This is a genomic window from Leucobacter sp. Ag1 (genome assembly GCF_000980875.1).
Classification (GTDB): Bacteria; Actinomycetota; Actinomycetes; order Actinomycetales; family Microbacteriaceae; genus Leucobacter; species Leucobacter iarius.
Genome location: NZ_LAYO01000101.1, coordinates 1 through 52,476, shown reverse-complemented (window position 1 = coordinate 52,476; position 52,476 = coordinate 1). Strand labels below are relative to the sequence as shown.

At 69.7% G+C, this 52,476-nt stretch carries 72 protein-coding genes and 1 tRNA gene (1 of these 73 only partly in view); 58 read left to right on the top strand and 15 right to left on the bottom strand.

The window, feature by feature from the left end; genetic code table 11:
• Positions 1–331, bottom strand: the 5' portion of a protein-coding gene (locus XM48_RS10755; RefSeq protein WP_046455811.1) for an adenine phosphoribosyltransferase. The gene continues 203 nt to the left of window position 1, outside the view; 331 of the gene's 534 nt are visible here — the first part of the coding sequence; its start codon is at positions 329–331; its stop codon lies beyond the left edge, outside the window.
• A gap of 180 nt (positions 332–511) precedes the next feature.
• On the opposite strand from XM48_RS10755, the gene XM48_RS10750 reads away from it, so the two are divergent.
• Positions 512–585: transfer RNA gene (locus XM48_RS10750), tRNA-Arg, on the top strand.
• A gap of 110 nt (positions 586–695) precedes the next feature.
• On the opposite strand, the gene XM48_RS10745 is transcribed toward XM48_RS10750, so the two are convergent.
• The 3 genes from XM48_RS10745 to XM48_RS10735 form a co-directional block, all read right to left on the bottom strand.
• A complete protein-coding gene (locus tag XM48_RS10745) occupies positions 696–1,988 on the bottom strand; it encodes a tyrosine-type recombinase/integrase (protein WP_046455810.1) in 1,293 nt (430 codons plus the stop codon).
• Positions 1,989–2,058: 70 nt separating this feature from the next.
• Positions 2,059–2,544, bottom strand: coding sequence for a hypothetical protein (locus XM48_RS10740; RefSeq protein ID WP_156175033.1), 486 nt, complete (start codon positions 2,542–2,544; stop codon positions 2,059–2,061).
• 8 nt (positions 2,545–2,552) lie between these two features.
• A complete protein-coding gene (locus XM48_RS10735) occupies positions 2,553–2,954 on the bottom strand; it encodes a hypothetical protein (protein ID WP_046455808.1) in 402 nt (133 codons plus the stop codon).
• 104 nt (positions 2,955–3,058) lie between these two features.
• Here XM48_RS10735 and XM48_RS10730 point away from each other — a divergent pair, with 104 nt between their 5' ends.
• From XM48_RS10730 to XM48_RS10625, 22 genes are all read left to right on the top strand, one after another.
• A complete protein-coding gene (locus tag XM48_RS10730; protein WP_046455807.1) occupies positions 3,059–3,316 on the top strand; it encodes a helix-turn-helix domain-containing protein in 258 nt (85 codons plus the stop codon).
• Positions 3,313–3,642 (top strand): AlpA family transcriptional regulator, encoded by a 330-nt coding sequence (locus tag XM48_RS18320; protein WP_197074195.1) that lies wholly within the window; start codon positions 3,313–3,315, stop codon positions 3,640–3,642. Before XM48_RS10730 ends, XM48_RS18320 begins: the two co-directional genes overlap by 4 nt.
• 400 nt (positions 3,643–4,042) lie before the next feature.
• On the top strand, positions 4,043–4,279 hold the full coding sequence (locus tag XM48_RS10720; protein ID WP_046455805.1) for a hypothetical protein: 237 nt from the start codon (positions 4,043–4,045) through the stop codon (positions 4,277–4,279).
• Between the two features lie 4 nt (positions 4,280–4,283).
• Positions 4,284–4,889, top strand: a complete 606-nt coding sequence (locus XM48_RS10715) for a hypothetical protein (protein WP_046455804.1) — start codon at positions 4,284–4,286, stop codon at positions 4,887–4,889.
• The gene (locus XM48_RS10710) at positions 4,886–5,200 is read left to right on the top strand and encodes a hypothetical protein (RefSeq protein ID WP_046455803.1); all 315 of its coding nucleotides are present in this window, start codon (positions 4,886–4,888) and stop codon (positions 5,198–5,200) included. Before XM48_RS10715 ends, XM48_RS10710 begins: the two co-directional genes overlap by 4 nt.
• Complete coding sequence (locus XM48_RS17025; protein ID WP_052961450.1) at positions 5,197–6,219, top strand: YqaJ viral recombinase family protein; 1,023 nt, start codon at positions 5,197–5,199, stop codon at positions 6,217–6,219. Before XM48_RS10710 ends, XM48_RS17025 begins: the two co-directional genes overlap by 4 nt.
• Positions 6,216–7,136, top strand: coding sequence for a phage recombination protein Bet (gene bet / locus XM48_RS17020; protein ID WP_052961449.1), 921 nt, complete (start codon positions 6,216–6,218; stop codon positions 7,134–7,136). The genes XM48_RS17025 and bet overlap by 4 nt, the downstream gene beginning before the upstream one ends.
• The gene (locus XM48_RS10695) at positions 7,129–7,581 is read left to right on the top strand and encodes a hypothetical protein (protein ID WP_046455802.1); all 453 of its coding nucleotides are present in this window, start codon (positions 7,129–7,131) and stop codon (positions 7,579–7,581) included. Before bet ends, XM48_RS10695 begins: the two co-directional genes overlap by 8 nt.
• Positions 7,581–7,760, top strand: coding sequence for a hypothetical protein (locus XM48_RS10690; RefSeq protein WP_046455801.1), 180 nt, complete (start codon positions 7,581–7,583; stop codon positions 7,758–7,760). The genes XM48_RS10695 and XM48_RS10690 overlap by 1 nt, the downstream gene beginning before the upstream one ends.
• The gene (locus XM48_RS18315) at positions 7,757–8,110 is read left to right on the top strand and encodes an HNH endonuclease (protein ID WP_052961448.1); all 354 of its coding nucleotides are present in this window, start codon (positions 7,757–7,759) and stop codon (positions 8,108–8,110) included. The genes XM48_RS10690 and XM48_RS18315 overlap by 4 nt, the downstream gene beginning before the upstream one ends.
• The gene (locus tag XM48_RS17010; RefSeq protein ID WP_052961447.1) at positions 8,107–8,856 is read left to right on the top strand and encodes a helix-turn-helix domain-containing protein; all 750 of its coding nucleotides are present in this window, start codon (positions 8,107–8,109) and stop codon (positions 8,854–8,856) included. Before XM48_RS18315 ends, XM48_RS17010 begins: the two co-directional genes overlap by 4 nt.
• A 28-nt stretch (positions 8,857–8,884) precedes the next feature.
• Positions 8,885–9,184, top strand: a complete 300-nt coding sequence (locus tag XM48_RS10675; protein ID WP_046455800.1) for a hypothetical protein — start codon at positions 8,885–8,887, stop codon at positions 9,182–9,184.
• A complete protein-coding gene (locus XM48_RS10670; protein ID WP_046455799.1) occupies positions 9,181–10,497 on the top strand; it encodes a replicative DNA helicase in 1,317 nt (438 codons plus the stop codon). Before XM48_RS10675 ends, XM48_RS10670 begins: the two co-directional genes overlap by 4 nt.
• Before the next feature lie 3 nt (positions 10,498–10,500).
• Entirely contained in the window at positions 10,501–11,010 is a 510-nt protein-coding gene (gene ssb, locus XM48_RS10665; RefSeq protein WP_046455798.1) for a single-stranded DNA-binding protein, read from the top strand.
• A 12-nt stretch (positions 11,011–11,022) separates the two neighbouring features.
• Positions 11,023–11,268, top strand: coding sequence for a hypothetical protein (locus tag XM48_RS10660; protein ID WP_046455797.1), 246 nt, complete (start codon positions 11,023–11,025; stop codon positions 11,266–11,268).
• Positions 11,269–11,560: 292 nt separating this feature from the next.
• Positions 11,561–12,793, top strand: a complete 1,233-nt coding sequence (locus tag XM48_RS10655) for a DNA methyltransferase (RefSeq protein WP_052961453.1) — start codon at positions 11,561–11,563, stop codon at positions 12,791–12,793.
• Complete coding sequence (locus XM48_RS10650) at positions 12,790–13,026, top strand: hypothetical protein (protein ID WP_046455796.1); 237 nt, start codon at positions 12,790–12,792, stop codon at positions 13,024–13,026. The genes XM48_RS10655 and XM48_RS10650 overlap by 4 nt, the downstream gene beginning before the upstream one ends.
• A 15-nt stretch (positions 13,027–13,041) precedes the next feature.
• Positions 13,042–13,353: a hypothetical protein gene (locus XM48_RS10645; protein ID WP_046455795.1), complete on the top strand. Its 312-nt coding sequence runs from the start codon at positions 13,042–13,044 to the stop codon at positions 13,351–13,353.
• Complete coding sequence (locus XM48_RS10640; RefSeq protein WP_046455794.1) at positions 13,343–13,672, top strand: hypothetical protein; 330 nt, start codon at positions 13,343–13,345, stop codon at positions 13,670–13,672. Before XM48_RS10645 ends, XM48_RS10640 begins: the two co-directional genes overlap by 11 nt.
• Positions 13,665–13,895: a hypothetical protein gene (locus XM48_RS10635; RefSeq protein WP_046455793.1), complete on the top strand. Its 231-nt coding sequence runs from the start codon at positions 13,665–13,667 to the stop codon at positions 13,893–13,895. Before XM48_RS10640 ends, XM48_RS10635 begins: the two co-directional genes overlap by 8 nt.
• Complete coding sequence (locus XM48_RS10630; RefSeq protein WP_046455792.1) at positions 13,879–15,000, top strand: hypothetical protein; 1,122 nt, start codon at positions 13,879–13,881, stop codon at positions 14,998–15,000. Before XM48_RS10635 ends, XM48_RS10630 begins: the two co-directional genes overlap by 17 nt.
• Positions 14,997–15,248, top strand: a complete 252-nt coding sequence (locus XM48_RS10625; protein WP_046455791.1) for a hypothetical protein — start codon at positions 14,997–14,999, stop codon at positions 15,246–15,248. The genes XM48_RS10630 and XM48_RS10625 overlap by 4 nt, the downstream gene beginning before the upstream one ends.
• A gap of 7 nt (positions 15,249–15,255) precedes the next feature.
• On the opposite strand, the gene XM48_RS17945 is transcribed toward XM48_RS10625, so the two are convergent.
• On the bottom strand, positions 15,256–15,426 hold the full coding sequence (locus tag XM48_RS17945; RefSeq protein ID WP_156175031.1) for a hypothetical protein: 171 nt from the start codon (positions 15,424–15,426) through the stop codon (positions 15,256–15,258).
• Between the two features lie 44 nt (positions 15,427–15,470).
• Between XM48_RS17945 and XM48_RS10620 the strand changes: the two genes are divergently transcribed.
• From XM48_RS10620 to XM48_RS10600, 5 genes are all read left to right on the top strand, one after another.
• Positions 15,471–16,121 (top strand): hypothetical protein, encoded by a 651-nt coding sequence (locus XM48_RS10620; protein ID WP_156175030.1) that lies wholly within the window; start codon positions 15,471–15,473, stop codon positions 16,119–16,121.
• On the top strand, positions 16,118–16,384 hold the full coding sequence (locus tag XM48_RS10615; protein ID WP_046455789.1) for a hypothetical protein: 267 nt from the start codon (positions 16,118–16,120) through the stop codon (positions 16,382–16,384). Before XM48_RS10620 ends, XM48_RS10615 begins: the two co-directional genes overlap by 4 nt.
• 106 nt (positions 16,385–16,490) lie before the next feature.
• Complete coding sequence (locus tag XM48_RS10610; protein ID WP_046455788.1) at positions 16,491–17,018, top strand: hypothetical protein; 528 nt, start codon at positions 16,491–16,493, stop codon at positions 17,016–17,018.
• Between the two features lie 78 nt (positions 17,019–17,096).
• Entirely contained in the window at positions 17,097–17,618 is a 522-nt protein-coding gene (locus XM48_RS10605) for a winged helix-turn-helix domain-containing protein (RefSeq protein WP_052961446.1), read from the top strand.
• 3 nt (positions 17,619–17,621) lie between these two features.
• A complete protein-coding gene (locus XM48_RS10600) occupies positions 17,622–18,911 on the top strand; it encodes a PBSX family phage terminase large subunit (protein ID WP_052961445.1) in 1,290 nt (429 codons plus the stop codon).
• Here XM48_RS10600 and XM48_RS10595 read toward each other — a convergent pair.
• A complete protein-coding gene (locus tag XM48_RS10595; RefSeq protein ID WP_046455787.1) occupies positions 18,908–19,387 on the bottom strand; it encodes a hypothetical protein in 480 nt (159 codons plus the stop codon). The two genes, XM48_RS10600 and XM48_RS10595, sit on opposite strands and share 4 nt — an antisense overlap.
• A gap of 31 nt (positions 19,388–19,418) precedes the next feature.
• Between XM48_RS10595 and XM48_RS10590 the strand changes: the two genes are divergently transcribed.
• From XM48_RS10590 to XM48_RS10475, 25 genes are all read left to right on the top strand, one after another.
• The gene (locus XM48_RS10590; RefSeq protein WP_046455786.1) at positions 19,419–21,005 is read left to right on the top strand and encodes a phage portal protein; all 1,587 of its coding nucleotides are present in this window, start codon (positions 19,419–19,421) and stop codon (positions 21,003–21,005) included.
• 2 nt (positions 21,006–21,007) lie between these two features.
• On the top strand, positions 21,008–21,325 hold the full coding sequence (locus XM48_RS10585) for a hypothetical protein (RefSeq protein ID WP_046455785.1): 318 nt from the start codon (positions 21,008–21,010) through the stop codon (positions 21,323–21,325).
• 15 nt (positions 21,326–21,340) lie between these two features.
• Complete coding sequence (locus tag XM48_RS10580) at positions 21,341–23,119, top strand: phage minor capsid protein (protein WP_046455784.1); 1,779 nt, start codon at positions 21,341–21,343, stop codon at positions 23,117–23,119.
• 4 nt (positions 23,120–23,123) lie between these two features.
• Positions 23,124–23,336: a hypothetical protein gene (locus tag XM48_RS10575; RefSeq protein WP_046455783.1), complete on the top strand. Its 213-nt coding sequence runs from the start codon at positions 23,124–23,126 to the stop codon at positions 23,334–23,336.
• 93 nt (positions 23,337–23,429) lie between these two features.
• Entirely contained in the window at positions 23,430–24,125 is a 696-nt protein-coding gene (locus tag XM48_RS10570) for a hypothetical protein (protein WP_046455782.1), read from the top strand.
• A gap of 21 nt (positions 24,126–24,146) precedes the next feature.
• Entirely contained in the window at positions 24,147–25,154 is a 1,008-nt protein-coding gene (locus tag XM48_RS10565; RefSeq protein WP_046455781.1) for a major capsid protein, read from the top strand.
• 76 nt (positions 25,155–25,230) lie between these two features.
• Positions 25,231–25,545, top strand: a complete 315-nt coding sequence (locus XM48_RS10560; protein WP_046455780.1) for a hypothetical protein — start codon at positions 25,231–25,233, stop codon at positions 25,543–25,545.
• On the top strand, positions 25,542–25,832 hold the full coding sequence (locus tag XM48_RS10555; RefSeq protein ID WP_046455779.1) for an SAP domain-containing protein: 291 nt from the start codon (positions 25,542–25,544) through the stop codon (positions 25,830–25,832). The genes XM48_RS10560 and XM48_RS10555 overlap by 4 nt, the downstream gene beginning before the upstream one ends.
• 2 nt (positions 25,833–25,834) lie before the next feature.
• On the top strand, positions 25,835–26,230 hold the full coding sequence (locus tag XM48_RS10550; protein WP_046455778.1) for a hypothetical protein: 396 nt from the start codon (positions 25,835–25,837) through the stop codon (positions 26,228–26,230).
• On the top strand, positions 26,223–26,567 hold the full coding sequence (locus XM48_RS10545; protein WP_046455777.1) for a hypothetical protein: 345 nt from the start codon (positions 26,223–26,225) through the stop codon (positions 26,565–26,567). The genes XM48_RS10550 and XM48_RS10545 overlap by 8 nt, the downstream gene beginning before the upstream one ends.
• Positions 26,564–26,914: a hypothetical protein gene (locus XM48_RS10540; protein WP_046455776.1), complete on the top strand. Its 351-nt coding sequence runs from the start codon at positions 26,564–26,566 to the stop codon at positions 26,912–26,914. Before XM48_RS10545 ends, XM48_RS10540 begins: the two co-directional genes overlap by 4 nt.
• Positions 26,911–27,366, top strand: coding sequence for a hypothetical protein (locus XM48_RS10535; protein ID WP_046455775.1), 456 nt, complete (start codon positions 26,911–26,913; stop codon positions 27,364–27,366). Before XM48_RS10540 ends, XM48_RS10535 begins: the two co-directional genes overlap by 4 nt.
• A 72-nt stretch (positions 27,367–27,438) precedes the next feature.
• Positions 27,439–27,954, top strand: a complete 516-nt coding sequence (locus tag XM48_RS10530; protein ID WP_046455774.1) for a phage tail tube protein — start codon at positions 27,439–27,441, stop codon at positions 27,952–27,954.
• 94 nt (positions 27,955–28,048) lie between these two features.
• On the top strand, positions 28,049–28,552 hold the full coding sequence (locus XM48_RS10525; RefSeq protein ID WP_046455773.1) for a hypothetical protein: 504 nt from the start codon (positions 28,049–28,051) through the stop codon (positions 28,550–28,552).
• Positions 28,474–28,800, top strand: a complete 327-nt coding sequence (locus XM48_RS10520) for a hypothetical protein (protein ID WP_046455772.1) — start codon at positions 28,474–28,476, stop codon at positions 28,798–28,800. Before XM48_RS10525 ends, XM48_RS10520 begins: the two co-directional genes overlap by 79 nt.
• Positions 28,801–28,803: 3 nt before the next feature.
• Positions 28,804–32,121: a phage tail tape measure protein gene (locus XM48_RS17005; protein ID WP_052961443.1), complete on the top strand. Its 3,318-nt coding sequence runs from the start codon at positions 28,804–28,806 to the stop codon at positions 32,119–32,121.
• A 2-nt stretch (positions 32,122–32,123) separates the two neighbouring features.
• On the top strand, positions 32,124–33,029 hold the full coding sequence (locus XM48_RS10510; protein ID WP_046455771.1) for a hypothetical protein: 906 nt from the start codon (positions 32,124–32,126) through the stop codon (positions 33,027–33,029).
• Between the two features lies 1 nt (position 33,030).
• Positions 33,031–34,122: a hypothetical protein gene (locus tag XM48_RS17000; RefSeq protein WP_052961442.1), complete on the top strand. Its 1,092-nt coding sequence runs from the start codon at positions 33,031–33,033 to the stop codon at positions 34,120–34,122.
• 8 nt (positions 34,123–34,130) lie between these two features.
• Positions 34,131–35,570 carry a hypothetical protein gene (locus tag XM48_RS10500; protein WP_046455770.1) on the top strand — a complete coding sequence of 480 codons (1,440 nt, stop codon included), beginning with the start codon at positions 34,131–34,133 and terminating at the stop codon, positions 35,568–35,570.
• On the top strand, positions 35,570–37,660 hold the full coding sequence (locus tag XM48_RS10495; protein ID WP_046455769.1) for a hypothetical protein: 2,091 nt from the start codon (positions 35,570–35,572) through the stop codon (positions 37,658–37,660). The genes XM48_RS10500 and XM48_RS10495 overlap by 1 nt, the downstream gene beginning before the upstream one ends.
• Before the next feature lie 7 nt (positions 37,661–37,667).
• Positions 37,668–37,850 carry a hypothetical protein gene (locus XM48_RS18310; protein ID WP_197074194.1) on the top strand — a complete coding sequence of 61 codons (183 nt, stop codon included), beginning with the start codon at positions 37,668–37,670 and terminating at the stop codon, positions 37,848–37,850.
• Between the two features lie 11 nt (positions 37,851–37,861).
• Complete coding sequence (locus XM48_RS10490) at positions 37,862–38,494, top strand: CHAP domain-containing protein (protein WP_046455768.1); 633 nt, start codon at positions 37,862–37,864, stop codon at positions 38,492–38,494.
• Positions 38,491–38,865 carry a hypothetical protein gene (locus XM48_RS10485; RefSeq protein ID WP_046455767.1) on the top strand — a complete coding sequence of 125 codons (375 nt, stop codon included), beginning with the start codon at positions 38,491–38,493 and terminating at the stop codon, positions 38,863–38,865. Before XM48_RS10490 ends, XM48_RS10485 begins: the two co-directional genes overlap by 4 nt.
• Positions 38,865–39,203 carry a hypothetical protein gene (locus XM48_RS10480; RefSeq protein ID WP_046455766.1) on the top strand — a complete coding sequence of 113 codons (339 nt, stop codon included), beginning with the start codon at positions 38,865–38,867 and terminating at the stop codon, positions 39,201–39,203. Before XM48_RS10485 ends, XM48_RS10480 begins: the two co-directional genes overlap by 1 nt.
• Before the next feature lie 78 nt (positions 39,204–39,281).
• Positions 39,282–39,557 (top strand): hypothetical protein, encoded by a 276-nt coding sequence (locus tag XM48_RS10475; protein WP_046455765.1) that lies wholly within the window; start codon positions 39,282–39,284, stop codon positions 39,555–39,557.
• A 10-nt stretch (positions 39,558–39,567) separates the two neighbouring features.
• On the opposite strand, the gene XM48_RS10470 is transcribed toward XM48_RS10475, so the two are convergent.
• From XM48_RS10470 to XM48_RS10460, 3 genes are read right to left on the bottom strand one after another with little or no spacing between them, the layout of a single operon-like run.
• On the bottom strand, positions 39,568–39,795 hold the full coding sequence (locus tag XM48_RS10470) for a hypothetical protein (protein ID WP_046455764.1): 228 nt from the start codon (positions 39,793–39,795) through the stop codon (positions 39,568–39,570).
• Complete coding sequence (locus XM48_RS10465) at positions 39,795–40,448, bottom strand: SOS response-associated peptidase family protein (RefSeq protein ID WP_046455763.1); 654 nt, start codon at positions 40,446–40,448, stop codon at positions 39,795–39,797. Before XM48_RS10465 ends, XM48_RS10470 begins: the two co-directional genes overlap by 1 nt.
• A gap of 32 nt (positions 40,449–40,480) precedes the next feature.
• On the bottom strand, positions 40,481–40,927 hold the full coding sequence (locus XM48_RS10460) for a hypothetical protein (protein ID WP_156175029.1): 447 nt from the start codon (positions 40,925–40,927) through the stop codon (positions 40,481–40,483).
• A gap of 427 nt (positions 40,928–41,354) precedes the next feature.
• On the opposite strand from XM48_RS10460, the gene XM48_RS16995 reads away from it, so the two are divergent.
• Complete coding sequence (locus XM48_RS16995) at positions 41,355–41,894, top strand: DUF4190 domain-containing protein (RefSeq protein WP_052961440.1); 540 nt, start codon at positions 41,355–41,357, stop codon at positions 41,892–41,894.
• A 99-nt stretch (positions 41,895–41,993) separates the two neighbouring features.
• Here XM48_RS16995 and XM48_RS10450 read toward each other — a convergent pair whose 3' ends face one another.
• Positions 41,994–42,488 (bottom strand): GNAT family N-acetyltransferase, encoded by a 495-nt coding sequence (locus XM48_RS10450; RefSeq protein WP_046455762.1) that lies wholly within the window; start codon positions 42,486–42,488, stop codon positions 41,994–41,996.
• Positions 42,489–42,653: 165 nt separating this feature from the next.
• Between XM48_RS10450 and XM48_RS10445 the strand changes: the two genes are divergently transcribed.
• Positions 42,654–42,974, top strand: a complete 321-nt coding sequence (locus XM48_RS10445) for a co-chaperone YbbN (protein WP_046455761.1) — start codon at positions 42,654–42,656, stop codon at positions 42,972–42,974.
• Positions 42,975–43,176: 202 nt separating this feature from the next.
• On the top strand, positions 43,177–43,821 hold the full coding sequence (locus XM48_RS10440; protein WP_046455760.1) for a DUF2076 domain-containing protein: 645 nt from the start codon (positions 43,177–43,179) through the stop codon (positions 43,819–43,821).
• Between the two features lie 63 nt (positions 43,822–43,884).
• Here the strand turns inward: XM48_RS10440 and XM48_RS10435 are convergent, their stop codons facing one another.
• The 5 genes from XM48_RS10435 to fepB are packed head-to-tail and all read right to left on the bottom strand — an operon-like array spanning position 43,885 to position 48,733.
• On the bottom strand, positions 43,885–44,715 hold the full coding sequence (locus tag XM48_RS10435) for a siderophore-interacting protein (RefSeq protein WP_052961439.1): 831 nt from the start codon (positions 44,713–44,715) through the stop codon (positions 43,885–43,887).
• The gene (locus XM48_RS10430; RefSeq protein WP_084821118.1) at positions 44,712–45,638 is read right to left on the bottom strand and encodes an ABC transporter ATP-binding protein; all 927 of its coding nucleotides are present in this window, start codon (positions 45,636–45,638) and stop codon (positions 44,712–44,714) included. The genes XM48_RS10435 and XM48_RS10430 overlap by 4 nt, the downstream gene beginning before the upstream one ends.
• A gap of 11 nt (positions 45,639–45,649) precedes the next feature.
• Positions 45,650–46,681, bottom strand: coding sequence for an iron chelate uptake ABC transporter family permease subunit (locus tag XM48_RS10425; RefSeq protein ID WP_046455759.1), 1,032 nt, complete (start codon positions 46,679–46,681; stop codon positions 45,650–45,652).
• A complete protein-coding gene (locus tag XM48_RS10420; RefSeq protein ID WP_046455758.1) occupies positions 46,678–47,727 on the bottom strand; it encodes an iron ABC transporter permease in 1,050 nt (349 codons plus the stop codon). The genes XM48_RS10425 and XM48_RS10420 overlap by 4 nt, the downstream gene beginning before the upstream one ends.
• Before the next feature lie 4 nt (positions 47,728–47,731).
• Entirely contained in the window at positions 47,732–48,733 is a 1,002-nt protein-coding gene (gene fepB, locus XM48_RS10415) for a Fe2+-enterobactin ABC transporter substrate-binding protein (RefSeq protein WP_046455757.1), read from the bottom strand.
• A gap of 104 nt (positions 48,734–48,837) precedes the next feature.
• On the opposite strand from fepB, the gene XM48_RS10410 reads away from it, so the two are divergent.
• Both XM48_RS10410 and XM48_RS10405 read left to right on the top strand, forming a co-directional pair.
• Complete coding sequence (locus tag XM48_RS10410) at positions 48,838–50,283, top strand: helix-turn-helix domain-containing protein (RefSeq protein ID WP_046455756.1); 1,446 nt, start codon at positions 48,838–48,840, stop codon at positions 50,281–50,283.
• 291 nt (positions 50,284–50,574) lie between these two features.
• On the top strand, positions 50,575–52,476 hold a 1,902-nt coding region (locus XM48_RS10405; RefSeq protein ID WP_052961438.1), incomplete at its 3' end, for a chitobiase/beta-hexosaminidase C-terminal domain-containing protein.

Below are 52,476 nucleotides of genomic sequence, written 5' to 3'. Positions count from 1 at the left end.
CCTCGATCGTGGCCGTGCCGTATTCGAGCGCGAAGTCCTCCGACGCCGCCGGCCGCGGCAGCTTGCCCGCCTTGCGCACCGGCACGAAGCCGACGCCCTCGACCGCGGCGGCGGCCGTACCGAGGATGAAGCCGCGAGCTTCGACCCCGGCGACCACATCGAACTGGCCGCGGAACGGCTCCACGAGCGCCGCGGCGGTCGCGTGCAGCGCCGGCCCGTCGGCCAGCAGGGGCGCGATATCGCGGAAGACGATGCCCGGCTTCGGGAAGTCGAGGACGTCGCGGATCAGGGACTCGGCACGCTGCAGATCGGCCGGAAGTTCGGTAGACACGGAGCAAGCGTAACCGCTGCCGGGGGGCGGGGCGCAGCGCGCGGGTTCGGGCGGCTCACCCCAGGCGCCTTCGCGGGGCCGTTCGCAGCGCCACCGCACCGAACACGCCCGGGATCCCCGGCCCGATTTCACATTCCCCCGGACTTCGGGTAATGTTTTCCGGGTTGAGAGATCAACAGTGCGCCCCTAGCTCAGCTGGATAGAGCATCTGACTACGGATCAGAAGGTCGGGGGTTCGAATCCCTCGGGGCGCGCAGGTTATCCCCTCGGGGTCCGCAAGATGATGCGGATCCCGGGGGGATTTTTTCGTTTCCGGGCGCGACGGCGAATCGTGCCGGACAGCACGCAGACAGCATGGCGCGGATCAGGCGGCGAGGCGGAGCCACTCCTCGCGGTGGAACGACACCTTCATGATCACCTCGTCGAGGCGGTCGGGCCAGAGGTGCGAGTAGGTGTCGAGCGTCTCCGAGGCGTTGCGGTGGCCGAGCATCGTCTGCACGACCTTCACGTCGGCGCCGGCCGCGATCGCGGTGCTCGCGGCGGTGTGGCGGAGCTGGTGGATCGTGAGGCCGAGTTCGGGGTCGTCGAGGCCGGTCGCGGCGAGCGCGGGCCGCCAGACGCGGTTGTACCAGTTCTTGTGGTCGAGGGCGCGGTCGCCGCGGTTCGATCGGAAGAGCCAGGACGTCGGGTGCTGGTGCGCCATGAGGGGTTCGAGTTCGGCGAGCACGAAGTCGTGCAGCGGGAGGGCGCGCCGCTCCCATGTCTTCGGCGGGCCGATGATGCGGCGGCCGTCGCGGTCCTTCGTCCAGGTGCGCAGAACGTCGGCGCGGTGGTCGTCGATGCGAATGTCGCGGACCTGGAACGCGAAGCCTTCGTTGACGCGGGGGCCGCCGTAGGCGAGGAGGTAGATCGCGGCGCGGTCGCGCTGGTGGCCGGTGATCTCCTTCGCGGCGTCGGCGAGCGCTTCGACTTCGCCGTGGGTGAGGATCGCGAGCCGCTCGGACGGGGTCGGGCGGGGCAGCTCGACACGGCGCAGCGGGTCGCGCGGGATCCATCCCTCGTCGTGGGCGTAGCGCAGCGCGCCGCCGAAGGTACGGGCGACGACGTGGCGCACGGTGCGCGGCGCGAGCGGACCCTTCACCCGGGCGCGACCGCGGCCGGTGTACTCGCGGGGCGCGGTGCCGGCGATGAGCGCGGTCACCCACTCGTCGACGCGCTGCCGAGTGATCGCGTTGATCGGCACGTCGGCCCACTGCGGCAGGATGTGCACGGCGAGCTCGTTCTCGTACCGGTTGAGGGTGCGGGGCTTCGGACGTCGCTTGGATCCGAGCCAGGTCTCGGCGAGCTGCCCGAAGCGCTGCTCGGCGAGCTCGGGCGGCGCGTAGCGGCCGGCGCGGAGGTTGTCCTCGAGTTCGGCGCGGTAGCGCTCGGCTTCGGGTTTCGTGGCGAAGAGGCGGCCTCGCTCGCGCCCGCCGTGTTCGTACCATCCGACGCGCCACCGCTGGCCCTGCATGAAGCGGGCGGTGCGGAAGTGGTCGGGGAGGCTGCGGAGGCTCTTGAGCTCGGCGGCGGTGGGCGCGATCCGCACCTTGCTGCCGTCGGGCATGAGCGCGTGGGCGTCTTTCACCCAGAGGTCGGTGATCCAGGCTCTCGCCATGATCGGGGTCCTTTCCGGTTTTCGGGTATGCGGCAGCCTGCCCTCGGTGTCGAGGGTGGTGCGGCGTGGTCTAGCTGGCGAGCCTGCAGAGCGACCGGCGTACCGGGATCGCGAGGCTGTGGCGCGTTTCGAGTGCGTCTTCGTCGCCGTCGTCGATGTACTCGCCGAAGATGTTCCGTGGCGCTGAGAGCATGAGACGCTCGAGGTGGTGCTTCTGGAAGAGCTCGACGATGTGGCGCGTGGTGCCGAGCTTCTGTGCGATCGCGAGCGGGTGGGGATCTTCGAGCTCGGCGTCGCGGTATTCGTGGAAGTCGACGCGGATCCGCGAGGCGTAGATCCATGCGCGCTCCTCGGCCTCGGGCGTGCTGCATCGGTCGCCGTTCACGAAGTGCCCGAGTTCGTGCGCGCCGGAGTCGGCGGCCTGGTCCTCGTCGAGCTTGTCGCTGATCGCGATCATCCATTCGTCGGCCATGAAGACGGCGCGGGTCGGGGGTTCGAGGTCCGCGAACCCGAGGGCGAGGCCGTGCCTGCGCGCCTCGTTGATCACTCTTTGCATGTTGCCTCCTAGGGCAGTTCCTGTTTCGCTTCCTGCTCTTCCTCGAACCCGCCGCGTTCGTCTGCCGCGAGGGCGACGCCGGATTGCCGGAGGGCTGCGACGTCGATCTTCCCGAAGTGGGGAAGCTGATCATGCACCGAGCCGCCGACATTCTCGGGCAGCTCCTCAAGCTCGTGGGCACGTGCGCGGCGCGCGAGCTCGATCATCAGGGTTCGCCCAGTCCATCCGCCGCCGACGAGCATCGCGAGCGCGTCGACGTCTTCGGTATCGAGCGCGCGCTTCCCGTTGACTCGCTCTGAGACGTATGCGGTCGATCGGCCGAGCTTCTTCGCGACGGTCTGCCCATCGAGGCCGGCGGCCACCATGAAGCCCTTGTACTCCTTCGCGAAGGCGGTCGTGAAGTCGCTCAACTCGGTGTATCTAGACATGTGCATCAGCTTTGCATATGCGCTACTTGCAAGTCAACTGCGAATTCAGCTTGACCGGTGCAATACGCATATGCAACGCTTCACTTATGCAAACCAACGACAGCTCCCAGGACGGCGTGATCCTCTCGATCGAACTCCTCCGAATCGCCCGCGGCATGACCCGGAAGGACCTCGCCGAGAAGCTCGGCAAGGACCAGTTTTGGATCGGCCACCGCATGAACAACCGCGTGATGTTCAAGTTCCACGAGATCGAAGCGATCGCCGCGGCCTTCGGCCTGACCATCGAGCAGTTCCTCGCAGTGCCCGACGCGATCCCGCAGCCGATGCAGGCGGTGGCGTCGTGACCGCCAGGTTGCTCGCGCTCGTCGAGGCCCCGGCCGCGCATCCGGCGCCCGCCGCCGAGGTCGAGACCATCGACACCCCGGATCCGGCCGTCGAGCCGCAGTGCCCGGCCGGATGGGAGGACGAGTGGGCGGCGCTGCCCGTGCTCGCCTCCCCCGAGGACCTCGCCGAGTTCTTCGGCGTCGAGATCAGCACCCTCACCGACTGGCGCTACCACGAGAAGGGCCCGAAGCCGATGAAGCTCGGCGGCCGCCTCGTCCGATACCGCCGGCACCGCGTCATCGAGTGGCTGGTAGCCGCCGACGCCACCGCGAGCGCGAAGGCGTAGCGCCACCGCTCCCCCACCTTCTCTCCCTGGTCGATCTGACCAGAGGTGCCTTTCGTGCACCCGAAATCGGGTCCGTTGCCGTCGAAAGCGGCGGATCCACTCACATAGCTCACCCCGGAATCCGATGCCACCAAGGCCCGGTCAGGAGGGGTTGAGCGCCGAATAGCAGGTCCCTGGCCGTATCGCCCCGTGGTGGGGGCGTCTGGTCTGCCGTGAAGCGGCGAAGGGACCGGACCTGTTGGCTCCGCGATTGCGGGGAACCGAAGGCGTCGGGGTGATGACGCGTGGCTGCTCGTGGTGGGGCGGAACCGGCACGGGGTGAAGTGCAGCCCGTGCGTGCGCTCACAGATCGGCGTGCGGGCACGAGACAGACCGCTCTCACGGAAGGACTCGAGGATGCATGTTCCCGATCAAGCTCACGCGGCGCCGGCTGGCGCTGCTCAATCTCATCTGGTGGCTGCTGTGCCTGGCCGCTTGGGTCTCAGCCGTCTTGGCGGTGGCGCTCATGCTGCGGGGTGTTTGGGAGTCGCTCCCGGGGTGGGTGCACGGCGTGCTCGCCGCTCCGCTGCTCGCCGCCGGTATCTGCGTCGCGGTGGCTGGCTACTCGACATGGTCCGAGCCGTCTGTGCCGCGGTGACGCGATGACGCACGAGCGCGCCGGGGCCCCGAGGCTGCCCTACGTGGTCGGGCTCGACCTCTCGCTCACCTCGACGGGCGTCGCGGTGGTCGGGCTCGAGACCGGCCACGTGCACCTCGAGCTCGTGAAGTCGGGCCCCACATCCCGCACGTTGCTCGCGGCGGTCGCCCGGTTGCAGGTCATGCGGGACCGGATCGTGCATCACCTCCCGCCGCGGCCGGCGCTCGTCGTGCTCGAAGCGCCCTCGCTCGGGTCTCAGCACGGCAAGGCGCACGAACGCGCCGGGCTCTGGTGGCTCGTCGCCGACCACCTCACGAAGGCGGGCTACACCGTGGCGCAGGCCTACCCCCGGACGCGTGCGAAGTACGCCGCCGGACATCGCCCGGTCGCTGACACCCGCAAGGGGCCTCAGAAGAAGGAGGTGCTCGCCGCGTCGCGCGCCGAGTTCCCCTACCTCGAGCTCCGAAGCCATGACCTCGCGGACGCGCTCTCTCTCGCCCGCATGGGCGCCCGGTTCCTGGGCGCCCCCATCGACCCCTCGACCCCACAGCGGGACGAGGCCGTGGCCGCCGTCCGGTGGCCCGCAATCCCGGAAGGAATGAACCAATGACCCTGAAGCTCACGAACAAGCGCCCCGACGAGGAACTCGACGGCCTCCAGGCCCTCGAGGATCGGTTCACGAAGGGCAACCCGGACGACGTGGTCGTTGTCGCTGTGGTCTCGCGGCACGCGATCACGAAGACGGATCCGTCGGATCAGTGGCAGGCGACGGCACGCTTCAAGCACATCGAGCCGGTGACCGGTGACGATGAGGTCGCGGTGCGCCGGATCCTGTCGGAGCGGTACGCAAAGCGCACCGGCAACCAGCCGCTCCCGATCCCCGAGCCCGAGCTCGACGTCGAGGGCGGTGACGACGAGTGACCCTCACCGACACCGAGCACCAGGTGCTCGTCGACCTCGAAGCACGCGCAGGCGCATCCGACCAGGACCGCGAGGCGTGGCTCGCCGAGCGCCGCCAGGGCGTGACCGCGACCGAGATCCGCGACGTGATGCTCGCCGGGTCCCGGGAGCAGGCGATCCGCGACCTCGTGAAGAAGAAGCAGGAGGGCGACCCGTTCACCGGGAACGCCTACACCGAATGGGGCCGGTTCCGGGAGCCGATCATCGCGGCGAAGCTCGCTGGGGTGGGCATGCGGCCCGAGTCGCGCGTCTTCCACGCCGCGCAGAACTCGCGGCACCTCGCCTCCCCTGACGGCCTCGCGATTGACTTCGACGGCGACCTCACGCTGCACGAGATCAAGACCACGGGGAAGCCGCTCACGAAGGGCTCCGAGACGCTCGCGCTGAAGGGCTACGAGTGGCAGATGGACTGGTGCTGCTACGTGCTCGGCGCCACCGGCTGCTGGCTCGACTGGGAGATGCGGTTCGGCCGGCCCAGCAGCTTCTCCGCAGGCCCGCTCGAACGCGAGTGGTTCCCCCGGAACGACGAGCGCATCGCCGAGATGATCGCCGTCGCCGACGAGATCCTCGCAGCGATGGACGACGAGCCCGCCCCGATCAACGAGGAAGTCGACACCCACGCGGTGAACTACCTCCGCGCAATCGAGGAGGAGAAGGCGTGGGCGGCCCTCAAGAAGGAGTCCTACGACGCGCTGCTCGACCTCGGTATCTCGCAGGAGTCGGCGCTCGCCCGCGTGACGATCACGCCCGGGAAGCCGGCCACCGAGTTCAAGGAGGAGGTCGTCGACCTTGACGCCGCGGCTGCCGCGCATCCGAAGGAGACCGCGCAGCTCGAGCGGGCGAAGGCCCGCGTCGTGAAGCTGCAAGCCGCCTGGGACGCGCTCGCCGACGACCACAAGAAGACCGTGCTGACGAAGAGCAGCGCGACGCGGGGCCGGGCAACGGTCACCGCGGTGAAGCCAAAGGAGAAGACCGAATGAGCACGGCCATGGTCGCACTGCCCCAGAGCAGCGACCCGAACACCTGGACTCCCGAGGAGAGCGCCCTCGTCGAGGCGTCCGGCCTCGTGCACGTCGACGCCCAGACCAACAACCGGACCCTCGCCGAGCGGCCCGTCGTCGCGGCGTTCTTGCAGCATTGCCGGCGCACCGGCCTGGATCCGATCGCCCGCCAGATTTACTCGATCGCGAGGAAGTCGAAGGGGCAGCTCCGTTGGCAGATCCAGATCAGCATCGACGGGGCCAGACTCGTCGCCGAGCGCTCGGGCGAGTACGAGGGCCAGACAACGCCCGAGTTCACCGCGGACGGCACGACCTGGACTCAGGTCTGGCTCTCCTCGGACCCGCCGAAGGCCGCCCGGGTCGGCGTGTACCGCCGCGGGTTCCGGGAGCCGCTCTACGCGGTGGCGCTCTGGGACGCCTACGTGCAGACCCGAGACGAGTGGGTGAACCGGCAGAAGACCGGCCGTGTCATCGTCTCCGAGATGTGGGTCAAGATGGGCCCGCTGATGCTCGCGAAGTGCGCGGAAATGCTCGCTCTGCGCAAGGCGTTCCCGCAGGATCTCTCGGGCCTCTACTCGAGCGAGGAAATGGCGCAGGCCGACAACGGGCGTGGCCCGGCGGCGAGCGCGTCGAGTCCGGCTCCGCGACCGGCCGCCGTCGAAGAGGCTGTCGAGGCGGAGGTCGTTGATGAGCCGTCGGTCGATGTGGAGGCGTGGGCGCTGAAGGTCGTCTCGGCAGACACGGTCGATGCGTTGCGCGAGGTGTGGAACATCGCCGAGCAGGAGGGCGTGCTCGGCGCTCCGATGGACGGCGTCGGAACCACGCTCGCCGACACGATCCGTCGCCGGAAGGCCCGCCTCACGCGCCCCGCGGCCGAGGAGACGGCCGGTGACTGAGACCGATCGGCCGCATACCGCGGCGGAGGTCGAGGGGTGGGTGGCTCAGATGCGGAAGGAGATCAGCATCCAGCCGCCCACCCCAGGCGAGATCCGCACGCCGGACCAGATCGTCGAGCAGCTCGAGCGCGTGGACTCGGTCGCGGCGAACGCGCTGTGGATCGTGAAGGAGGCCGACATGGTGCGCAGCGCCGCGTCGGCCTCCCTGCTCCGGGCCCGCGCCACCGCGCAGGCCACGGCAGAGGGGAAGAACGCGGAGGCCCGCGCCGCCGCGGTGGATCTCTCGACCGCAGACGAGCGCGCCGCTGAGGCCGACGCGCAGATCGCCTACCGGTACGCGAAGGGTCTCGCTGACCTGGTCGACAGCCGGAAGAGCAGCTTGCAGACGCAGGCGAAGTTGGTGCTCGCGACCTACCAGATCGCGACCACGTCGAGGAGGACCTGATGACGAAGATCGCTGTCGACGACATCGTGCGCGTCGATGACGAGCCCCGCGCATGGCGGGTGACCGCTCGGGATCGCGAGGCCGGGACGCTCGTGCTCGAGTCGCTCACGGCGTACCCACGGCAGACCTGGCGCGGCGTCGACGAGCGCCGCGTGACGCCGTCGTCGGTGTACGGGTGAGCAACCGGCGTACCGGCCGGATGCCGCCCGCCACGGTCGAGGCGCTCGAGGAGCGCTCGGGCGGGATGTGCGAGGCCGGATGCGGGCGGCGCGCGCAGGACATCCACCATCGTCGGTTCCTCTCGCGGGGCGGGCGACACAACCTCGCAAACCTGCTCGCCCTGTGCGGGTCAGGGAATCACACCGGCTGTCACGGAATCGCGCACCGCGGGCACGCGCCCGCGGGATGGGCGATCTCACGGCACGAGCGCCGCGGTGAGGCCGACGTCCCGTTCGTCGATCTCGCGGGCCGCTCGTGGTGGCTCGACGATGCCGGGCAGAAGACACAAGGCAGGAAGGAGAGCCCATGAGCATCAAGGCGATGAACTGGGCATGGTCAGTCGACCGACTCCGCCCGGTCGAGCGGCTGGTGCTGCTCGCCCTCGCGGACTACGCCGATGAGGAGGCCTCGTGCTTCCCCTCTCAGGATGCAATCGCCGAGCGGTCGTGCTGCTCGGATCGGACGGTTCGCCGCGTGCTCGAGACCTTCGAGGGCGCCGGAATCGTGAAGCGGTCCAGGCGGTACGTCGGCGGCGAGCGCACGTCCGATCGGTACGTGCTCGCGGTGGGTCACCGGACAGATTTTCCGGTAGAGGGTTACCGGACAAAATCGGCCACCTCACCGGACAAAAACGATGAGGTCACCGGACACCCGTGTCCAGGTAACCACCAGAACCACCAGAACCACCAAGTACCCCCTGTAGTCCCCCACGAGCAGAGCGGAGCCGAGGCAGAATCTCTCGGCTTCGATGACTGGTGGGCTGCCTACCCGCTGAAGAAGGACAAGGGCACCGCGCGACGGGCCTTCGCCCGTGCGACGAAGAAGGTCTCGGTTGAGGTGCTCGTCGCGGCGGCGAGGGCATACCGGGAGGACCCGAACCGCGAGCAGGCGTTCACGAAGTATCCCGCGTCGTGGCTCAACGCTGAGGCGTGGGAGAACGGTCCGCTCCCGGCGCGCTCCGGTGGACAGCAGGGCACGGCGGCCGAGCGCATGGCGCGCGAGCTCACCGCCGGAGCGCAGGCGACCGATTGGGGGCGTCGTGAGCTCTCCCAGTGATCCGCTGACGCATGCGCAGCGTGCCGCCATGGGGGCCACGGACGGCGATCAGGCCCGCGCCGGGCAGGCGATCACCCAGGCCGTTCCCAACGCGTCAGATCGCCGTCCCCGGATAACGGAGCCGAGCCATGCTCTCGCGCTCCTCACCTGGGCGGCGGGGTTCGACGGGCGGGAGCGTGGCCGGTTCGAGGCCGATGCATGGTTCGCGGCGCTCGAGGGCGTCGTGATCGAGGACGCGAGGGCCGCGATCACTGAGCACTACCGGCGCTCGCGCTACCCGGTCATGCCGGCCGACGTCGTCGATCACATCGAGGGAGGAGAGCAGTGAACGAGATCCAGTACGACTCCGCGACCGAGGGGTTCCTGATCGGTGCGATCTTCGCCGAGCCGTCCCGGATCTGGGAGGCGCGGCAGGTCGTGCGCGAGTCCGACTTCGCGGTCCCCCGCAACGCGTCCCTCTGGGCGACGATGTGCGAGGTCGCGGACCGAGGGCACGCGGTGACGCCGATCTCGGTGAACGACCGGCTCGTCGCCGCCGGCCGCACGCACGAGGTCGACGCGACGTACGCACACGAGCTCAACGGGCTCGGCGCGTACGGCTACCAGGTCCCGCAGTATGCGGAGATCGTGCGGCGCCACGGCGAACGGCGCCGGCTCGCGGAGGCCGCGATCGGGATCCAGGCGCTCGCCGCCGCGGGTGACAGCGAGGGCGACATCGTCGAGAAGGCCTCTGCGCTGCTCGACGAGCTGCGGGGCGGGACGCTTCGGCAGTCCCGCCCCATCGGGTCCGTGTTCGACGAGGTCCGCGAGGAGATGCGCTCGCAGACGCCGTTCACGCCGACGCCGTGGCCGTCGCTCAACGCGATGATCGGCGGCGTCCGGCCCGGCGCGCTCTACACGGTCGCCGCGCGGTCGGGCGGCGGCAAGTCGATCTTCGGCTTGCAGCTCGCCCTCCACCTCGCCGAGGTCGGAAAGCGCGTCGGGTACGTGTCGCTCGAGATGACCGAGAAGGATCTGCTGAAGCGGCTCGCGTCGATGATGAAGGGCATCCACCAGTCGGCGTTGCAGTACCACCAGCTCTCGGAGGACGGGTGGGCGTCGTTCGACGAGGCGGAGGCCGCGATCAAGAGCCTCCCGCTCGAGGTGTACGACCGGCCCGGCGCCCGCTGGGAGGACGCCGTCGGGTTCGCCCGCGCCCTGCACCGCAAGGGCGACCTCGGGCTGATCGTCATCGACTACCTCGGCCTGGTGAAGTCCCCGCCCGGGTCGCGGTCGCGGCAGCAGGACCTCGAGGACTGGGCGAACGCCGGGAAGCAGCTCGCGAAAGAGCTCGGCTGCTCGGTGCTCATCCTCGAGCAGCTCAACCGAGACAGCGTCGGCCGCCCGAACCCGCGCCCGCTCATCTCGGACCTGCGCGGCTCGGCGGGCCTCGAGCACGCCTCCGACGCGGTGGTGCTCATGCACCGCGTCAGCAAGAAGATCCAGGGCAAGACCGTCGAGACGAGCGACATCGAGTTCATCGTCGCGAAGAACCGGCAGGGCGACAAGGCCAGCCGGACCCTGCGATTCCAGGGCGAGTACGCCCGCATCGTTCAGAAAGACATCGAGTCCACGGCTCTCATCGAGCCGGGAGAGGTATAGATCATGGCCGGAGAGCCGCTCATCACCGTTGTTGGAAACCTCGTCGCGGATCCCGAAGCCCGGGTCTCGCAGGCGGGCAAGTCGTGGGTCTCGTTCCGCATCGCGTCGACACCCAGAGTTCGCGATCGCCAGTCGGGTGACTGGTCGGACGGCGAGCCGCTGTTCCTTGGCTGCCGAGCGTTCGGCGAGTACGCGGACAACATCGCCGCGTCCCTCACGAAGGGGACGCGCGTGATCGTGCAGGGCCGCCTCACGCAGCACACGTACGAGAAGGACGGGCAGCAGCGCACCTCCCTCGACCTCGAGGTGGAGGAGGTCGGGCCGACGCTGCGCTGGTCGACCGCGTCGATCACCCGCGCCGGAGCCGGGCCCGCCGGCGGCGGCTACGCCCGCACCGGCAACGGCACCCAGCCCGCTTATGGGCAGACCCAGGGCGGCGGCTTCGGCCAGCCCCAGGGGCAGAGCGACTGGACCCAGCCGACCGGCGGGTTCGACGACGAGCAGCCCTTCTAGGAGGCGAACACCATGGCAATCCAGGAACTCCTCACCGTCGAAGTCGCGGCCGTGACCATCGACGACGACTACCGCGTGGAGCTCGCCCAGACCCGCAAGGTCTGGTCATACTCCCCGCAGCAGGCCCGGGACCTCGCGAACGAACTCATCAACGCCGCCGCGACCGCCGAGGCCAGCCTCGAGCAGATGATCGACGACCGCCGCGACCGCATGGAGGCCGCGACCATCCGCACCGACCTCGGCGAGGTGGTCTTTTGAGCCGCCGCCAGGTGCGCTGCATCCAGGGCAGGTGCACCGAGATCGCGCGCGCCCGAGGCATGTGCTGGTCGCACTACTCGAAAGCACGCAGGGAGGGCACCCTCCCACCCATCACCCCGAAGGCGGCGCCAATCCAGGCGCCGCCTTCCCCGTCTCTCGGGGAGACCAAGCACCGGCCGAAGCAGCCGTGCGACCGCTGCGGCATCGACATGCCAGAAGGCGAACGCATCCTGCAGCTCTGCCGCGACTGCCTCTCCGTCGTCCCAAGATCGGAGCGACTCGCATGGGCATCATGACTCCCGCATTCGAGCACGGCCCCGTGACCCTGTACCGCGGCGACTGCCGCGAAGTCATGGCCGGCCTGCCCGACAACTCGGTCGACGCGATCGTCACGGACCCGCCCTACGAGCTCGGCTTCATGGGCAAGGGCTGGGACTCGTCCGGGATCGCGTACGACCCCGAGGTGTGGGCGCAGGCGTTCCGGGTGTTGAAACCGGGCGGGCACGCGCTCGTGTTCGGCGGCACCCGCACCTGGCATCGAGTCGCGGTCGCGATCGAGGACGCCGGGCTCGAGATCCGAGACAACATCGCGTGGCTGTACGGGCAGGGGTTCCCGAAGTCGATGAACGTCGCGAAGGCGATCGCTGGACTCGAAAGTGGGCACGGCTCCAACTCCGGTGCGATCCGCCGGGCGACGATGGGCGACGCCTACCGCCCCTCGGGCGTGCAGGGGAACCGCGACGGTGCTGGGCGACGCGACACGGGCCTGAACGAGCACGTACTCGAGCTCTCCGAGACCGCGCAGCAGTGGGAAGGCTGGGGCACAGCGCTCAAGCCTGCCTTCGAGCCGGTCGTGGTCGCCCGGAAGCCGCTCGAGGGGACGGTGGCGGCGAACGTGCTCGCCTATGGCACCGGCGCCCTGAACATCGACGCCGGCCGCATCGGTTCAGAAAGCACGATCCGCCTCCGTACTAGCCAGGACTTCGGGATCCTGAATGACGACGGCTGGACCCCGACGGCTGGACAGAATGGCAGCGAGGCGGGCCGCTTCCCGGCGAATGTGATCTTCGACGAGTCGCAGGCGGCCGAGCTCGACCGGCAGACGGGCACCCTGCATTCGGGCCAGATGAGGGCGGGTACGCGGCGGCAGTCGCCCGGCAGCCCTGTCTATGGACGTCAGCAGGATCTCGCGACCTCGGGCGACACCTACGGCGACTCGGGCGGTGGGTCGCGGTTCTTCTACGTCTCGAAGGCCGGACGGGACGAGCGCCCCGTGGTCGACGGCCACCAGCACGCGACCGTGAAGCCTCTGACCCTGATGCGGTACCTCGTGACGCTCGTGACCCCGCCCGGCGGGACCGTGCTCGAACCGTTCGCGGGATCCGGGACCACGCTCGAGGCCGCGGTCGTCGAGGGGTTCAACGCGATCGGGATCGAGCTCGACGAGGACGGCACCCACATTCCCTTGATCGAGAAGCGGCTCGGGAAGCCGCACCAGCAGACCTTGTTCGGAGCGCTGCTGTGACCGCTCGCCGCACGCTCGCTGTTCGGCTGCTGCTCGTCGTGCTCGTGCTCGCCTGCCTCGTGCTCGCGTACGTCGCGGGCGCGCTGCTGGCCTCGCGCACCGTCGACCGGGTCGAGATCGTCCCGGCGCCCGGCCGCGCGACCCCGGCCGTCACGACGGCCCCGTACCGCGGCGGCTGGGAGATCCAGACGCCGCCCCAACCCCTGTACGTCGGCGCGACCGTCGACGCCTGAACGAAGGAGAACACCATGCCCGAAGGACCAGGGCTCACCAGAGACGAAGTGGTTTCGCTCCTCGGTGAGCGGATCCAGAACGAAGCCGAGGTCGAGGAGTTCCTCGCTCAGGAGCGTCGCGCCGCCGCCGAGAAGGCGTGGGACGACGCGCGCGCCGCTATCCGCGGGATCCCGCACTGGGCAAACCCGGAGACCGGGCAGGGCGGATTCGATCTACAGCCGCTCGGCCCGAACGAGACCTCCGAGGAGGGCGCGTTCATGGAGGTCATGCGTGTGCTTGCAGAGAACCCGTACCGCGCAGAGGAGGTGGCCCCTGATGGCCGGTGACGAGAAGCACGTGCGCAAGCACATCGACAACTTGCGGCTGAGAGTCGCGAATTCGGGCATCCACGATGTCCGGGTCAACGTGGTGACCGAGGACCTCGAAGCTGTGCTCGCCGCTCTCGAGGCCGCGCTGCCGGGAGACGACGACTGGGAGTACGCGATGCGCGAGAGCGGTGAGGACGAGCCGTGGAGCTACACCCATCCGACCCGAGAGCTCCTGCTCAGTGCCGTCGGGTGGATGGCGAAGCGACAGGACATGGAGATCGTGCGCCGGCGTCCGGCTGGCCCGTGGGAGCCCGTCGAGGAGGTGCCCCGTGGCTGACGGATTCACGTTCGACCTCGGCAACGGTATCTCCCTGCAAGCCCGCCGCCTGCCCGGGCATACGAAGCCGTGGCTCGGACTCCTCGTGCCCGGTCCCCAATTCATCGCCCTCGCCGAGTTCATCAGCGATGCCGAGGCCGACTACCTGACCAACACGCTCAAGACGCGCGCGATCATCGTCGCGCCGGTCGAAAGGACCACTGACCATGACGACCACGCCTGAGACCCCGGCCCTACCGGGCGACCTCACCGACTACCAGCACGAGCTGGTGTTCAACGCCCTCGACCGCCTTGCGAACCAGGCCATCCTGTCGGCAGGTGCGACCGTGCTCGTCCCAAAGGGCTCGGACCACATCAAGGCTGTGCGGGATGCCGCCACGGGCGACGCTGAGCTCGTGCGCACTGCTCTCGCGGCTGCTCGTGTCGCCCCGGTCACTCCGAGCGAGGCTGTCGCAACCCGCGAGGAAGGGCAGTGGGCCGAGCTGCGGACCCTTCGCGCGGAACTCGAAGCGGCACAGTCCGCCGCCAACGAACCCGCCCGCGAACTCACGAACGCCGAGATCCTCGAGCGGACCGCGGAGCAGAAGCACGGGGCGGCGGGAGCGCCGGCGCAAGACAGCGGCCGGTGCGGCGGATGCCGAGACCTCGGCCCGCACCGCAACGTGCCGGGCTGCGACTACTACAAGCCCGCACCCGCCCCGGTCACGCCGAGCCCCGAGGAACGCATCGAAGCGGCGACCTGGGCTCTGATCGAGGGCGACACAGACACCAGCGATCGAGGGGTGAGCGATGAGCACTACCGCGAGCGTCGCGCCGAGGTCGAACGGATCGCACCAATTCTCGCCCCGGTCACGCCGAGCGAGCCGACCTACTCGCCCGAGACCCGGCAGTGGACCGGCACCTGCCCGTGCCTCCTCGCCGAGCAGGTCGACCCCGAGTGCGAGTGGCACGGCCGGCCGGAGTTCCGGCGCGGAGGTGCGCCGCACTCGGAAACGCCGAGCCCCGACCGCGAGAAGCCGACCAGGGAGCAGCGTGGGACTCTTGCCAAGGTGATCGAGGGTGCGCTCGCACAGTGCGGGATCAGCGTGACGTACGCGATCTCGGGCCCTGGGGAGCTGTTCGACGTCGCGGGACTCGTGTTCGAGCGGTATCCCGCTCTCGCCGTCCCGCCCGTGGTGAACGCGCCAGCGCTGGCCAGGGTGATCAGGTCGAGCGCTGCACGCTGGGTTCCTGAGTACGACGCCGAGTATTCCTACGAGCGCGAGGCCAGAGAGCTCACCAGCAACATTCTCGAGCGGCAGAACGAATGGTTCGGGACCGGGCGATGAGCGAGCGCAAGCTGATCACCTCGCCCGAACAGGAGGCTTCGCTCCCGTATGGCACGGTCGTGCTCCTCGCCGACGGCTACGCGGCGCAGCTCAACACATGGTCGCCAGGCCGGCGCTGGCATCGCGTGGACTCCACGTACATGACCGCCTTCAACGAGGCCATGCTGCCCGCCCTGGTGCTCTACGAGCCCGACGACTCCGCGAACGCAGCCGAGCGTCAGCGAGAGTGGCAGGGAGAAACTCGATGAGCTTCGGTCAGACGCGGGTGCGTTCCCGGATCTCGTCCGAGTGCTTCCGCAGCGCGGAAAGGACCGCGCCCCGGATGATGGCCCACAGGATCCAGAGCCAGATGATCGTGAAGAAAAGCCAGACGGCGATCGTGAGGACCCAGGCGAGGGTCGTGTCCGGCATGAGGGGATTGTTCATGGCGCCAGGATATCGGCCCGAAAGACCGCGATATGGAGGTTCCGATGCAGGCTGAGCAGTCCCGCACGGAGTGGCTCGAGTGGCACCTCGCGCAAGTCCCGTTCCAGGTCCTCCACATGCGTGAGCTCGCCGAGCACACCGTGCGCGCGCAGGACACGTCCGCGGTCGTCGTCGACGGATCCGGGGAGAAGGCCCGGCTCCCGTTCAACGCCTCCGCCGCGGACGACGCCGACCTCCTCTACGCCACCCTCGTGCTCTTCGCTCAGGAGGTGCAGGAACGCACCGGAAACCCCGCCCCACGCCCCGTACGCGCACGACAATGGCGCGGACGGGACGAAGTGCAGGGCCTCCCGTCCTGTCGCCCCGACGAGGCGTTCGCGCTCTCGACCGAAATCGTGCACTACCTCATCGCGTCCGCCCACCAGATCGCGCACGACGGCGACCTCAACGATGCGCCCGAGCAGCTCGTCGACGTCATCCGGAAGATGCGGGCCCGGTACCCCCGCGCGGAGCCGACCTTCCGCGCATACCGGCCCCGCCCTTGCCCCGTCCCCGGATGCGGCGAGGCCACCATCGAGCCCGTCTACGACGCCGAAGGCCTGGCCGGCTACCGCTGCGACCAGTGCGAGACCACCTGGAATCGCGACGGCGCGCCCGTCGACCAGATCGAGATCCGCGAGAAACGAGGCCCATGATCGAGAACCGGGAACGCTACACCTACCGCCAGGCAGCCGCCCGGGTGAAGCGCTCCGTCATCACCATCAAGCGCTGGCGCAGGCACGGCATGCCGATGGGCTGGCACGAAGGGATGCGCGTCGTCGACCACGCCACCCTCCTGAAGTGGCTCCGAACCACGATCGCGAGGAACGACGCAAACCGCAGGGTCACAGGCGACACGCCGCCGCAACTCGAGCTTGACGCCCCCACCCTGAACCCCCCTAATGTCATGGTTGAGTAAGTGGGCCGGACGCGAGAGATCGCGGCACCGGCCCTTTCTCATTCCTTCCCGCAGCGAGGGGAAGCCGCTTCACAGCCTTCCCCTCGCTCGCACTAATCTGGACACCATGACCACCCCAGATGCGCCGCAGCCGGAGACCGCCGCAACCCCGGCGCCCGCCGCGCCGAAGAAGACCAAGCGCAACCTCATCCTCTGGGGATCCGCCGCAGCCGTCGTCCTCATCGCCGCCGGCGTGACCATCGCGTCCGTCGCAGCAGCCAACCAGGCTGAACACGACCGCGTCGAGCAGCACAAGGCCGCCCTCGAGAAGCGGAAGAACGAGTTCCCGAACGCCGCCAAGGCGTGCGACTTCACGACCTTCCACTACGACACCCTCGACGACGGCGAAGCAGTCGAAATCGACCACGCCGTCATGAAGTACGGCGAAGGCCTCACCGCCACCCAGGTGTTCTGCTTCCTCGGAGAGCTCGACGCCCCCGCGTCCCTCGAAGCCAAGATCAACAACACCCGCGCACTCGACGGCACCCAGACCGAAACCTGGAACCACCTCAAGGCCACCTGGACCTACCACCCAGACAGCGGCCTCAACCTCATCGTCGAACGCACCGACGACCCGCCCAAGCTCAACAAGTAGCGCCCAGCACGAAGGCCCGCCTCCACACCAGGAGAGCGGGCCTTTCGCATACCCCCGACCAACACGAGGAGGAACCCCGTGCCGAACGCCGCGGAACGTTCCGATCCCAACCGCGCACGCCTGCGCGAGCTGCATTCCCGCGAGCTGTCCGCGTCGGCGATCGCGCGCGAGCTCGGCGTCTCGAAGTCGACGATCTCCCGCTGGGCGAAGGACGAGGGTCTCGCGTTCGATCGGAAGCGCACCGCGGACGCGACCGCGGCGAAGAGCATCGACCTCGCCGCCGGCCGCCAGCGTCTCGCGGAGAAGATGCTCCAGCGCGCCGAGGAAGCTCTCGACTCGCTCGGCAAGCCCTACAAGGTGTTCAGCTTCGGCGGCCGCGACAACACGTACGCCGAGCACGAGCTCACGAAGCCCCCGATCGAGGTGCAGCGGAACGCGCTCACCATGGCCGGAATCGCGTTCGACAAGCTCTCACGCGTCGTCGAGCGGGATCCCGACGTCACGGGTGCGGAGTCCGCTGTGCGCGCGCTACAGGCTGGCCTCGACGCCGCGGCGGCCGCGCTGCGCACCCCGCCCGAGGAGACCCCACAGGAGGAGTAGCCCGTGCCGGATGCGCTCGACCCCCTCCTCACCCTCATGTCGAGGGCGCAGATCCTCTCCATCGCCGACTGCCGGCGCAAGAAGATCGCGATCTGGTCCGGCGCCGTGTCGGCTGGGAAGACGTACGTCTCCCTGTACGCCTTCCTCATCGCCGTGCTCGACGCCCCGCCCGGCGGCCGCATCATCATCGTGGGCCGCACGCTCGACACGATCCAGACGAACATCTTCACGCTGCTCACCGACCCGGCGATATTCGGCGAGCTCACGAAGCACGTCCAGTACACGCCCGGCGCGAAGACCGCGCGGATCCTCGGCCGCACCGTCTACCTCTACGGCGCGAACAACGCCGAGTCCGAGACGAAGATCCGCGGCATGACCGTCGCCCTCGCGTACGTCGACGAGGCGACGATCTTGCCCGAGGGGTTCTGGGACATGCTCATGACCCGCCTCCGCGTGCGCGGTGCACGCTGCCTCGCGACCACGAACCCCGGCAGCAAGAACCACTGGCTCCGCAAGAAGTGGATCCTGAAGGCCGACGAGAAGAACGTCATCCACTTCTCGTTCACGATGGACGACAACCCGTCGCTCGACCCTGACTACGTGCGCGACACGAAGGCCCAGTTCGCGGGCATCTTCTACCAGCGCATGATCCTCGGCCAGTGGACGAACGCCGCCGGCGCGGTCTACGCCATGTGGGACGAAGACCGGCACCTCGTGAAGCACGCCGACCTCCCGCCGATCGCGCGCACGCTCGCGGTCGGCATGGACTACGGCACGACGAACACGACCGCGGCTCTGCTGCTCGGCATCACCGACGAGCAGCAGCCGCGCCTCGTCCTCATCGACGAGTGGCACTACTCGTCCGCCGAGCACCACGGCGAGACGCTGCCCGACGTCGAGCTGTCGAAGCGGTTCCGTGAATGGCTCGCCTCGAAGCACGGACCCGAGAAGCGTTACGTGCCCGCGCCCGAGTACGTGTTCCTCGACCCGTCCGCCGCGTCGATGCGCGCGCAGCTCCACGACGATGGCATCACGCCGTGGCAGGCGAGCAACGACGTCCTCAAGGGCATCTCCGACGTGTCGAACCTGCTCGCCCAGGATCGCCTCATCGTGTCCGACCGGTGCGAGGTGTTCCTATCCGAGGTCACCGAATACGAGTGGGACGCGAAGGCCAGCGAAGAGGGCGACGACGCGGTCGTGAAGAAGGACGACCACGCCCTCGACGCCGCCCGCTACGCGATCCGTTCCACCGTCTCGCAGTGGAAGCCGCTGGTCTACGGGCTCGCGGCCTAGAACGGGCCGTGCGCCTCCTCAGCCTCGGCAAAGTGCATGAGCTCGATCTCCTCGAGGTCCCCTCGCAGCCAGGCGAACAGCTGGTCCGTCCCTTTTGTCGCGATGACGGTTGACCTCTCATCGTCCGGCTCGGCGAGGGCGCTGTCAACGACCCTTCGGACGTGGGCAGCGGCGATCGCCTCACCTTTCTCGAGTTCGGCAATCATGCGGGTGCCTGCGAGCATGGCCTCCTTCTTCTCTTCCCACTGGTGGGCGGCCCCTGCCGAGGTATGCAGCGCGTCGACCAGCTCTGCCGCACGGCGGCTCCTCCGGTCGGAGCGATCCGCAGCCGCCGCAGCCGCCTGCGTCTTCGCCTCTCGCAGCCGCCTTCCGCGGTCCAGCCAGGCCGGACCGAAGAACGTTCCGACGAGCGCGACCAGTCCACCAACCACGCTCGCGCAGCTGCTTATCAGCGCGACAACCGCCACATCACTCATAGCTCACGACCATACCGGGAGGTAGATCCACATGCCGATGCCCGGCCCGAACTCGCCATGGCCCCCGAAGGCCTGGCAGCCCGCGTACGACCAGTACGCCCTCAACGACGCCTGGCTCACCGGCGACGTCGCGGCGATCGCACGCTTCGCCGGGAACGACCAGCAAGCCGCAACGCACCGGCACAACGGCACCGGGCACCGCGGCGGCATCGTCGGTGCGGCCTCCCGCATGTTCTGGGGCCGCCCGGTCGGCGACGGCGAACGCTCCCGCGTGCACCTCCCGATCCCGGCGGACCTCGCAACGCTCGCGTCCGACCTCCAGTACTCCGACCCGCCGGTGACGAGCTTCGCCGAGACCGGCGAGACGACACCCACAGATGCCGCCCAGGCCCGCCTCGACGACATCCTCAACTCCGACGCGCACCACGCGATGCTCAACAGCATGGGCGAGATCAAGAGCGCCCTCGGCGCCTCGATCATCGTCCCCCGCTGGGACAAGGAGCTCGAGGAACGGGTGTGGCTCGACTACGCCGCCGCCGACACCGCGATCCCCACGTTCCGGCAAGGCCGCCTCGTCGACGTCACGCTCTGGTCCGAGTGGCAGGACGGCGTGCACTTCTGGCGACACCTCGAGCACCACGCGCGCGGCTACATCGAACACGCCCTGTTCCGCGGCACAAAGTCGAACCTCGGGCGCCGCCGCCCGCTGAAGGACCACCCCGAGACCGCGGTCTGGGCCGCGCTCGTCGACGACAAGGACCAGATCCCGACCGGCATCGACCGTCTCACCGCGGGATACCTCCCGAACGCGCCCGCGCTCGCCTGGCGCAAGGACGGTGCTCTGAAGGACGCCGGCCGCTCCGACTTCAACCAGCTCATCCCGATCTTCGACAACGCCGACGAGACGTGGTCGTCGTGGATGCGCGACCTGAAGCTCGGCGCCGGCCGACTCATCGTCCCCGAGTCCTACCTCCGATCGAACGGGCCCGGCGCCGGAGCGAGCTTCGACCTGCTCCAGGAGATGTTCGTCGGCCTCAACGTCCCCGGCGACCCCGACAGCGGGATGGACCTCACGCCTCAGCAGTTCCAGATCCGCGTGCAGGAGCACAAGGACACCCTCGACGGCATCACCGAGCAGATCCTCCGGAAGGCGGGCTACTCGCCTGCCTCGTGGGGCCTCGGCGACGTCGCGGGAGGCACGGCGACGGCCACCGAGATCCAACATCGCGAGCGCCGCACCGAGACGTCGCGGTCGAAGAAGAACCTCTACGACCGCATGGTGCTCTCCCGCATGGGCAGCGTCGCGCTCGAACTCGACGGGCGCCTGTTCCCCGGCAAGGGCGGCGGCCGCTTCGACCTGAACGTCGTGTTCCCCGACATCTCCCGCGTCGACCCGAAGACCGAGGCCGAGACCATCGGCCTACTGAAGGTCGCCAACGCGATCAGCATCGAGACCAGCGTGCGCCGCGCGAACCCCGACTGGGAGCCCGAAGCGGTGGACGACGAGGTCGAGCGGATCATGCGCGAGCAGGGCCTCACCGCTGCGCCGGACCCGGTCACCCTCGGCCGAGTCGACGACCCGACCGCACCCGAAGATCCCACCGCCCCGAAGGAGTAGCCATGCAGGCAAGGCGCTATCGCAAGAAGCCCGTCGAGATCGAAGCGATCTTGCTCAACGCGGACACGGTCGCGCCGCCGGGTGGGGGTCTCAGCCCTCACGACGCCGCCCACGCTGCAATCGCGGGCTGGATGCTGGGACACGGGTTCCGCGACTTCCGAGTAGCAGGGAACGGCGCCCCCTTCGCGCTCGAGATCGGAACGCTCGAAGGCACGATGACCGCCGCACCAGGTGACTTCGTCATCCGGGGCGTGCAGGGCGAGTTCTACCCGTGCAAGCCCGACATCTTCGCTGCGACCTATTCCGAGGTGACCGAGTAGCGCAAGGGGGTGCCCATGGCTGAACAGTGGCCCGGCGGCACCCCAGCCAACCTCATCGACGACCTCGGACACGCGATCGCCGAGCGATACCGCGCGATCGAAGCCGAGCTCGAGGCGACGCTCCGCCGCTACGCTGAGCAGGCCCTCGACGAGCCCCCGTCGACCGCCGCCCGGCTCGCCGTGATCCGCGACCTCCGCCGCCAGGCCGAGCGCCTCGTCGGCACCGTCTCCCCCGAAGCCCTCGCGCGCCTCGTCACAGAGGAGGCCGCGTCGGGGGCGTCGGCAGAGATCGCCCGCCAGCTCCTCACCATGCCGGCCTACAGCGGGGCCGGGGTCGCGGCACTCACGCAGGCGGGCGCGCTCGCGGTCGCCGCGGTCGAGCTCGAGTTCCGGGACACGCTGCGCGCACTGAACGCCCGCGTCCTGCGCCTCCCGGCGGACGCCTACCAGCGGATGACCGCGCAGATGGTGCCGCAGCTCCTCGCCGGGCTGACGACGTCGCAGGCACTCCATCAGCGCATGCTCGACCGCTACCTCGCGGAGGGCATCACCGGGTTCGTCGACCAGGGCGGGCGCCGGTGGACGATCGGCGCGTACGCCGAAATGGCGACCCGCACCGCCGCCGCGCGCGCCTGGCGAGACCAGTCGGTCGCGTCCATGGCCGCGCACGGCATCCAGACCTTCACGCCCGTGATCGGCGCCTCGGCGTGCACGAAGTGCGGGGCCTGGGCCGGGAAGACCATCACCGACGGCGGCCCGGCCGGGACCGTCACGGTGCGGCACGCGATCACCGGCGAGCCCGTCGAGATCACCGTCGACGGAACGCTCGACGAGATGCGCGCCGCCGGATGGGGGCACCCGAACTGCCGCTGCGTGCTCGTGCCCTCGCTGCCGGGCGCCGCGAACCCGACGGACTACTCGACGCACGACCCGCAGAAGCAGGCCGACCGCGACGAACTGCGCCGCCTCGAACGCGAGGTCCGGCAGGCGAAGCGCGACGGCGACCCCCGCGAGATCGGCGCGGCGCAGGCCGACCTTCGCGACCATGTACGCAAGACCGGGCTCATCCGCCGCGAGTACCGCGAGCAGCTCCCGTTCGCAGACGGCGGCGACAAGAACCCCCGCGGCCGTACGGCACGCCCCCGCCCGTCCCCGTCGAGCTCGGCGGCGAAGGTCGAGAGCGCGCTGCGCGACCTCATCCCCGGCGTGCGCGTGACCGGCCTCGAGCACGTCACCAAGACGCGCATGCCGCAGGTCCTCGGCAACCTGAGCGCGCTCGAGGACCTCGTGCGCCGCTTCCCCGCACTGAAGCAGATCCCCGAGATCACCTTCACCAGCGAACCGGGGAGGTCCAGACTCGCATGGGTGAGCAGCAACCACGAGCGGTCGAAGCTGGTGCACGTCGGCTTCAACCTCGCCCGCGACCTCACCCCTACGAGCGTCGAGCGGATCCGCGCGGTGCGCTGGTTCCACATGGCCGAAGGCGTCGACGGCCGCCGGTACGTCACCATCCACGAGCTCGGCCACGCCGCCGACGTCCTCACCCGCCAGGCGGCGAACCGTGAGGGGATGCGACTCCTACGCGACCTCGTCGACCCCGGCGGCACGCTCAAGACCGACGCTGGTCTGCTGAAGCGGGCGCATGCTCGCGGCCTCATCAGTGAGTACGCCACGAAGAGCGTCTATGAGATGGTTGCAGAGGCCTTCGCCACGGTGGAGACTTCTCCCACGATCGCGACCGACTTCGAGAAAGCCGTGCACGCGGCCCTTGTCAAGGCCCTGAGAGGAAGGTGACCCGGTGCTCCTGCTCCCCGAACCCGTTACCCCGGGCGACTTCGAACACGTCCTCGAAGCCGCCGCCGCAGGCTCGCTCACGTCCGGCCCGTGGGACGAAGCCCTCGACGCCGCGCTCGAGCAGTACGCCGCCGCGCCGACCCTCGAGCACGAGCGCACCGCGCGCGCCGAGCTCGCCCGATGGGTGACCGACTGGAACGAGTCACTCCCCGCCTGACCCTGACCCCCTGATCTGAAGCCCTGCACATCCGTGTGGGGCTTTTTCATGCCCGAAACCTCGGGCTCAACCGATGCCCGAGGAGGCACGACCATGTCCACATCCGCTTTCCAGCGCCAGGCCGACCCCGTCGCGGTCGACTGGTCGATCGGCCGCGCGCCCCTCGCGCTCCGCGGGATCCGCTTCGCCGAGGGCGAGGGAGGCGCGCCGCCGGCCGCTCCCGCTGCACCCTCGGATCCCGCGGCGGCCGCAGCGCCGAACCCCGCGCAGCTCGCCGCGTTCTACGCCGCACAGCACGGCAGCCTGCCCCCGAATCCCTCGCCTGCCGCCGCAGCGCCCGTCGCGCCCGCGGCGCCCGCGCCGATCCAGGGCTTCACGCCCGAGCAGGTGCAGAAGCTCATGACCGAGGGCCAGTCCTTCCAGAAGGCAGCGGAGGAGGCGCAGACCGCGCTCGCTGTGGCGCAGAAGGAGCGCGACGAGGCCCAGGCCCAGATCGCGCAGTTCGCCCGCGAGAAGGCCGTCACGGCCGCCGCCGCGGAGAAGGCGAACCCGGCACTCCTGCTCGACTCCGCATCGTTCCAGGCCGCGATCAAGGACATCGACCTGACCGACGCCGAGAAGCTCGGCGCCGCGATCACCGAGTTCGTGACCGCCAACCCCGCCTACGCCGCGACGCCCGCTGTCGCGGCCCCCACGCTCCCCGGATCGTCCGGGCCCGCCCCTTCGGGCGGCACGACCCCCAAACCCACCACGCTCGCAGGCGCCCTCGCGGCCGCCCTCGGCGACTAACCCTGAAAGGAGCACGCCCTCATGGCTGTTTCGCTCGCTGAATCCAAGAACAACGCCACCACCGACGTCGACGTGCAGGTCATCGACGAGTTCCGCAAGACCGGCGTCGTGCCGGACTCGCTGATCTTCGACGACGTCGTCAACCCCGCTGGCGGCGGCGACACCCTCGCCCACTCCTACCGCCGCCTGAAGACCCAGGCGACGGCCTCCACCCGCGCGATCAACTCGGAGTACACCGACCAGAACGTCGAGACCGAGCTGTTCACGACCGAGCTCGCCGTCTTCGGTGGCTCGTTCTCCGTGGACCGCGTCACCCGTCGCCTCGGCCCGGCCGCGTCGAGCAACGTCGCGCTCAACATGGAGCAGAAGATCAAGGCGTCGAACGCGAAGTTCGCCGACCTCGTCATCAACGGCGACCGCGCCACCGACTCCAACGCGTTCGACGGCCTCGACAAGGCGCTCGTCGGCACCAGCACGGAGCTGGGCCTCGGTGTCGTCACCGACTGGTCCGACTTCGACACGAACGCGCGCGCCGAGCACAAGGCACTCGACCGCATCGACGAGTTCCTCTCCCAGCTCGACGGCGCGCCCGCGCTGATCCTCGGCAACCGCTTCTCCCTCGCCCGCGTCCGCGCCGCTGCGCGCCGTGCGGGCATGTACACCCGCAACCCGATCGAAGACCTCCTCGGTCCCGACGGCCGCCCGATCGAGCGCGAGATGTACGGCAACGTCGTCTTCGGCGACGCCGGCCAGAAGGCGGGCTCGACCGACGAGATCATCCCCGTCTCGACCCGCACCGTGGGCGGGAGCAGCGTCACCGGCCTGACGGATCTCTACGCCTACCGTGTGGGCCTTGACGGCTTCTGCGGTGTCTCGACCATCGGCGGCCAGCTCGCGCAGGCCTACCTCCCGGCGAACGACAACGCCTCCGGCGCTCTCAAGCGCTACGAGGTCGAGATGGGCCCCGTCGCCGTCGAGCTGCGCGCGACGAAGGCCGCCGCCGTCCTGCGTAACGTCAAGGTCCGCTGACCCCACCCTCGCGGGCGGGCCGCACGCCTCCTGTGCGGCCCGCCCGCGCCCGATCATCCCGAGAGGAAGGCCAGACATGGCACCCAAGATTCAGACCCCTGTGGAGGGGTTCACCGGCAAGGTCGCGGGCGTGCACTTCGCCAACGGCGAGGGCGAGACCGACAGCCCCGCCGCGCTCGCGTACTTCGAACGCCACGGCTACAAGGTCGAGGCCGCCGAGCTGACGCCGAAGCAGAAGCTCCAGGCTGAGGCGAAGTCGCTCGGGCTCTCCGAGGAGGGCACGAAGGACGAGCTCGAGGCGCGCATCGCCGAGCACAAGGCCAAGGCCGCGAATCCCGCGACCGGGACCGGCACGGCCAGCGGCGAGCAGAAGAAGGAGGCGGCGAAGTGACCGTCTACCACGACCCGAACGCGCCCGAGGGCCGCGTCGTCTTCGGTGGCGTCGTCTTCACCGATGGTCTCACCGCCGACATCGAGATCGACGAAGGCACCGCCGAGCTGTTCAAAGGCTCCGGCATCGTCGAGGCGTCGGAGGAGGGAGGCGAACCGTCGCCGTCCAAGGCCGACCTTCAGGCTGCGGCCGCCGATCTCGGCCTCTCGACCACCGGCACCAAGGCCGACCTCCAGGCTCGCCTCGACGAGCACGCGGCGCAGTCCGCAGACGGACCGAAGGAGTGAGCATGGGCCGCGTCTACGCCACCAAGGAGCAGCTCGAGGTCTACCTCGAGGGCGAGCCGGTGCCGGACGGCGCGGCCCGCCTCCTCCGCTCGGCGTCCCGCGACGTCGACGACATGCTGCTCACCGCGGTCTATGCCGTCGACGCCGCGGGGATGCCGACCGATCCCGGCGTCGCCGAGGCGCTGCGCGAGGCGACCTGCCTCCAGGCGATGCACCGCGACGAGCACGGCGACGAGATCCAGATGATGCAGGCCGGGGAGGCTGCGAGCCTCGGCCCGCTGAGCCTCGGCACGGGGGCCGGAAATGCCGGATCCGTTTCGATCCCGCGGTGGAACCCCGAGGCGTTCCGCGTGCTGCGGCTCGCCGGCCTCATCCCGGGGACGGTGCGCGATGGGTAGGCGGATCCCCGGGAAGCTGCTCCCGCACCGCGGCCTCGTCATCGTCGAGCCGCACCTTGGCGGCGGCGCGAACGGCCGAGCCTACGGCCCGCCGATCACCGTCGCACGAGCACAGATCGTTGACGTGCGTGCCAAGGCCGGTGACCAGTACGACGGGCAGCGCATCGCCACGGGCACGGTCTACTTCGAGCGCTCTGCCCTCGCCGAAATCCCTCCGCTGGAGTCGAGGGTGACACTCTGGGCCGGCACCTCTGATGAGTCGACCGGCACCGTCGAGGCTGTCACCTGCTACGAGCACCCGCGGATCGCGGACCTGCTGGAGGTGAAGCTGCGATGAGCGCCAACCTCGAGTGGAACGGCGACGAGTTGCTCGCTCGCCTCACGGGCGCCGCGCCCGCCGCGCTGAACCACGGCGCCGAGCTGCTTCGCGGCTTCTCGGTGCCGCTCGCCCCGATCGACCGAGGCCCGCTGCGCGCGTCCGCGCAGGTTACCGAGGCGACCGCGGGAAACCTCACCGCGCATGTCTCCTACGACACCCCGTACGCGGCACGTCAGCACGAGGAGCTCGACTGGAACCACGACGAGGGGCAGGCGAAGTACCTCGAGGCCCCACTCGAGGAGCACGAGGCCGACCTTATGCAGGCGATCGCCTCTCGCCTCGGCGACGAACTAGGGATCTCATGACCGCCTACACGCCCCGCGGTTACACCGCCCGTCTCATGGTCGGCATCGCCGAGCGGATCTCGGCGGCCGGCCTCGCGGTCTACGACCCCGAGATGAAGCCCTACCCCGCCGGCGTGCGCGGGGTCTACTTCGACCACTCCCCGACCGGGCCCGGCGCCGAGGCCGTGTCGACGTGCGTCATCACGCCGTACATGCCGCAGCCCGGTGTCCTCGACGTCGAGCGCACTCGGATCCAGGTCCGGGCCCGGCACGCCGGTCTCGGCCCGCTCGAGGTGCGCGACTGGCTCGACGACCTCCGGGCCCTCTTCCCCGACAAGACAGCGATGGTACTCGGCGGGATCCAGCTTGACCGAGTCCGACAGATCGGTTCTACGACATGGGGCGAACCGTCGAAGACGGGCGCGCTCGAGTCGACGTGGAACCTCGAATGCCGCGGCAACCGCTACTCCTAGCTCACCCGCGCTCAGACCCAAGGCCCTGGCATCCGCCCGGGCCTTTCTCGTATCCCCAGAAGGAGGACCGCCATGGTCTACACCCCGCCCGCCCCGACCCAGGGCAGCAACGCGAACTCCTACGAGTTCCACCTCGACGTCGCGTCCGTGCCCGTCTCCCCCGCCACCGAGCCGACCTGGCTCAGCGGCCCGGACATCACCGGCCTCCAGCCCAACGCGGCCCCGAAGACCGCCGACGGCACGACCTATGCGAACCGCGGTCAGGACGACACCCCGACCGTCGGCGAGACCTTCACCGTCGCGTTCGACGCGAAGCCCGTGAAGAACACGGCCGGCTCGATCCAGCCGTTCATCTCCCTCCTGATCGCGGCCGCTCAGGCCACGCTCAAGGGCGGCGACCCGACGAAGAAGGTCATCCTCGCTCGCGTCTATCACGAGACCATCCCGGAACTGTCCTGGCAGTTCACCGCCGAGGTGAGCTTCCAGCGCAAGAACACCGGAAACGCGGACGTGGAGTTCCTGAGCTTCACCCTCACGTCGAAGGGCGATCGCGAGATCGTCGACAATCCCGCGATCACCACCCCCTAGCCCGGGGCTCCAGACCCCTCGGGGCGCGCATGGTCGTGCCGCGCCCCGAGGTACCCCCCTCGCACGACCGCCTCAGACTTCAAGGAGCACGACCATGCCCATCACCGCACGCGAAGACGGAAGCTGCCTCGTCCTCGACCTCGGCCACTCCGAGTTCAGGATCCCGCCCATGCCCGGACGCCACGGACGCGAAGCCCTCGGAATCCTCCTCGGCATCACCTTCGGCCATACCCGCAGCGACGGCGGCGAAGACGCGGAGAACGCCGACACCGAGAAGCTGCGCCGCATGGTGCTCGTGCTCAGCGGGCCGCGCGGATGGCTGCGCGAGCGCCGCTTCCAGGCGCTCCGGGCCTCCGAGCAGCAGGCCGTCAGCCAGGCAGCGATCCTCTGGAACGTGCAGGGCGGATCGCTCGACGCCGTCCAGGACCTCCTCGATGAGACGGACGGCGGCTACCCAAAAGCCCTCGGTCGCGTGATGCGATCCTGCGGGCTGGGCGATCAGTACGACGCGCTGAAGACATGGCTCGATTCGGTGGCCGCGCTCTCGGCGATGGGTTCTACGCCGAACCCGACTGGTGGCCGGAGTACCTCCGCCTAGAGCGCGAGGAAGCCGACCGAGACGGCCAGGGCGTCGACTCCCGTCAGCTCTGGGAGCACGCGCTCGAGCACTGGCGCGACTACGTGCTCCCTGACCTGGCGCGCTTCTACCCTGCGCTCCCCATCGCGGAGGCGCGGTTGCTCGCGCGCCCCTGGCGAAGCCTGCGCGAGTTCGTGCTCGCGCTCTTCGCCACCCCCGACAGCCTCACGGGCGCGACCTTCGCGCACCGCAACACCCCGAAGGAGTAGCGCATGTCGTTCGAAGTCGGTCGGCTCTCCGCCGCGCTCACGCTCGACGGCGTCGACGAGACCACCCGCGGGCTCGGGCGCGTCAAGGCCGGATTCGGCGAGGCCCGCACCTCTGCCGAGGGCGCCGCACAGGGCGCGACGACGTTCTCCAAGGGCATCCGGCAAATGGCGACGCAGAACGCCTCGGACCTGACGCTGATGGGGTCCGCGTTCACGAAGCTCGGGCTCGCATCGGCGGCGGCCGCTGGAGTGGCGCTCGCGAAGTGGGCCAACTTCGACGAAGCCATGTCGGCGGTCAAGGCAGCGACGCACGAGTCCGAGAGCGTGATGCGTGAGCTCGAGCAGGCCGCGATCCAGGCGGGCGCTTCCACGGTGTTCTCGGCGACGGAAGCCGCGAACGCGATCGAGGAGCTCGCGAAGGCGGGCGTCTCGACGGCAGACATCCTGAAGGGCGGCTTGCAGGGTTCCCTCGACCTCGCCGCCGCGGGCGGCCTCGGCGTCGCGCAGGCTGCGGGGATCGCGGCCACCGCACTCCAGGTCTTCGGCCTCAAGGGCTCCGACATGTCGCACGTCGCCGATCTCCTCGCGGCCGGCGCGGGCAAGGCGATGGGCGACGTCACGGACCTGTCCCAGGCGCTCAACCAGTCCTCGATGATCGCCTCGCAGACGGGGCTCTCGATCGAGGAGACGACCGCCGCGCTGAGCGCGTTCGCGTCGCAGGGCCTCCTCGGCTCCGATGCAGGCACGTCGTTCAAGACGATGCTCATGCAGCTCTCACGCGAGACCGGCCCCGGCGCCGAGCTCATGAAGAAGCTCGGCATCAACGCGTTCGACGCGCAGGGCAAGTTCGTGGGCCTCGCGAACTTCGCCGGCCAGCTCGAAACGAAGCTCGCGACGATGAACGATGCCCAGCGCCAGGCGGCGCTCGGCACCATCTTCGGATCTGACGCGATCCGCGCGGCCTCGGTCATCTACTCCGAGGGCGCGTCCGGGATCCAGGACTGGATCAACAAGGTCAACGACCAGGGGTACGCGGCCGAGACCGCGGCGGCCCGCCTCGACAATCTGAAGGGCGACCTCGAAGCGCTCGGAGGCGCTCTCGACACCGCGTTCATCCAGACCGGGTCCGGAGCGAACGAAGCGCTTCGCGGCATGGTACAGCTCCTCACGCAGGCAGTGGACGCCTACAACAGCCTCCCGGCTCCGTTGCAGTCCGCGATCCTCGGCGTCACGCTGCTGGCCGCCGGCGTCGGCCTGCTCGGCGGCGCGTTCATGAAGGGCGCTGTGCAGCTCGCCGAGTTCAAGGCCGCCACCGTCGCCCTCGGCTGGTCCACCGCCGGGCTGAAGACCGGACTCAGCAGCATCGGGAGCTTCCTGACCGGGCCATGGGGCATCGCGCTGGTTGCCGCGACGACGGCTGCTCACATGTTCAGCGTCGCCCTCGAAGACGGGCGTGCGACCACAACGCAGCTCGAGTCCGCGATCAAGAACACGGCCAACTCGGCGGATCTGCTCGCGACCGCGTTCCAGCAGAGCGACACGGCGAAGTTCTGGGTTGGTGACTTCTCGAAGCAGCTCGAGGAGCTCGGCTCCGTGCTCGAGCGGACGAACGGCTACTCGGACGGATTCGTCTTCATGGAAGGCTTCGCCGACCAGGAGATGATCAACCGGATCCGCGACTCGGGGAAGGCCCTCGCCTCGGTTGCTGAGTCGGACGCGCCCGCCGCGCAGCGCGCCTTCGCGGACCTCGCGAAGACGTACAAGCTGACCAACGACCAGGCCGCGATGATGCTCGATCGGATGCCCGAGTTCCGGGACTCCCTCGTGAAGATCGCGGACGACATGGGCGTCGCGTCGGACGACTCGAACTTGCTGAAGATCGCGCTCGGCGAGATCGGTCCCGCTGCCGAGAAGAGCGCAGCGGGCACCGACCAGCAGATTTCGTCGCTCGTTGAACTCGCCGGTGCCGCGCAGTCGACCGGCGACAACATCAAGGAGCTCTCGGACCAGATCAAGGGATTCGGCGAGTCTCAGTTCGATGTCGACGAGGCCGCGAGCAAGCTCCAGGACCAGTACCAGAAGCTCACGGAGACGCTCAACGCTGGCGGTGGCGCTCTCGGTCTCACCACCGAGACCGGACGCGAGACCGAGCAGACGCTCCGCGACGTCGCCTCGGCAGCGAACGACAGCGCCGGCGCGACGCTGTTTCTCACGGGCAGCCAGGAGAAGGCAAACGCGATCCTGAAGGAGGCGCGGGAGAAGATCGTGGATGCCCGTGTGGCGCTTGGCGATTCGAAGCCCGAGGCGATCGCGTGGGCCGACTCCCACGTCTCCTCGGCCGCCAAGGTCTCCGACGCAATGGCTCAGGTCAAGGCCAGGTTGGACCAGATTCCGGCAGAGCGGAAGATCGAGATCGACGCGGACGCGGCCTCGGCGTACAAGAGCATCGAGGGCGTCCAGGTCGTGCAGATCAGCGACAAGACGGCCGTAGTCGTGGGCGACAACGAAAGCGCCATGGCGAAGGTCCGCGAAGTCCAGGAGGCGCAGACCCCTGAAAAGGTCGTGCAGATCGACGCGAACGCGGCCGACGCATTCGCGAAGATCGACGGCGTCAACGTCGTGAAGATCGACGGGAAGACGGCCTACGTCTACGGCAACTCGAACGACGCGCAGGCGAAGATCGACGGCGTCATCCGGAAGGGCATCCCGGGCAAGACGACCGTGATCGGCGCAAACTCTGCCGGGTTCTGGTCCGCCTGGACCGCGATCCAGTTGCAGCAGTCGATCACGAAGACGGTCGACATCATCACCCGCACCTTCTCCGTCGACGGCGGCAAGAAGTTCGCCGGTGGCATGGTGACCCCGTTCTACCAGGGCGGCAAGGTGCAGAACTTCGCCGCCGGCGGGTTCCCGTCCGGGCTGTACCAAGGCGTCGTCGGCGGGATCCCGAAAGCCGGACTCGACGGAAAGACGCACATCTTCGCGGAGCGTGAGCTCGGTGTGCCGTGGGAGGTCTACCTCTCCGGGCACCCGTCGTACCGAGAGCGGAACATCGGGCTCGCGCTCGAGGCGCTCAAGCGCATGGCGTTCCCGGTAATCCCGGCGACCGCGCTCGGCGGAGTCCGACAGTTCGCGACCGGCGGCGGGATTCCCCCGGCTCCGGCCCCGGCGGCGCCCAACGCGCCGGTGCGGTCGCGCTTCGAACGTCGACGCCGCGGCGACGGACCCATCGTCGGCACCGTGCATCTCGGCGCTGGCGCCACTCGGAACGATCTGCGCGAGCTCGAAGAGACGCTCGGCGACCTGCTGAAGGAGGGCTGACCATGTACGGGGACTGGATCCTCACCTACCCCGGGACCGCGTACCGGTTCGGCCCTCCGCAGTGGCCGGTCCAGTTCGTCGGCGTGGAGGTCTCCACAGACTCCTACCGCGTCGACGACACCGCGGTGCCGCGCGGCGACGGGCAACTCTTCGGGCAGGACTTCGTCGAGCCCGGCGAGATCAAGATCAGCGTGAAGATCGACTTCACCACCGCACCGTACCCGGTCGAGGAGTGCGCGCGCCTCGCGTGGGAAGCGCGCACGGAGCTCGCGAGGGTCTGGCGCGCCGACGCCGTGCGCCAGACCCCGGGACTCCTCGCCGAACTCACCATGGGCGGCGTGCAGATGGTCGAGGGCCGGCCCCGCCGGGCGAAGTTCGACGACGACCACCAGGGCGTCGGCCTCATCTTCGCCGAGCTCTACTTCGTGCCCGCCGATCCGACGGCGTACACGGTCGACGCGGACGGTAACTCGACCTGGCACGAGCAGACGGTCGACCTCGTGCCGCCGATCAGCGGCGGCCTGGTGGCCCCGCTCGTCGCCCCGCTGTCGACGATGTACGACTCCGACCGGAGCCGCCCGTTCGTCGTCGGCGGCACGGCCCCGGCCTGGCCGATCATCCGCGTGAAGGGCCCGATCAACGCGGGCGCGCAGGTCGATCTCGTGTCCCGATGGACGGTGCGCCTCACCCGCGCGCTCGCCTACGACGAGACCGCGGAAATCGACTGCCGCCCCGGCCGCCAGGCGTCCCGCCTCAACGGGCAGGGACGCAACGTGCTCGCTCCCGACACCGACTTCAGTCGCCTGTCGATGACCCCGGGCCCCCAAGAACTGACCCTGCGCGGGACCTCGATGGAGGGCACCGCGTCCGTCACCGTGCGGTGGCGCGAAACGAGAGGAGCCATCTGACATGGCAAGCACCGATGTTGCGAAGGTCGACAGGTGGTTCATCGGCGGCGGCGCCGTCCACACCCCGGAGAGCGCACGCAGGCAGACCTACGCCTCGACCGGCGGCGCGGAAGGAGTCGGCGGCGCCGGCGATCTGCTCGTGCGCCCGTGGGCCGTGCCCGGGCAGGGCGTGCGCGTCGCGATCGGGTCCGGGCTCGCGCTCTCCCGCTACGTCGGCGGTGAGGCGCAGACCTACATGGGCACCGCGTACGCGGAGCAGATCATCAACACCACGCCCACCGGATCCTCGCCGAGCACGGGCCGCTCGGATCTGATCGTGATGCGCGTGAAGGACCCCTACGCGCAAGGTTCCCCCTGGCCTGCCCCGGCGCTCGAGGACCGCCCCGCCGAGCAGTACGTCTACTTCGAAGCGATCCCCGGAGTGCCGACCACCACGACCAGGCTCCAGGACGTCCCCGGACGCCAGAACGACACAGGGATCGCGCTCGCACGGATCGACTTCCCGGCGAACACCGGCACGGTCAACGCCAGCATGATCAAGGACCTCCGGAAGGTCGCGCGACCGCAGCGGGAGGACGTCACGTTCGCCCGCCCGCGGGTCGCCGCCGACGACTCCCCGCAGAACTACCTCACCGCCACCGTCGCGAACGGCGGCGAGTTCTTTCCTGGCGGCGGCGGGTACAGCAACGAGTTCACCGTCGACGTTCCCACCTGGGCTACCCGCGTCATCTTCGACGCGGAGTGGATCTCCGTGAATTACGGCCCCGACCGCCGGCCCGTCGGTCGCTACTGGCTCGAGTTCGGGGACGAGTACCGGCCCGGCACCTGGCCGGGGAAGCAGCAGTTCGAGTTCGCGACCCAGCAGTTCCCGTTCAACGCAACCCGGAACGACGCTGGCTCGACCTCGAACTGGCCGCTCGCCGACAACCGCTCGGTGCCCGTGAAACTCCGCGGGAAGAAGATCACGGTCTGCTTCAAGGCCGGCGTGCAGAACGTCCCCGGCGCCAACCACACCTGGATGGACGCGCTCTCCGGCTTGAAGTGTCGCATCACCTTCGTGGAGTCGTCGGCGACTTTCGAAGACGCAATCTAGGAGGCCCCATGCTCTACCGCGCGCAGCGGGCCGGTTCCTGGGAGTGGCTCGACGTCAACCTCCAGATCGACACCGACGGGCCGGAGTGGACGGACTCGCTCTACGGCGAGATGACCGGCACCATCGCTCCCGAGCTTGCCGCGATGGAGGCCTCCGATGGGCACCCCGTCATCGAGGAGTGGAGCACGCTCATCCACGCCGAGACCGACACCGACCGCCGCTGGACGGGCATCGTGTCCGAGGCCGTCCCCGAGGGGAAAGACCTCAAGATCACGGTGATCGAGTGGGCCGGCTACCCGGACGGTCTCACCTTCGACGGGCGCATCTGGGGCGTGCGGGCGGATCCTGCCGACCTCGTGCGGCAGCTCTGGACGAACCTCCAGAGCCACGCTGGCGGGGATCTGGGTGTGACGGTGACCGGCTCCACCCCGGTGCGTCTTGGCAGCGACTCCTCCGACAAGGCGTTCGCGGCGAAGGCTGCGATGAAGGCCGCGAAGGCCGCGCTCGACGCGCGCACGAAGCCGAGGAAGGCGAAGGAGGCCGAGATCCAGAAGGTCTCGAAGCCCTACGCCACGGACTTGAAGACGCTCGAGGCCGCCAGAAAGGCTCAGGCTGATGAGGTCGCACGTCTGGTGAAGGCGAAGGCCCCGGCGGGAACCATCACCGCCGCGAAGGCCGTGCTCACGACCCGGCAGAACGCGGTGAAGGCGAAGCGCACCGCGCGCGACGCCGCCCTCACTCCGCTAAAGACGCAGCTCGCCTCGCTGAAAGCCGCCGAGGAAGCCGCGAAGAAGCCCTACGAGACCGCACAGGCGGCCTCGCAGAAGGCCGACGAGCGGGAGCGGGCCGACGGCGGGGCCTGGCGCCGGCTGCCTGCCGACAACCCCGACGCGTGGCAGATCCTCCGCGACCTGTGCACCGAGGTCGGGATGAGCTTCACCACCCACACGAAGCGCACCGAGGGGAAGCCGCAGCTCGAACTCCGGCTCCATTACCCGGCGCTCGGCAGCTACCGGGACGATCTGGTCTTCCAGCAGGGCATCAACATCGTCTCGCCGCTGAAGCCGGCCTCGACCGGCGAATACGCGTCCGAGGTGATCGTGCTGGGCGCAGGCGAGGGCGACGCCGCGATCAGGCAGACCGTCTCGACGCCCGACCACCGGCTGCGGCGGAACGTGATCGTCGACGACAAACGCATCACCACGGCGGCGAAGGCCGGCGCGGTCGCCCGCGCGGAGCTCGCGGCCCGCACCGCCGACCTCACGATCGGCGAGATCACGGTCCGCGATCACCCGATGTGCGCCCTCTGGTCCTGGCAGGTCGGCGACGTGATCCTCGTGCAGGGCCAGGTCCCCCATCTCGGCAGAGTCGCGATCAAGCACCGCATCAAGTCCTGGCGTCTGCTCGGCGACGACCGCGCAGTCCTGAAGCTCGAGAGGAGCACCTGATGACCGACAACGGCCTAGCCCGCCTGCTCCGCGACGTCGTGCGCACCGTGCGCGGCTACACCCGCACGCAGCAGATCACCCGCTCGTCGGTCTCGCTCGTGCAGTACACCGAGGACGAGGAGGGGAACCCGGTCGCCGAGAGCGTCGACGTCTCCCTCGGCGATCTCCTCGCGACCGTGCCCGACACGGCGGAGACCGTCGCCGGGCACGACGAGGACCTCGACGTGCTCGACGAGTCCACCTCGCTCACGGTCGAGGACACGACCGACCTTCAGGAGCGCGGCGACGACTACGCCGACGGCGGGCACGAGGCGTTCCTTGAAGCGATCGAAGCGCTCGAGGGCGTGCAGCAGGCGCGCGACGAAGCCGAAGCAGCTGCAGAAGCGGCAGCGAACGCGCAGACCACCGCCGACGGGAAGAACAGCCGCCGCCGCGGCAAGACCGAACCGGTCGCACCCGAAGGTGGGTGGGCGCAGGGCGACCAGTGGGTCGTCGAGAACGACGCCGGGAAGCCTGTCGAGGTCCGCGTCTGGAACGGCACCGCCTGGGTGCCCGATCAGATCCTCGCCGACGAGATCCTCGTGCTCGATGAGAACGGGACCGTCCGTATCGGCGACGGCAGAATCAGCACCCCGATGATGTCGGCGGACACCTACGAGGGCAAGGTCTACCGGGGTGGCGAGTTCATCGGTGGCGCCATGCGCGGGTCGGTCTTCGAGCTCCTCGGGGTCTCCGGCACGCAGACGCTCCTCTCCGACTCCGGCAGCACCGCGAACATCGGGAAGTGGGGCTTCGCCGCCGTCGGGTTCCCCGCGGCGCTCGACAACAGCGACGGACGCAGCTCGGCGCCGTGCATCCGCACGACGAACACTTCCGGACGCACCGACTACTTCGGAATCTGGGTGCGGACGAACTCCGACATCGCGAACCTCACGGCCACGACCGATGTAGTCGTGTCGCTCTGGGTCAAGGTGCCGGTCGCGGCGACCGCGAAGCTCGTGTACGGCACGATCGCGGCGGCCCCCGTGCCGGTCGCGGCGAACACGTGGACGCAGCTCACCCTCCCCATCCCGAAGGGTGCCGACCCGACCGCTTGGCTCGTCGTGGACATCACGGGTGCGGCGCTCACGTACGCCCTCGCGGACGATCTCACCGTCACCGGCAACCTGTACGACGCGCGCAGCATCCTCATCAATCGACTCGCAGACGGGACCCCCGGCGTGCGGGTCCTCGACTCCGAGGGCCGGGTCATCACGACCCTGGACCCGACTGGGTTCGTCTCGAAGGGGACGACCGCAGGAAGCGCCCGCGCGAAGCTGACTGCCGGCCGGCTCGAGTTCGATCAGCAGGACGGGAAGGAGCCGACGTTCTACATGGATCCGAACGGGATCCAGGCGAAGAACTCGACCCAGCGTCTCGTCATCCAGAAGATCGTCGATGACGAACTCGGGAACCCGACCATCATCCTGTCGTCCCGGTACGACACCACCAGCGGGCATGCGTCGATCGTGCTCAACGGCGCCGCCGGGTCACTGACCCTCTCTGCGGACAAGATCTACAGCAGAAACCCCTGGAACGCGGCCGAAAACCTCGTGGGCGCGTTCTCCGATTACAACTCCACGGTCGACCGCGTCTACTTCGGTGGTGGTGACGGCGCAGGCCCCACCACCGCTGACCACACCTACTTCGCGATGCAGCACGGGTCCGGGACCACCGATACGCAGAGCGTTGCCTGGATCCAGAGCAACGTCGGAGGGGCTGGCCGTCAGGTGTTCGCGGTCCGCCGCAGTGGGCACATCGTGAATCCTCACGGCCCGTTCGCCATGGCCGCCGGCGCGCAGGCGAGCGTCTCGGTCGGGGCCGGAGGCGTGGGCCGCGTGACGGTGAACTACCCAGCGGGCAGGTTCACCGTCGCCCCTCTCGTCACCGGGTCGATCTCGAACGGCATGCGAGACATCACCTTCAGCACGGAAACCCCACGCACGACCTCGTCGTTCGTCGCGGTCTGCGGCAACACCGGCTCGGTGGTCCGCACGGTCGACTTCCACTGGCAGGCGATCCAGATGTCGCCGAGCAGCGCAAGCGGATAGGAGCAGCATGTCCGACTCACCAACCGCGGGGCTCTACGTCACCGTCTGCCGCACGGCCGGCTGTGTGAACGAGGGCCTCCCGATCGTCTCCCCGTGGGACGCAGCAGACCCGCACTGGATCGTCGTCTGCGCCCCATGCGGGCAGACGATCACCGATCTGAGCCCCGCCCCGAGCGGGGCTCCTGCATAGAAGGGCCACGCATGGCTACCACCTGGACCGCGTTCACCGCGATCCCGAACGACACCCAGATCCTGAACCACGGATACGACCAGTGCGTCGCGTTGGCGAACCTCTACAACGAGGAAACCGTCGGCGGCGAGTTCGTTCCCGTCGCGTCTGCCTACCAGTGGTGGACGGAACGCGGGGCTCTCCCGCAGATCCGCGACTCCTACACACCGTCGAATACGCCGAAGCCGGGCGCCCTGTTCGTCGCCCGCGGCGGCATGTACGACGCCCGAGACGGGCACATCGGCGTCGTGACCGCCGTCAACCCGGATGGCAGCTTCACGACGATGGAGCAGAACGCTGGCCGGCGGTTCGTCGGCCGCTACACCCGCACGCGCGACGCGAACGTGCTCGGCTTCCTGGTCCCGAACCCCAACCCGGCCGCGCCCGCGGCCCCGACGTCCGAGGAGGACGACATGACCATCTTCATTCGCCGCGACCCGAAGGCCACGGTCTACGCATACTCTCCGCAGACTGGCAAAGCTCGGGCGCTCACGTCGCTGCAGTGGACCGTGACGCAGCGCGCGTACGCTGCCGCCGGGCTGAAGCTCCCGCTCACGCAGGAGGGGCCTGACGCGATGAAGGCACTCGTCGGCAAGGAGCGATGAGCGAGGCCGTGATCGTCGCGGCGCTCACTGCCGCCGGATCCGTCGCGGTCGCTATCGTCGGCGCGATCGGGCTCATCCTCGTGAAAAAGGTCGAGCGGATCCGGGATCAGGTCGAGAACGACCACAAGCATCCAGACGGCACCCCGATCAACATGCGCGAGGAGCAGGACGACCGGCACGACGAGGTCATGGAGACGCTCCGCGGCTTGCAGAAGCAAGTCGGTCGCGTCGAAGACCGCGTCGACGGCCACGCGCAGCAGCTCGCCGCGCACCTCGCATGGTCGGCCGAATGGTCACGCGAACAGGAACGCGCGGACCGCGAACTCGCCGACCGCATCGAAGACACGATGGACCCTCGAAAGGACACCTGATGGACCAGAAGGACAAGGCCGCCGGCCTGATCCGAACCTTCACCCCCGCGCTCGTGGGCGTGCTGCTCGCCCGCCTGATCGCCGCAGTGCCCACGGTCGCCGCGGCGATTGCGTGGCTCGACGGCATCTTCGCCGAGGCCGGCATGGTCGGCGTCTCGGTGCTCGTCATCGTGCAGTCAGTCGTGACCGCCGGTGTCATCACGCTCTACTACTGGCTGGTGCGACGTTTCGGCGACCGCTGGCCGAAGCTCGAATGGCTCCTCGGATCCCCGCGCACCCCGAGCTACGCTCCCGGCCCCGGCACCCGCCGCGAACGACGCCTCGCCGCGCACGAATAGCAGCACCACCAGCAGACCCCCGCACCGCTTCGGCGGCGCGGGGGTCTTTTCGTCGTACCCGGACGGTAGCCTCGGAGCATGCTCATTGGACTGATCCGCCCCGTCGAAACCCGCACTGTCAGCGTCGAGGGTGAGGGCATCGAGGAGGTCGCGCAGCTCGTCGCCGAGCAAACGCCCGAGGGCTGGCTGCCGACCGTGATCCCGGTCGAGATGTCGAAGCACGAGACGACGCTGCGGTCGGTGGCGACGATCGCGCGCCGCGACGGCCTCGAAGAGGTCGAAGGCGCCGACTACACCGCGGTCGTCGCCGCGGTGCCCGAGGGGTATCAGCTGCTCTCCGTCCGCCCCGCATAGCCGGAGCCCGCTACTCGAGCAGGACCACCTCGTACCGGTCCGGGCTCGGATCCGCCGCCGTGCTGCGCCGCTCGATCTGCTCGAGCGCGGCGAACGCGGTCTCGGCTTCGACCTCGTGCACGATGGAGCGCAGACTGCCGTCGTCCCAGAAGTGCGCGGCCTCGCCATCTTCGCCGGGATCCGGCGTCGCGCCCGCGGTCTCCGGGTCGAAGTGCTCGGCGACGATGTAGCGCGGCATCAGAACAGCGACGGCTCGACGCCGGGCGCCCCGCCGGCGGTCATCGCGCGCGACATCTCCTCGGAGGCGAGCTGCACGCGCGCCACGAGTTCAGCGTCGCCCGGCACAGCCGGGTCGAGCCACTCGTCCCACATGTCGGCGGGGATCACGAGCGGCATGCGCGGCTCGCCGCTGATCTTCGCGATCACGGACGACGCCTCGCCGACACCGAGCCGGGTCACCATCGAGTAGCTGAGCTCGGGCCCGTCGTCGTCGGACTCGCGGGGCGCGGTGATCGCGGCGATCATGAACGGCTCGTCGCCGGGCAGCGCCCAGACCTTGCCGCCCTCGTCGTAGTGGTTCGCAGGCAGCAGCACGCGGTGCTGGAAGTGCTTGCGCCAACGGCGCACGAGCATGTCGTCGCGCGAGTTGAACGCGGAGAACTTCGCCTTCGCGCCGCCGAGCCAGAGCCACCACCAGGCGAGCTCGACGTCGTGCTCGAGGCCGCGCACGATCGGGTTGTAGTTCTTCGCGCGCGGGCCAGTGATCTTCGCCCCGCCGCTCCCGTCACGCATCCACGCGCGCACCTCGGTATCGACGGCTTTGTCGTCCAGGATCACCGCGTCGTCAGGGAGTGGATGCAGGGCTCCACCGAGCCCGTAGCTCGAGCACATGGCCTCATCGTAGAACCGACGCCGAGTGGCCGCTACCCTCGCTGCGCGCGCTTCACGGCGGCGCGCTCGGCGATCTTGCGCGCCTGCTCGGCGCGGTCGAAGGTCGCGCCCGCGTAGCCATCTCCCGTCGGCCCGGTCGGCCACGGCACAGAGTCCTCGGCCGCCTGCAACGTCTCGTGGACGTCGACCAGCCGCCGCTTCGATCGGATCGGGTCCCAGATGAGCACCATGAAGCGAGCCTCGCCGGCCGTGTTCTTGAAGCCCTGGATGACGGCTTTCGGGCGCTGCGCGTGCTCGCGCATCACGACCCATGTGTCGGCCTCGATCTGGATCATCACAACCAGCCCCCTCCACTCGAAGATGTGTTCGAACAGGGTACGTCGCGGATCCGACATCAGCCAGTTACGAGATGACCGCACCAATCGCAACGCCAGATCCACTCTTCCCAGAGCAGACCATGCCGCCAGCACGACGAACACCAGGCCGGCGCGCCCTCGCAGCGGGGGTCGTGCTCGAGGTGCGGGTCGTAGGGGCAGGTCTCATCGTCCATTGGCTCATCTCTCGGCAGGATTCAGACAGCATGGCCGATGTGCATCGACCGAGCCTGACCGATGCGCACCGATCCGAGTTCAGCGCATCGCCTGATCAGCGCCCGATTTTGCTCGCGCTGTGCCGATCTTCACCGACTTTCACCGACGCCGCGGGATTCCGCCGATCTTCCGTCCTGCCGGATCAGAAGGTCGGGGGTTCGAATCCCTCGGGGCGCGCAGAGAAAACCCCCGTCGCGAAAGCGGCGGGGGTTTCGTCGTTCCCGGGGTCGAACGTCGGCACCTGCGCATAGGCTGAACGGGCGCGGTCGCCCGGCGATCGCACATCCGAACCACCATCCCCCCCGAAAGAGCGAATATGTCAGACACGCAGCCGAACGGCCAGCAGCCCGCAGACCAGCCTCCGGTTCCCCCGCAGGATCCGGCCACCCCGCAGCCGCAGGAGACCGCGGCACCGCAGGCGCCCGAGACCCAGGCTCCCGCGTACCAGGCTCCCGCAGCACCGCAGGCGCCGGCCTACGCCGCGCCCGCGGCCCCCGCGGCTCCGGCCTACGGTGCACCCGCGGCCGGCGTCCCTGCCTACGGCGCACCCGCGGCTCCGCAGGCTCCGACCTACACCGCGTCCTACACGGCGCCCGCCTCTGCCTCGAACGGCATGGCGATCACGAGCATGATCCTCGGCATCGCCTCGCTGCTCGTCGCCTGGCTCATCGCGATCCTCGGCTGGGGCGCGAGCATCACCGCCCTCGTCCTCGGCATCCTCGCCCTGCGCAAGGGCCAGTCGAAGGGGATGGCGCTCACCGGCATCATCACGGGCGCCATCGGCATCCTCTGCTCGCTGTCGAGCTCGATCATCGGCGTCATCATCATGACGAGCGTGATGAACAGCTCCTACTGAGCATTCGCATGCAGCAACGGGGAGGCCCCCACCGCCGAAGCGGTGGGGGCCTCCCCGTTCTTGCAGAACAGCGGATGCCGAAAACTGCGAGCCGGCCCGTCATTCCTCCGGCGCCGCCGCGAAGGGCAGCGCGTACCAGCGGTCGCAGTACGGCGAATCGCTGAACGGCGCGACGGGCGCATAGCCGCGACGCTCGTACATCCGGCAGGCCTCGACGAGGTCGCTCCGGGTCTCGAGCCGCACTTCCCGCATTCCTCGTGCCCGGGCTTCCGCCTCGAGACGATCGAGCAGCGCGGATGCCACCCCGCGACCGCGTGCGGAAGGGCGGGCGAACACCTTCGTGAGTTCCGCGGTCCCGTCGCCCGGGAATCTCAGGCCGGCCATGCCGACGGCCGCCCCGTCGATGCGCGCGATCAGCAGGATCCCGGCCGGTTCACTGAGCCCGTCCGCCGGCTCCTCGCGGACGGCGCGATCGACCTCGTGCGCTTCGGCAGGCCTCCCCCACCAGCGCGCGACGACATCGCTCAGGTAGTCGCGGATCAGCACGACCGCCTCGGCGTCGTCGGGCCGCACCGTCAGGACCTCCATCGTCATGCGTTCGATTCTGCCGGAGGAACGGGACCCCAACGCCCGCCCCGGCCCGCGAATTCCCCGCTTCGCGCCCCCTTTGCCGATGGGGCAAATCCGATTGCCGAGCGGTGCGGGCATCGCGATGCTGGACCCTCCCCCCCCCCCCCCCCCCGAAGAGAGGGCTCCTCCATGACCTTCGAAGCCACCGCGACCACGCTGCAGACCGCGCTCGACGGCGACCGCCCCGTCCTCATCCAGTTCTGGACCGAATGGTGCGCGCCCTGCCGTGCCATGATCCCGATCGTCGATCGCTTCGCGGCCGAGCACGAGGATCGGGTCGAGGTCGCCCGCGTCGACATCGACGCGCACCCCGAGCTCGCTGCGAGCTACCGGGTGACCGCGGTGCCGTCGTTCGTGGTGCAGCAGGGCGATCGCGTACTCGACGGTTTCACCGGCGCGATGCCCCCGGCCGCGTTCGCCGCGCAGATCGACCAGGCGCTCTCGCGCTGAGCGTCGCCGGAGTCCGCGCGGTGCCGGAGCACCACGCCGACCGGTCCGCGCGGTGCCCAGGCAACAAACTTCGCGCGGCTCGCAGCCGCTCCGCAGCATCCTCTCGGCCCGGGCAAAGCCGCGCTTCCTAGCGTGGAGGAGCCCACCGACGAGAGCACCCGGAGCGCGCGAGCGCACGGGCCGCCGCCGAGAAAGGACCCCCATGGACGCCGCAGACACCCGTCTCATCACCGACCTGGCCGATCGCATCCGCGCCGCCGGACCCGCCACGAAGGACCCCGACGCCGAACGGCTGATCTTCGAGCAGATCGGCCGTCAGCCGGACTCGCTCTACGTCCTCGTCCAGGCCGTGCTGCTGCAGGAACAGGCCATGCGGGTCTCGCAGGATCGGATCGCCGAGCTGGAACGCGAACTCGAAGCGCGCGCCGAACCGGCACCGCGCCGAGGCTTCCTCGACAGCCTGTTCGGCGGAGGCGAGCCGGAGGCACCGGCACCGCGCCAGGGCCCCGCGTACGCCCAGCAGGCGTCCCCTGCTGCGGCCGGACCCGCCCAGCCGCAGCAGGGGACCCCCGGTCCCGTCCTGGGCGCCCCCGCCGCGAGCGGAGGCGGCAGCTTCCTCCGCACCGCCGCGGCCGGGGCGCTCGGCGTCGCCGGCGGCGTACTGCTCGCGTCGAGCATCTCGAACCTGTTCGCCGGCGACGGCGCGCAGAACGCCGACGCGCAGGGCGAGTCCCAGGCCGATGCCGAACAGGCCGCGTACGACCAGGGAGCCGCCGACCAGGCCGCGCAGGACGGCGGCGGCTGGGATGGCGGTGGCTGGGACGACGGCGGCGGCTGGGACGTCTGATCCGTTCCGCGAACCCGTCGGGCCCCGAAGCACTCGCCGCGGGGCCCGACGGGTTCGCGCCGCTCAGATCGCGAGCGCGAGATCGTCGAGGTCGCCCACAGTCCCTCCGTCGGCCAGGACCTGCTCGTAGGCGACGAGACGCTGGGCGTCGATCTCGGAGTTCGTCGTACCGCGCTTCCAGTAGCCGAACACGGCCACGTCGTCCTTCCCGAGCCCGTGCTCGTTGCGGAAGAAGGACCGGATCCGCTTCATCTCATCCCGCTCTCCGGCGCCCCAGACGACCAGCGCGGACGGGTCCTCGATCGCCCCGAGCTGCGCGTCGAAGCCGTCCCCCGGCCGCACCTGCTCGAGCGATACGCCCGGCAGATCCGGCAGCTCGGCGAACGCGACGTCGTCGTCGGTCGCGATCCAACCGCGGGCCGACAGCGAGGCGTCGGCCTGCTGCAGAATCGCGTACAGTGCGGGGACCGCGGTGGCATCGGCGAACAGCACCGCTTCTCGGCCCGCACGCTCGGGGATCGGGAAGTGCGGTCGCGGCCCGCCGAACTCGACGGTATCGCCGATGGCGAGGGTGTCGAGCCACTGCATCATCGGGCTCGATGCACCATGCCGCACCACGTCGACCTCGATCGTCTCTGTCTCGGGATCGCCGGATCGCACCGTATAGACACGTGACGTGGAGCCGAAGCGATCATCGAGGTAGAAGCGGATCGCGACATTCGGGCGCAGCCAGAGCGGCTCATCGGATAGGCCGGGGATGTGCAGCACGATGCGCACGAGCTGCGGGGTGATCTCGGAGATCGCCCGCGCCGTCGCGGTGGCGAGCTGCAGGCCCCTGTTGTGGTCGGCGGAGCGGATCGCCGAGGTGCGGTGCATCGGGATGGAATCGGTCATGAGCGGATACTCCTGGTTTCTGCCGCGGAACCGGCCGCGGCGATCGGGGTGGTCGGTGCGATCGGGACCGTGGGTCCCGGGTCCGGTTCGGGAACGGGGGCGGGAGAGCGGGAGCCGCCGCGACGGTCGCGCGGGACGATGAGCGGTGCCCCCGTTTCGGGATCGGCGAGCACGAGCGCGTCGAGGTCGAATACGCGCCGCAGCAGATCGGGGGTGATCACCTCAGCGGGGCTTCCCTGCGCGGCGATGACGCCGTCCCGCATCGCGACGATGTGGCTCGCGTAGCGCGCCGCGAGATTGAGGTCGTGCAGCACGGCGACGAGCGTGCGTCCATCGGAGTGCAGACGCGAGAGCAGATCGAGCACCTCGATCTGATGAGCGATGTCGAGGTAGGTCGTCGGTTCGTCGAGCATCAGCAGCGGCGTCTCCTGCGCGAGCGCCATCGCGATCCAGGCCCGCTGCCGCTGCCCGCCGCTGAGCTCCTCGAGGAGCCGATCGGAAAGCTCTTCCATGCCGACCTCGGCGAGCGCGGAGACGACCGCGGATTCGTCCGCTCGGCTCCACTGCCGCAGCAGGCTCTGGTGCGGATGCCGGCCCCGCGCCACGAGATCGGCGACGGTGATCGCCGCCGGTGCGACCGGGGACTGCGCGAGGATCCCGATGCGCTTCGCGAGGTCCTTACGGCCGAACGAGGCGAGGTCGCGACCATCGAGCGATACGCTTCCCTCGCTCGGTTGCACAGCGCGCGCCAGAGAGCGCAGCAGCGTCGACTTGCCGCATCCGTTCGGGCCGATGATCACCGTGAATCCGCCTCTCGGCAGGGTGAGTTCGAGACGCGAGACGACGGTGTGGTCGCCGTAGCGAAGAGTGAGGTCCGCCGTCGCCAGTTCGGGCGCGGATCGGGCGGTTCGAGGAAGCGTCATCGGGGATCCATTCAGATGCGGCGGGCGAGGAGCCAGAGGAGATACGCGCCGCCGAGCACGCTCGTGACGAGGCCGACCGGGGTGCGCAGCCCGATGTCGAGGTTCTGGGCGAGCAGGTCCGCCCCGACGAGGAGCACTGCACCGACCAGGGCGGAGAGACCGATGAGGACGCCGGGCACCGGTGCGAGCCTGCGCGCGATCTGCCCTGCAGCGAACGCGATAAATGCGATCGGGCCGGCCGCGGCCGTCGCGGCGGCCGCCAGGCCCACCGCGAGGAGCATCGCGCCCAGGCGCGTGCGTTCGGCTGCCACGCCCACGCCGCTCGCAGTGTCATCGCCCATCTCCATGATCGCGAGACTCCGGCAGAGTGCCACCAGGAGCGGCACGGTGACCGCGGCGGCGGCCAGCAGGGCCCAGACGTGCGTCCACCCGCGTCCGACGAGGGAGCCCGAACTCCAGAGCTGCGCCAGCAGCGCATCGTCGACATCGGCACGGGCGATGAGCAGCGATGAGAGCGCACTCACGACCGCTCCCACGCCGATGCCGACCAGTACGAGCCTGAGGCCTCCCGTCACTCCGTCGCGACGGGCGAGCAGGTACACGACGATCGCCGTGACGATCCCGCCGAGCACCGCTGCTGCCGCGGTCGCGATCAACCCGCCGCCGAGCACGACGATCTGGAAGACCGCGGCGGTCGCGGCACCCGAGGTGAACCCGATGATGTCGGGCGAACCGAGCGGATTGCGCGACAGCGACTGGAACACGGCCCCGCTCATGCCGAGCAGCGCACCCACCAGGGCCGCCGTGAGCGCCCGGGGCAGGCGCCGACCGAGCACGGAGCGGACGAGCGACGGGCGAGCATCGCCGGAGGCGACCGCGGCGAGCTCGTCGAGCCCGATCCGGGTCGAACCGACCGACAGCGAAGCGCCGAGGAGCCCGGCCAGCACCGCGAGCGCGAGGATCGCGACGATCGCGGCGCGCGGACGGATCCGTAGCGACAGCGATCCGATGCGGAGCACGCGGCCGGGCAGCACGGCGCTCACAGCGCGGCCACCCTGCGCGAGCGCACGATCGCGATGAAGAACGGTGCACCGAACAGTGCAGCGGCGATCCCCGTCTGCAGTTCTGCCGGTGCGACGATCGCCCGCCCGATTGTGTCGGAGACGACGAGCAGCGCGGCTCCGAGCACGAGCGAAGCGGGAAGCAGACGGCGATGCTCATTCCCGGTGAAGCGCCGCGCGATGTGCGCCGCGCCCAGCCCGATGAAGCCGATCGGGCCCGCCGCAGCGGTCGCGGAGCCCGCGAGGAGCACGACGGCGAGCGCGGCCCCGAGCCGGGTTCCGGCGACGCGCGCGCCCAGGCCCGCGGCCGCTTCGTCCCCGAGCGCCAGCGCATCGAGCGCGGGAGCGAGCGCGAGCGCGGCGAGCACGCCGACCGAGATGAACGGCAGCACGATGAGGATCACGTCGAAGCCACGCCCCTGCAGCGAGCCGATCGCCCAGTATCGGAACGTGTTGAACACGGTCTCGTTGCTGATGAGCACCATCTGCGTCAGCGCTCCGATCACGATCGCGACCGCGGTTCCGGCGAGCGCGATGCGCACCGGCGTGGCCGATCCGCCGCGTGCGGTCCCGAGCAGGTACACCACCACCGCGGTGGCAGCCGCTCCCGCGAACGCGAACCAGATGTACCCGCCGACGTCTCCGATGCCCAGGTAGGCGATGGCCAGCACTACCAGCAGCGAGGCACCGGCGTTGACGCCGAGGATCCCGGGGTCGGCGAGCGGGTTGCGCGTGACCGACTGCATGAGTGCTCCGGCCAGGCCCAGCGCTGCGCCGACCGCAATTCCGAGCACGATCCGGGGAAGCCGGGACTGCACGACGATGAGGTGGGCATCGTCCGTCGGGTCGTAGGCGACGAACGCCGCGACCACGGTCGCGGGATCGATCCGGTGGGAGCCGAGCCCGAATCCGAGCACCACGGCCGCGACGAGCACCACGGCCGCACCGAGGATCAGGGCCGCCGTGCGGCCGGTCGCCGAGCGGCGGGGCCCGAGGGCCCCGCCGCTCTCACGGACGGGCGGGATCATCGGCTCAGCCGGCGAAGGTCTTGACGAGCAGCGCGACCGTGCGCTTGGCGCTGTAGTAGTCCAGCCGGAAGGCCTCGGTTCCGAGCGAGTAGACGCGCTTCCCCGCGACGGCCGGCTGGTTCGCGAGCAGCGGGTCCCCTGTGAAATCGGCGACCGGGTCGCCGCCACCCATCGCGACGGTCAGCACAGTCTGCGCCTCGGCGAGCCCCGCCGCGGAGTTCTCGCTCGTGAGCACGTCGACGCCGCGGCCGCCCTGGCCGTCGCTGCGGAACTGCTTCGCGACCGGCTGGTAGGTGAATCCGAGAGCAGTGAGCAGCTGGCCCTGCGGGCTCTCCGGGGTGAACGCCCAGGAGCCGTCGGCGCCCATGTAGACGAGCGCGGTGGTGGGCTGTTTCGGCAGCGCGATCTTCTTCGCCTGTCCGGCGACCCACGTGTCGTACTCGGCGATGCGATCCTTCGCGTGCTGCTCGAGCCCCGTCATCCCGGCCAACCTGGTCGTGAGGTCCTGCCACGTGCTGCTGCTGTAGTCGAGCATCACGGTCGGCGCGATCTCGGAGAGCTGTGCGTACGCGTCCGCAGTGGCGTCGCCGCCGTTCGCGGAGCCGATGATGAGATCCGGCTCGAGCGCGTCGATGCGGTCGATGTCGATCTTGAGGTTCTTATAGGCGATCTCAACCCCGCGTTCCTCGGCGACATCGGCCCACTGGGTGAAGAACCCCCGGTCGTCGGTGAGCGGCGACACGGTCGTGGCGGCCGAGGCGATCACCGGGGCGTCGATCGCGAGCAGGCTTCCGGTGATCGAGGGCGAGGTCGAGACGATGCGCATCGGCTTCTTCGCGATCTCGGTCGTGCCGAGTTCGTGCTTCTCGGATCGGGGCCAGGACCCGGACTCCGCGGCGGCCGCGGAGGACTCGGGCTTCGAGCTTTCCGAAGCGGGTGAGCCGCAGGCTGCGAGCAGGAGCGCGCAGGCAGCGGCGGCGATGAGGGCAGACAGGCGTCCGGCCATGCGGGGACCTCCGGGAGGGGCTGGTTCGACGCGCAAGCGGTTCGCCGCGCGATATTCTCAAGTTAGCCAACCCTTACTTTCATCTGCTGATCGAGAGCGACACCGTGTTACCAGCCCTATCAACCCGCCTGACCGAGCCCTCGCTCTATGCAGCGCTGCGGGGATCGGCGCGATTCGTCGCCGACGGGGTCGCATTCGGCATCGACGCGGGAACGGCGCTCTGGACCCCCGCGGGAACCCGGCTCGAGGTGCATCCGGACCCGGGGGCGGTCCTGCTCCCCGTGCCGAGGGTGCGGGGCACCGCAGGGGTCCCGATCACCACGCCCTTCGCGGACACGCAGCTGCACGGGCTGCTGCGCGACTTCTCGCTGGCCCTCGGCCACCTCGACGGGGACCGGAATCCGCTCGCCGAGGTCGTCGTGCACGGACCGGCACCCGTTGCTCCACCTCCCGACCCTCGTTCTTCCGATCTGCGCGAACTGGTCGACCGACTCCTCTCCGATCCGCAGCTCCGTCCGGCCGAGGCGGTCGCAGGCTGGAGCCTCCGCACTGTGCAGCGGCGCTTTTCGGCCGAGACCGGTCTGACCATCACCGCGTGGCTGCGCCGGGCGCGCATCGCCGAGGCCGCCCGGCTGCTGGCCGACGGACGCGACCTCGAGTGGGTGGCGCACCGAGTCGGATACCGCAGCCTCGCCGGGTTCATCCGGAGCTTCGCCGAGGTCACCGGCCGGACCCCGGGCCGTTGGCGGTCCGGCGGCCCCGGCCATCCCGGCCCGGGCGAGCTCCGACTGCCGGCCGGCGGAGGGGCGATCGCACGGCGCACCTGGTCGCGCGTCAACGGCGCGCACGTCGCCGTCTGGGCCGCCGTCGGTTCGTCGACGGTCTCGGTCGGCGGGCGGGCGCTGACGCTCCACCCGGGCGAGGCCGTCGTGCTCCCCGCCGGGGTACCCAACGAGGTTCGGATCCCGGCCGACTCGCTGCTGCTGCCGATCGGTTATCGCTCCGGGCAGTCAGGAGCTGTGGGAGCACCGCTCGCCCCCGCCCGCCTCGGAGGCCTCGAGACCCTCGAACCGGTCGAGTCGATGCTCGCGGCCTACACGACCATCGGAGCTCCGGGGATCGGCGTATCGCGAGGATTCGATGCCGTGCTGAGCGGCTCGCAGCGTTCGGAGACCGACGATCGCGACGCCGCGGTGGCGGCCCTCGCCAGCCTGATCGCGCGCGAGCCGCACCTCGAGCTCTCGAGCGCGGCCGAACTGCTGGGGCGCACCGAGCGCGAGCTGACGAGCGTCGTGCGCGAACGCGCCGGGTCCCCGATGCCGTCCTGGCGGCGCATGTCGCGCATGACCCGGGCCCGCAACGGCCTCGGGCGCGGCGCATCGCCGAGCGAGCTCTCGCGGGAGCTGGGGTACGCGCACCTTCCCGCGTTCTCACGAGCGTTCCGAGAGGTGCACGGCTCCGGGCCGAGCACGATCCGCGTGCCCGATCTGCTCGCGACCCGGGCGGCCTTCGGTCGGGAGCAGACCTTCGCGTCCCCCGGGCGCAGCTGAGGTCCGAGCCCCCGCGCCCAGACTTCTCCGTCCACCTCGCCCCCGAGCCTCGCACCGCTCCACGTCCCGCCACCGCGCGCACGGCTGCACGAGCCCGAGGGCGCGGCACCGACCTCGCCACCCGCTTCGCGGGAACAGCCGGTGAACATCCCTGCTGCACGTTCATCGAGAATTCGCGCCCCGTGAAGGATGTATATACAACTCGTTGGCCTCCGCTCAGCAACCTGGTCCCTGGCGCGGCGCACCGCCGCACCCGCGACGGTGCGCCGTCGCCGAAAGCGAGGAGGCGCGATGCGCAGCAGATGGGGAACGACACTGGCTCTCGGAGGAGCGATCCTGCTCGCCGCGGGGGCCGCGACCGCCGGAACCGGCGCGGTCGCGTGGGCCGCGCCCGAGACCGCAGCGGCGGGACCGGCCGCGAGCCTCGAGACCGGTCGGTACACGGGGGCGCAGTCCGTGACCCTCACCGCCGCGCCCGGTGCCGAGATCCGATACACCCTGGACGGCACGATGCCGACGCGGACGAGCACGGCCTACTCCGGTCCGATCCGCATCGAGCGCTCGGCGAACCTCACGGCGATCGCCTTCACCCCGACGACGGCGAGCGCGCCGACGATCCGCGGCTACCTGATCAAGACCGCGGAGCAGCCGCTGGCGCAGTTCGCGGTGATGAGCGACATCCACCTGTCGTCCGACTCACCCGCGCTCGTGAAGAAGTGGGAGGGCTACTTCGACACCCTCAAGCGGATCGCCCCGCACCCGGATGCGATCGTGTCGAACGGCGACCAGATCAACGACAACAACCACGACACCGCGGCCGACCACCGGTTCCCGCGCGCCATGCTCGAACAGAACCTCGCGCGCACCGGCATGACCGACACGGACGTGCTCGTCACCTTCGGCAACCACGACGACTACGTAGACCGTATGGCGGCCCAGTACCCGAAGGACTGGTTCCCGCAGCTCGACGGCAAGGGCTACTACGAGACCAAGCTCGGCGGGTTCCCCGCGTTCGTCGTGAACACCGAGTCGTGGACCTCCGCCCAGGCGACCTGGCTCTACGGCCGCCTGAGCACCCTGTCGAAGGATCCCGCGACGCAGGGCCAGCCGATCTTCGTCTTCGGGCACCGCCCGATCCCGAACACCGTGTGGGACGGTGCGCAGACCTCGAACCCGGGGCTCAAGACCAACCTCGACGACTTCCCGCAGGTGGTCTTCTTCTCGGGCCACTCGCACCTGAACATCACCGACGAGCGGTCGATCCACCAGGACACCTTCACCTCGGTCAACGAGGGATCGATGTCCTACGAGGAGATCGACAGCATGTACCAGGCGTTCGGGGCCGGCCTCGCGAAGGAGCACACGATCCCGACCGCGCAGTCCGTGCTGGTCGAGGTCTACGGCGATCGTGTCGAGGTCGACCGCATCAATTACGCCGCCGACGCCGGACGCACCTACGACGACGCGGGCAAGTGGGGCTTCCAGCAGAACCCGCCGTTCCGTTCGACCGGCACGCTCGCCGGCCCGACCTGGGTCATCGGGCGCGGCGCGACCCCGGCCGAGATCAAGTCGAAGTTCGTCTACACCCAGGCGAATCGCAACGCCTCGGCCCCGAGCTGGGGCGCTGAGCAGCCGACCGTGCGCCAGACCGCGACCGGGCCCGTGCTCCGTCTGCCGCAGGCCGCCGACGACCAGTTCGTGAACGACTACTCCCTCGCGCTGAAGGACGTCGCGGCGGGGACGACGGTGAACCTCGTCGGCGCGAACGACCGGCTCGCCGCCGACTACGTGTTCACGCCTCGTCCGGCCGCACTCGACATCCCGCTCGCGCTGCGCGGCGGCGGCAAGACGAACCAGCCCGTCACGCCGAGCCCGCTCGTCGCGGGTCGCGAGTACGAGGCCACGCTCGTCGCCTACGATTCCTACCGCAACGCGAGCGCCCCGCGCACCTTCCGGTTCGTGGCCGGCGCGCTCGACCGCGCCGCGCTCGACGCCGCGGTCCCGAAGGCGCAGGAGCTGATCGGCACCGCCTCCCGGGTGCTCGGCGATGAGACTCCCGCGCAGGCCGCGGACTTCGGTTTCACGATCGCGGACCCGGCAGCCGCACGGGACCGCATCTCGCAGCTGACGGCGCAGGTCGACGCGGCCGGCGCACCGGCGGGCGCGAACGACGCCGCCGCCCGCGCGGCCGCG

Excerpts from the sequence above, each read along its gene's own strand:
- XM48_RS10470 (WP_046455764.1), bottom strand. The coding sequence starts at position 39,795 with ATGCCGCGCTACATCGTCGCCGAGCACTTCGACCCGGAGACCGCGGGC.
- XM48_RS10420 (WP_046455758.1), bottom strand. The coding sequence starts at position 47,727 with ATGATCCCGCCCGTCCGTGAGAGCGGCGGGGCCCTCGGGCCCCGCCGC.
- XM48_RS10645 (WP_046455795.1), top strand. The coding sequence starts at position 13,042 with ATGCCCGAAGGACCAGGGCTCACCAGAGACGAAGTGGTTTCGCTCCTC.
- XM48_RS10585 (WP_046455785.1), top strand. The coding sequence starts at position 21,008 with ATGCAGGCAAGGCGCTATCGCAAGAAGCCCGTCGAGATCGAAGCGATC.
- XM48_RS10580 (WP_046455784.1), top strand. The coding sequence starts at position 21,341 with ATGGCTGAACAGTGGCCCGGCGGCACCCCAGCCAACCTCATCGACGAC.
- XM48_RS10465 (WP_046455763.1), bottom strand. The coding sequence starts at position 40,448 with ATGTGCTCGAGCTACGGGCTCGGTGGAGCCCTGCATCCACTCCCTGAC.
- XM48_RS10480 (WP_046455766.1), top strand. The coding sequence starts at position 38,865 with ATGGACCAGAAGGACAAGGCCGCCGGCCTGATCCGAACCTTCACCCCC.
- XM48_RS10740 (WP_156175033.1), bottom strand. The coding sequence starts at position 2,544 with ATGCAAAGAGTGATCAACGAGGCGCGCAGGCACGGCCTCGCCCTCGGG.
- fepB (WP_046455757.1), bottom strand. The coding sequence starts at position 48,733 with ATGGCCGGACGCCTGTCTGCCCTCATCGCCGCCGCTGCCTGCGCGCTC.
- XM48_RS10490 (WP_046455768.1), top strand. The coding sequence starts at position 37,862 with ATGGCTACCACCTGGACCGCGTTCACCGCGATCCCGAACGACACCCAG.
- XM48_RS10620 (WP_156175030.1), top strand. The coding sequence starts at position 15,471 with ATGCAGGCTGAGCAGTCCCGCACGGAGTGGCTCGAGTGGCACCTCGCG.
- XM48_RS10660 (WP_046455797.1), top strand. The coding sequence starts at position 11,023 with ATGGCAATCCAGGAACTCCTCACCGTCGAAGTCGCGGCCGTGACCATC.
- XM48_RS10710 (WP_046455803.1), top strand. The coding sequence starts at position 4,886 with ATGACCCTGAAGCTCACGAACAAGCGCCCCGACGAGGAACTCGACGGC.
- XM48_RS10530 (WP_046455774.1), top strand. The coding sequence starts at position 27,439 with ATGGTCTACACCCCGCCCGCCCCGACCCAGGGCAGCAACGCGAACTCC.
- XM48_RS10610 (WP_046455788.1), top strand. The coding sequence starts at position 16,491 with ATGACCACCCCAGATGCGCCGCAGCCGGAGACCGCCGCAACCCCGGCG.
- XM48_RS10525 (WP_046455773.1), top strand. The coding sequence starts at position 28,049 with ATGCCCATCACCGCACGCGAAGACGGAAGCTGCCTCGTCCTCGACCTC.
- XM48_RS10430 (WP_084821118.1), bottom strand. The coding sequence starts at position 45,638 with ATGACGCTTCCTCGAACCGCCCGATCCGCGCCCGAACTGGCGACGGCG.
- bet (WP_052961449.1), top strand. The coding sequence starts at position 6,216 with ATGAGCACGGCCATGGTCGCACTGCCCCAGAGCAGCGACCCGAACACC.
- XM48_RS10445 (WP_046455761.1), top strand. The coding sequence starts at position 42,654 with ATGACCTTCGAAGCCACCGCGACCACGCTGCAGACCGCGCTCGACGGC.
- XM48_RS10640 (WP_046455794.1), top strand. The coding sequence starts at position 13,343 with ATGGCCGGTGACGAGAAGCACGTGCGCAAGCACATCGACAACTTGCGG.
- XM48_RS10485 (WP_046455767.1), top strand. The coding sequence starts at position 38,491 with ATGAGCGAGGCCGTGATCGTCGCGGCGCTCACTGCCGCCGGATCCGTC.
- XM48_RS10675 (WP_046455800.1), top strand. The coding sequence starts at position 8,885 with ATGGGGGCCACGGACGGCGATCAGGCCCGCGCCGGGCAGGCGATCACC.
- XM48_RS10745 (WP_046455810.1), bottom strand. The coding sequence starts at position 1,988 with ATGGCGAGAGCCTGGATCACCGACCTCTGGGTGAAAGACGCCCACGCG.
- XM48_RS10450 (WP_046455762.1), bottom strand. The coding sequence starts at position 42,488 with ATGACGATGGAGGTCCTGACGGTGCGGCCCGACGACGCCGAGGCGGTC.
- XM48_RS10535 (WP_046455775.1), top strand. The coding sequence starts at position 26,911 with ATGACCGCCTACACGCCCCGCGGTTACACCGCCCGTCTCATGGTCGGC.
- XM48_RS10565 (WP_046455781.1), top strand. The coding sequence starts at position 24,147 with ATGGCTGTTTCGCTCGCTGAATCCAAGAACAACGCCACCACCGACGTC.
- XM48_RS17000 (WP_052961442.1), top strand. The coding sequence starts at position 33,031 with ATGGCAAGCACCGATGTTGCGAAGGTCGACAGGTGGTTCATCGGCGGC.
- XM48_RS10510 (WP_046455771.1), top strand. The coding sequence starts at position 32,124 with ATGTACGGGGACTGGATCCTCACCTACCCCGGGACCGCGTACCGGTTC.
- XM48_RS10495 (WP_046455769.1), top strand. The coding sequence starts at position 35,570 with ATGACCGACAACGGCCTAGCCCGCCTGCTCCGCGACGTCGTGCGCACC.
- XM48_RS16995 (WP_052961440.1), top strand. The coding sequence starts at position 41,355 with ATGTCAGACACGCAGCCGAACGGCCAGCAGCCCGCAGACCAGCCTCCG.
- XM48_RS10630 (WP_046455792.1), top strand. The coding sequence starts at position 13,879 with ATGACGACCACGCCTGAGACCCCGGCCCTACCGGGCGACCTCACCGAC.
- XM48_RS10715 (WP_046455804.1), top strand. The coding sequence starts at position 4,284 with ATGACGCACGAGCGCGCCGGGGCCCCGAGGCTGCCCTACGTGGTCGGG.
- XM48_RS10730 (WP_046455807.1), top strand. The coding sequence starts at position 3,059 with ATGCAAACCAACGACAGCTCCCAGGACGGCGTGATCCTCTCGATCGAA.
- XM48_RS10615 (WP_046455789.1), top strand. The coding sequence starts at position 16,118 with ATGATCGAGAACCGGGAACGCTACACCTACCGCCAGGCAGCCGCCCGG.
- XM48_RS10475 (WP_046455765.1), top strand. The coding sequence starts at position 39,282 with ATGCTCATTGGACTGATCCGCCCCGTCGAAACCCGCACTGTCAGCGTC.
- XM48_RS10625 (WP_046455791.1), top strand. The coding sequence starts at position 14,997 with ATGAGCGAGCGCAAGCTGATCACCTCGCCCGAACAGGAGGCTTCGCTC.
- XM48_RS10655 (WP_052961453.1), top strand. The coding sequence starts at position 11,561 with ATGACTCCCGCATTCGAGCACGGCCCCGTGACCCTGTACCGCGGCGAC.
- XM48_RS10720 (WP_046455805.1), top strand. The coding sequence starts at position 4,043 with ATGTTCCCGATCAAGCTCACGCGGCGCCGGCTGGCGCTGCTCAATCTC.
- XM48_RS10440 (WP_046455760.1), top strand. The coding sequence starts at position 43,177 with ATGGACGCCGCAGACACCCGTCTCATCACCGACCTGGCCGATCGCATC.
- XM48_RS10550 (WP_046455778.1), top strand. The coding sequence starts at position 25,835 with ATGGGCCGCGTCTACGCCACCAAGGAGCAGCTCGAGGTCTACCTCGAG.
- XM48_RS18310 (WP_197074194.1), top strand. The coding sequence starts at position 37,668 with ATGTCCGACTCACCAACCGCGGGGCTCTACGTCACCGTCTGCCGCACG.
- XM48_RS10590 (WP_046455786.1), top strand. The coding sequence starts at position 19,419 with ATGCCGATGCCCGGCCCGAACTCGCCATGGCCCCCGAAGGCCTGGCAG.
- XM48_RS10570 (WP_046455782.1), top strand. The coding sequence starts at position 23,430 with ATGTCCACATCCGCTTTCCAGCGCCAGGCCGACCCCGTCGCGGTCGAC.
- XM48_RS10690 (WP_046455801.1), top strand. The coding sequence starts at position 7,581 with ATGACGAAGATCGCTGTCGACGACATCGTGCGCGTCGATGACGAGCCC.
- XM48_RS10560 (WP_046455780.1), top strand. The coding sequence starts at position 25,231 with ATGGCACCCAAGATTCAGACCCCTGTGGAGGGGTTCACCGGCAAGGTC.
- XM48_RS17010 (WP_052961447.1), top strand. The coding sequence starts at position 8,107 with ATGAGCATCAAGGCGATGAACTGGGCATGGTCAGTCGACCGACTCCGC.
- ssb (WP_046455798.1), top strand. The coding sequence starts at position 10,501 with ATGGCCGGAGAGCCGCTCATCACCGTTGTTGGAAACCTCGTCGCGGAT.
- XM48_RS10500 (WP_046455770.1), top strand. The coding sequence starts at position 34,131 with ATGCTCTACCGCGCGCAGCGGGCCGGTTCCTGGGAGTGGCTCGACGTC.
- XM48_RS10595 (WP_046455787.1), bottom strand. The coding sequence starts at position 19,387 with ATGAGTGATGTGGCGGTTGTCGCGCTGATAAGCAGCTGCGCGAGCGTG.
- XM48_RS10435 (WP_052961439.1), bottom strand. The coding sequence starts at position 44,715 with ATGACCGATTCCATCCCGATGCACCGCACCTCGGCGATCCGCTCCGCC.
- XM48_RS10545 (WP_046455777.1), top strand. The coding sequence starts at position 26,223 with ATGGGTAGGCGGATCCCCGGGAAGCTGCTCCCGCACCGCGGCCTCGTC.
- XM48_RS17945 (WP_156175031.1), bottom strand. The coding sequence starts at position 15,426 with ATGAACAATCCCCTCATGCCGGACACGACCCTCGCCTGGGTCCTCACG.
- XM48_RS10540 (WP_046455776.1), top strand. The coding sequence starts at position 26,564 with ATGAGCGCCAACCTCGAGTGGAACGGCGACGAGTTGCTCGCTCGCCTC.
- XM48_RS10520 (WP_046455772.1), top strand. The coding sequence starts at position 28,474 with ATGGCTCGATTCGGTGGCCGCGCTCTCGGCGATGGGTTCTACGCCGAA.
- XM48_RS17005 (WP_052961443.1), top strand. The coding sequence starts at position 28,804 with ATGTCGTTCGAAGTCGGTCGGCTCTCCGCCGCGCTCACGCTCGACGGC.